At 68.3% G+C, this 53,194-nt stretch carries 56 protein-coding genes and 1 riboswitch (2 of these 57 only partly in view); of the genes, 36 read left to right on the top strand and 20 right to left on the bottom strand.

Features of this window, described 5'->3' with window-relative positions:
* The 3 genes from nrdR to PFX98_RS19235 form a co-directional block, all read right to left on the bottom strand.
* Positions 1–211, bottom strand: the start of a protein-coding gene (nrdR, locus tag PFX98_RS19225) for a transcriptional regulator NrdR (protein ID WP_285232098.1). The gene continues 233 nt to the left of window position 1, outside the view; the window shows 211 of its 444 coding nt (coding positions 1–211); its start codon is at positions 209–211; its stop codon lies beyond the left edge, outside the window.
* Positions 212–232: 21 nt separating this feature from the next.
* Complete coding sequence (glyA, locus tag PFX98_RS19230) at positions 233–1,480, bottom strand: serine hydroxymethyltransferase (RefSeq protein WP_285232099.1); 1,248 nt, start codon at positions 1,478–1,480, stop codon at positions 233–235.
* Positions 1,481–1,537: 57 nt separating this feature from the next.
* A riboswitch (ZMP/ZTP riboswitch) is annotated at positions 1,538–1,672 on the bottom strand.
* 54 nt (positions 1,673–1,726) lie between these two features.
* Positions 1,727–2,545 carry a transglycosylase SLT domain-containing protein gene (locus PFX98_RS19235; RefSeq protein WP_285232100.1) on the bottom strand — a complete coding sequence of 273 codons (819 nt, stop codon included), beginning with the start codon at positions 2,543–2,545 and terminating at the stop codon, positions 1,727–1,729.
* 265 nt (positions 2,546–2,810) lie between these two features.
* On the opposite strand from PFX98_RS19235, the gene PFX98_RS19240 reads away from it, so the two are divergent.
* Entirely contained in the window at positions 2,811–4,382 is a 1,572-nt protein-coding gene (locus tag PFX98_RS19240; RefSeq protein WP_285232101.1) for a UbiD family decarboxylase, read from the top strand.
* 203 nt (positions 4,383–4,585) lie between these two features.
* On the opposite strand, the gene PFX98_RS19245 is transcribed toward PFX98_RS19240, so the two are convergent.
* Positions 4,586–5,392, bottom strand: coding sequence for a YdcF family protein (locus PFX98_RS19245; protein WP_285232102.1), 807 nt, complete (start codon positions 5,390–5,392; stop codon positions 4,586–4,588).
* 68 nt (positions 5,393–5,460) lie between these two features.
* Here PFX98_RS19245 and PFX98_RS19250 point away from each other — a divergent pair, with 68 nt between their 5' ends.
* The 7 genes from PFX98_RS19250 (at position 5,461) to PFX98_RS19280 (ending at position 14,794) form a co-directional block, all read left to right on the top strand.
* Complete coding sequence (locus PFX98_RS19250; protein ID WP_285232103.1) at positions 5,461–9,219, top strand: DUF748 domain-containing protein; 3,759 nt, start codon at positions 5,461–5,463, stop codon at positions 9,217–9,219.
* Between the two features lie 72 nt (positions 9,220–9,291).
* A complete protein-coding gene (msrA, locus tag PFX98_RS19255; RefSeq protein WP_285232104.1) occupies positions 9,292–9,837 on the top strand; it encodes a peptide-methionine (S)-S-oxide reductase MsrA in 546 nt (181 codons plus the stop codon).
* Between the two features lie 13 nt (positions 9,838–9,850).
* The gene (locus tag PFX98_RS19260; RefSeq protein ID WP_285235638.1) at positions 9,851–10,507 is read left to right on the top strand and encodes an ATP-binding cassette domain-containing protein; all 657 of its coding nucleotides are present in this window, start codon (positions 9,851–9,853) and stop codon (positions 10,505–10,507) included.
* On the top strand, positions 10,504–11,700 hold the full coding sequence (locus tag PFX98_RS19265) for an ABC transporter permease (protein WP_285232105.1): 1,197 nt from the start codon (positions 10,504–10,506) through the stop codon (positions 11,698–11,700). The genes PFX98_RS19260 and PFX98_RS19265 overlap by 4 nt, the downstream gene beginning before the upstream one ends.
* Before the next feature lie 78 nt (positions 11,701–11,778).
* Positions 11,779–12,294 (top strand): DUF3299 domain-containing protein, encoded by a 516-nt coding sequence (locus PFX98_RS19270; RefSeq protein WP_285232106.1) that lies wholly within the window; start codon positions 11,779–11,781, stop codon positions 12,292–12,294.
* A 5-nt stretch (positions 12,295–12,299) separates the two neighbouring features.
* On the top strand, positions 12,300–12,668 hold the full coding sequence (locus tag PFX98_RS19275; RefSeq protein ID WP_285232107.1) for a hypothetical protein: 369 nt from the start codon (positions 12,300–12,302) through the stop codon (positions 12,666–12,668).
* A gap of 98 nt (positions 12,669–12,766) precedes the next feature.
* Positions 12,767–14,794 (top strand): TonB-dependent receptor, encoded by a 2,028-nt coding sequence (locus tag PFX98_RS19280; protein ID WP_285232108.1) that lies wholly within the window; start codon positions 12,767–12,769, stop codon positions 14,792–14,794.
* An 18-nt stretch (positions 14,795–14,812) separates the two neighbouring features.
* Here PFX98_RS19280 and pdxH read toward each other — a convergent pair whose 3' ends face one another.
* Positions 14,813–15,454 carry a pyridoxamine 5'-phosphate oxidase gene (gene pdxH / locus PFX98_RS19285; RefSeq protein WP_285232109.1) on the bottom strand — a complete coding sequence of 214 codons (642 nt, stop codon included), beginning with the start codon at positions 15,452–15,454 and terminating at the stop codon, positions 14,813–14,815.
* 222 nt (positions 15,455–15,676) lie between these two features.
* Between pdxH and PFX98_RS19290 the strand changes: the two genes are divergently transcribed.
* Positions 15,677–16,255 carry a nucleotidyltransferase family protein gene (locus tag PFX98_RS19290; protein ID WP_285232110.1) on the top strand — a complete coding sequence of 193 codons (579 nt, stop codon included), beginning with the start codon at positions 15,677–15,679 and terminating at the stop codon, positions 16,253–16,255.
* 71 nt (positions 16,256–16,326) lie between these two features.
* Here the strand turns inward: PFX98_RS19290 and PFX98_RS19295 are convergent, their stop codons facing one another.
* Entirely contained in the window at positions 16,327–16,977 is a 651-nt protein-coding gene (locus PFX98_RS19295) for a gamma-glutamylcyclotransferase (RefSeq protein ID WP_285232111.1), read from the bottom strand.
* Positions 16,978–17,085: 108 nt separating this feature from the next.
* On the opposite strand from PFX98_RS19295, the gene PFX98_RS19300 reads away from it, so the two are divergent.
* Positions 17,086–18,018: an amino acid ABC transporter substrate-binding protein gene (locus PFX98_RS19300; RefSeq protein WP_285232112.1), complete on the top strand. Its 933-nt coding sequence runs from the start codon at positions 17,086–17,088 to the stop codon at positions 18,016–18,018.
* Here the strand turns inward: PFX98_RS19300 and PFX98_RS19305 are convergent.
* The gene (locus tag PFX98_RS19305; protein ID WP_285232113.1) at positions 18,015–19,358 is read right to left on the bottom strand and encodes a sigma-54-dependent transcriptional regulator; all 1,344 of its coding nucleotides are present in this window, start codon (positions 19,356–19,358) and stop codon (positions 18,015–18,017) included. The genes PFX98_RS19300 and PFX98_RS19305 overlap by 4 nt on opposite strands.
* Entirely contained in the window at positions 19,351–21,258 is a 1,908-nt protein-coding gene (locus PFX98_RS19310) for a sensor histidine kinase (RefSeq protein ID WP_285232114.1), read from the bottom strand. The genes PFX98_RS19305 and PFX98_RS19310 overlap by 8 nt, the downstream gene beginning before the upstream one ends.
* A 292-nt stretch (positions 21,259–21,550) precedes the next feature.
* Here PFX98_RS19310 and PFX98_RS19315 point away from each other — a divergent pair, with 292 nt between their 5' ends.
* From PFX98_RS19315 to PFX98_RS19345, 7 genes are all read left to right on the top strand, one after another.
* Positions 21,551–22,474, top strand: coding sequence for a branched-chain amino acid ABC transporter permease (locus tag PFX98_RS19315; RefSeq protein ID WP_285232115.1), 924 nt, complete (start codon positions 21,551–21,553; stop codon positions 22,472–22,474).
* 10 nt (positions 22,475–22,484) lie between these two features.
* The gene (locus PFX98_RS19320) at positions 22,485–23,570 is read left to right on the top strand and encodes an ABC transporter permease subunit (protein WP_285232116.1); all 1,086 of its coding nucleotides are present in this window, start codon (positions 22,485–22,487) and stop codon (positions 23,568–23,570) included.
* A gap of 19 nt (positions 23,571–23,589) precedes the next feature.
* Positions 23,590–24,372: an ABC transporter ATP-binding protein gene (locus PFX98_RS19325; protein WP_285232117.1), complete on the top strand. Its 783-nt coding sequence runs from the start codon at positions 23,590–23,592 to the stop codon at positions 24,370–24,372.
* Between the two features lie 27 nt (positions 24,373–24,399).
* A complete protein-coding gene (locus PFX98_RS19330; RefSeq protein ID WP_285232118.1) occupies positions 24,400–25,122 on the top strand; it encodes an ABC transporter ATP-binding protein in 723 nt (240 codons plus the stop codon).
* 132 nt (positions 25,123–25,254) lie between these two features.
* Positions 25,255–26,388 (top strand): branched-chain amino acid ABC transporter substrate-binding protein, encoded by a 1,134-nt coding sequence (locus tag PFX98_RS19335; RefSeq protein WP_425334626.1) that lies wholly within the window; start codon positions 25,255–25,257, stop codon positions 26,386–26,388.
* Positions 26,389–26,642: 254 nt separating this feature from the next.
* Positions 26,643–28,472, top strand: a complete 1,830-nt coding sequence (gene edd / locus PFX98_RS19340) for a phosphogluconate dehydratase (protein ID WP_285232119.1) — start codon at positions 26,643–26,645, stop codon at positions 28,470–28,472.
* 26 nt (positions 28,473–28,498) lie between these two features.
* Positions 28,499–29,131: a bifunctional 4-hydroxy-2-oxoglutarate aldolase/2-dehydro-3-deoxy-phosphogluconate aldolase gene (locus PFX98_RS19345; protein ID WP_285232120.1), complete on the top strand. Its 633-nt coding sequence runs from the start codon at positions 28,499–28,501 to the stop codon at positions 29,129–29,131.
* Between the two features lie 4 nt (positions 29,132–29,135).
* Here PFX98_RS19345 and PFX98_RS19350 read toward each other — a convergent pair whose 3' ends face one another.
* Complete coding sequence (locus tag PFX98_RS19350) at positions 29,136–29,696, bottom strand: PaaI family thioesterase (RefSeq protein ID WP_285232121.1); 561 nt, start codon at positions 29,694–29,696, stop codon at positions 29,136–29,138.
* A gap of 64 nt (positions 29,697–29,760) precedes the next feature.
* Between PFX98_RS19350 and PFX98_RS19355 the strand changes: the two genes are divergently transcribed.
* Together PFX98_RS19355 and PFX98_RS19360 are read left to right on the top strand one after the other, a co-directional pair.
* Positions 29,761–30,222 carry a MarR family winged helix-turn-helix transcriptional regulator gene (locus PFX98_RS19355; RefSeq protein ID WP_285232122.1) on the top strand — a complete coding sequence of 154 codons (462 nt, stop codon included), beginning with the start codon at positions 29,761–29,763 and terminating at the stop codon, positions 30,220–30,222.
* Between the two features lie 12 nt (positions 30,223–30,234).
* Positions 30,235–30,888 (top strand): CatA-like O-acetyltransferase, encoded by a 654-nt coding sequence (locus PFX98_RS19360; protein WP_285232123.1) that lies wholly within the window; start codon positions 30,235–30,237, stop codon positions 30,886–30,888.
* Here the strand turns inward: PFX98_RS19360 and xth are convergent.
* Positions 30,885–31,652, bottom strand: a complete 768-nt coding sequence (gene xth / locus PFX98_RS19365; RefSeq protein ID WP_285232124.1) for an exodeoxyribonuclease III — start codon at positions 31,650–31,652, stop codon at positions 30,885–30,887. The genes PFX98_RS19360 and xth overlap by 4 nt on opposite strands.
* Positions 31,653–31,805: 153 nt before the next feature.
* Here xth and PFX98_RS19370 point away from each other — a divergent pair, with 153 nt between their 5' ends.
* From PFX98_RS19370 to soxB, 8 genes are all read left to right on the top strand, one after another.
* Positions 31,806–32,174: an ArsR/SmtB family transcription factor gene (locus PFX98_RS19370; protein ID WP_285232125.1), complete on the top strand. Its 369-nt coding sequence runs from the start codon at positions 31,806–31,808 to the stop codon at positions 32,172–32,174.
* The gene (soxC, locus tag PFX98_RS19375; RefSeq protein ID WP_285232126.1) at positions 32,174–33,559 is read left to right on the top strand and encodes a sulfite dehydrogenase; all 1,386 of its coding nucleotides are present in this window, start codon (positions 32,174–32,176) and stop codon (positions 33,557–33,559) included. Before PFX98_RS19370 ends, soxC begins: the two co-directional genes overlap by 1 nt.
* Positions 33,543–34,616 carry a c-type cytochrome gene (locus PFX98_RS19380; RefSeq protein WP_285232127.1) on the top strand — a complete coding sequence of 358 codons (1,074 nt, stop codon included), beginning with the start codon at positions 33,543–33,545 and terminating at the stop codon, positions 34,614–34,616. The genes soxC and PFX98_RS19380 overlap by 17 nt, the downstream gene beginning before the upstream one ends.
* 83 nt (positions 34,617–34,699) lie before the next feature.
* Positions 34,700–35,164 (top strand): thiosulfate oxidation carrier protein SoxY, encoded by a 465-nt coding sequence (gene soxY, locus PFX98_RS19385; RefSeq protein WP_285235640.1) that lies wholly within the window; start codon positions 34,700–34,702, stop codon positions 35,162–35,164.
* A 45-nt stretch (positions 35,165–35,209) separates the two neighbouring features.
* A complete protein-coding gene (soxZ, locus tag PFX98_RS19390) occupies positions 35,210–35,521 on the top strand; it encodes a thiosulfate oxidation carrier complex protein SoxZ (RefSeq protein ID WP_285232128.1) in 312 nt (103 codons plus the stop codon).
* 49 nt (positions 35,522–35,570) lie between these two features.
* Entirely contained in the window at positions 35,571–36,365 is a 795-nt protein-coding gene (soxA, locus tag PFX98_RS19395; RefSeq protein WP_285232129.1) for a sulfur oxidation c-type cytochrome SoxA, read from the top strand.
* Positions 36,366–36,376: 11 nt separating this feature from the next.
* The gene (gene soxX / locus PFX98_RS19400) at positions 36,377–37,030 is read left to right on the top strand and encodes a sulfur oxidation c-type cytochrome SoxX (protein ID WP_285232130.1); all 654 of its coding nucleotides are present in this window, start codon (positions 36,377–36,379) and stop codon (positions 37,028–37,030) included.
* Between the two features lie 3 nt (positions 37,031–37,033).
* Entirely contained in the window at positions 37,034–38,767 is a 1,734-nt protein-coding gene (gene soxB, locus PFX98_RS19405) for a thiosulfohydrolase SoxB (protein WP_285232131.1), read from the top strand.
* A gap of 15 nt (positions 38,768–38,782) precedes the next feature.
* On the opposite strand, the gene PFX98_RS19410 is transcribed toward soxB, so the two are convergent.
* The gene (locus PFX98_RS19410) at positions 38,783–39,235 is read right to left on the bottom strand and encodes a DsrE family protein (RefSeq protein ID WP_285232132.1); all 453 of its coding nucleotides are present in this window, start codon (positions 39,233–39,235) and stop codon (positions 38,783–38,785) included.
* 132 nt (positions 39,236–39,367) lie between these two features.
* Between PFX98_RS19410 and PFX98_RS19415 the strand changes: the two genes are divergently transcribed.
* A complete protein-coding gene (locus tag PFX98_RS19415) occupies positions 39,368–40,495 on the top strand; it encodes a YeeE/YedE family protein (RefSeq protein ID WP_285232133.1) in 1,128 nt (375 codons plus the stop codon).
* Positions 40,496–40,513: 18 nt separating this feature from the next.
* Positions 40,514–41,131, top strand: coding sequence for a c-type cytochrome (locus tag PFX98_RS19420; protein WP_285232134.1), 618 nt, complete (start codon positions 40,514–40,516; stop codon positions 41,129–41,131).
* Positions 41,132–41,134: 3 nt separating this feature from the next.
* On the opposite strand, the gene PFX98_RS19425 is transcribed toward PFX98_RS19420, so the two are convergent.
* Entirely contained in the window at positions 41,135–42,427 is a 1,293-nt protein-coding gene (locus PFX98_RS19425) for an NAD(P)/FAD-dependent oxidoreductase (RefSeq protein WP_285232135.1), read from the bottom strand.
* A gap of 10 nt (positions 42,428–42,437) precedes the next feature.
* Complete coding sequence (locus PFX98_RS19430; RefSeq protein ID WP_285232136.1) at positions 42,438–42,764, bottom strand: c-type cytochrome; 327 nt, start codon at positions 42,762–42,764, stop codon at positions 42,438–42,440.
* 129 nt (positions 42,765–42,893) lie between these two features.
* Between PFX98_RS19430 and PFX98_RS19435 the strand changes: the two genes are divergently transcribed.
* Both PFX98_RS19435 and PFX98_RS19440 read left to right on the top strand, forming a co-directional pair.
* On the top strand, positions 42,894–43,835 hold the full coding sequence (locus PFX98_RS19435; protein WP_342399158.1) for an MBL fold metallo-hydrolase: 942 nt from the start codon (positions 42,894–42,896) through the stop codon (positions 43,833–43,835).
* The gene (locus PFX98_RS19440) at positions 43,832–44,308 is read left to right on the top strand and encodes a TlpA disulfide reductase family protein (protein ID WP_285232137.1); all 477 of its coding nucleotides are present in this window, start codon (positions 43,832–43,834) and stop codon (positions 44,306–44,308) included. Before PFX98_RS19435 ends, PFX98_RS19440 begins: the two co-directional genes overlap by 4 nt.
* 4 nt (positions 44,309–44,312) lie before the next feature.
* Here PFX98_RS19440 and PFX98_RS19445 read toward each other — a convergent pair whose 3' ends face one another.
* Positions 44,313–44,675 (bottom strand): carboxymuconolactone decarboxylase family protein, encoded by a 363-nt coding sequence (locus PFX98_RS19445; protein WP_285232138.1) that lies wholly within the window; start codon positions 44,673–44,675, stop codon positions 44,313–44,315.
* A 138-nt stretch (positions 44,676–44,813) separates the two neighbouring features.
* On the opposite strand from PFX98_RS19445, the gene PFX98_RS19450 reads away from it, so the two are divergent.
* From PFX98_RS19450 to PFX98_RS19460, 3 genes are all read left to right on the top strand, one after another.
* A complete protein-coding gene (locus PFX98_RS19450; protein WP_285232139.1) occupies positions 44,814–45,131 on the top strand; it encodes a c-type cytochrome in 318 nt (105 codons plus the stop codon).
* A gap of 44 nt (positions 45,132–45,175) precedes the next feature.
* Entirely contained in the window at positions 45,176–45,520 is a 345-nt protein-coding gene (locus PFX98_RS19455; RefSeq protein ID WP_285232140.1) for a hypothetical protein, read from the top strand.
* 76 nt (positions 45,521–45,596) lie between these two features.
* Positions 45,597–45,953 carry an ArsR/SmtB family transcription factor gene (locus tag PFX98_RS19460; RefSeq protein WP_285232141.1) on the top strand — a complete coding sequence of 119 codons (357 nt, stop codon included), beginning with the start codon at positions 45,597–45,599 and terminating at the stop codon, positions 45,951–45,953.
* A gap of 12 nt (positions 45,954–45,965) precedes the next feature.
* On the opposite strand, the gene PFX98_RS19465 is transcribed toward PFX98_RS19460, so the two are convergent.
* From PFX98_RS19465 to PFX98_RS19485, 5 genes are read right to left on the bottom strand one after another with little or no spacing between them, the layout of a single operon-like run.
* Positions 45,966–46,709: a Crp/Fnr family transcriptional regulator gene (locus tag PFX98_RS19465; protein ID WP_285232142.1), complete on the bottom strand. Its 744-nt coding sequence runs from the start codon at positions 46,707–46,709 to the stop codon at positions 45,966–45,968.
* A 21-nt stretch (positions 46,710–46,730) separates the two neighbouring features.
* The gene (locus PFX98_RS19470; protein ID WP_285232143.1) at positions 46,731–47,177 is read right to left on the bottom strand and encodes an OsmC family protein; all 447 of its coding nucleotides are present in this window, start codon (positions 47,175–47,177) and stop codon (positions 46,731–46,733) included.
* 29 nt (positions 47,178–47,206) lie between these two features.
* On the bottom strand, positions 47,207–47,416 hold the full coding sequence (locus PFX98_RS19475; protein WP_285232144.1) for a YgaP family membrane protein: 210 nt from the start codon (positions 47,414–47,416) through the stop codon (positions 47,207–47,209).
* Between the two features lie 38 nt (positions 47,417–47,454).
* Positions 47,455–50,697 carry an efflux RND transporter permease subunit gene (locus PFX98_RS19480; protein WP_285232145.1) on the bottom strand — a complete coding sequence of 1,081 codons (3,243 nt, stop codon included), beginning with the start codon at positions 50,695–50,697 and terminating at the stop codon, positions 47,455–47,457.
* 9 nt (positions 50,698–50,706) lie between these two features.
* On the bottom strand, positions 50,707–51,777 hold the full coding sequence (locus PFX98_RS19485) for an efflux RND transporter periplasmic adaptor subunit (RefSeq protein ID WP_285232146.1): 1,071 nt from the start codon (positions 51,775–51,777) through the stop codon (positions 50,707–50,709).
* A 155-nt stretch (positions 51,778–51,932) separates the two neighbouring features.
* On the opposite strand from PFX98_RS19485, the gene PFX98_RS19490 reads away from it, so the two are divergent.
* Positions 51,933–52,298 (top strand): ArsR/SmtB family transcription factor, encoded by a 366-nt coding sequence (locus PFX98_RS19490; protein WP_285235642.1) that lies wholly within the window; start codon positions 51,933–51,935, stop codon positions 52,296–52,298.
* The gene (locus PFX98_RS19495; protein WP_285232147.1) at positions 52,295–52,618 is read left to right on the top strand and encodes a rhodanese-like domain-containing protein; all 324 of its coding nucleotides are present in this window, start codon (positions 52,295–52,297) and stop codon (positions 52,616–52,618) included. The genes PFX98_RS19490 and PFX98_RS19495 overlap by 4 nt, the downstream gene beginning before the upstream one ends.
* A gap of 5 nt (positions 52,619–52,623) precedes the next feature.
* Here PFX98_RS19495 and PFX98_RS19500 read toward each other — a convergent pair whose 3' ends face one another.
* Positions 52,624–53,194 carry the 3' portion of a DUF4337 domain-containing protein gene (locus PFX98_RS19500; protein WP_285232148.1) on the bottom strand. 5 nt of this gene lie beyond the right edge of the window, so only the last 571 of its 576 coding nucleotides appear in the window; its start codon lies off the right edge, out of view — the gene reads right to left on this strand; it ends in the stop codon at positions 52,624–52,626.

Here is a 53,194-nt window from a genome sequence, read left to right on the forward strand (position 1 = left end):
GCATGGAGGCGCGCACCTTGCTCGGATCGAACTCGGCGCGCGTGCCATCCTTCTTGACCACCGCGGGCATGGCGATTTCCGCCCGTTCATAGGTGGTGAAGCGTTTCTCGCAGCCCTGGCAGCGGCGCCGCCGGCGCACCACGTCGCCCTCATCGGACTCCCGGGTCTCGGCGACCTGGGTCTCGTGGTGTCCGCAGAAAGGGCAACGCATGCGACGGGGCGGCTCGTTGGCTCAGCGGTAGACCGGGAACTGACGCGTCAGCGCGGCCACCTTGGCGCGCACGGCTTCCAGATTCGCCTCGTCGCCCGGCTTGTCCAGCACATCGGCGATCAGGTGCGCGGTCTGGCGCACCTGCTCTTCCTTGAAACCGCGCGTCGTCATGGCCGGCGTACCCAGGCGGATGCCGCTGGTCACCATGGGCTTTTGCGGATCGTTGGGAATGCCGTTCTTGTTGCAGGTCATGTGGGCCTTGCCCAGCAGGGCCTCGGCCTCCTTGCCGGTCAGGCCCTTGGGCCGCAGATCCACCAGCATGACGTGGCTTTCGGTACCGCCGGAGACGATGCGCAGGCCGCGCGCGATCAGGGTCTCGGCCAGCACCTTGGCGTTCTTGACCACCTGTTCCTGGTAAGTCTTGAATTCCGGCGTGAGCGCCTCCTTGAAGGCCACCGCCTTGCCGGCGATGACATGCATCAGCGGGCCGCCCTGGATGCCGGGGAAGATCGCGCTGTTGATCTGCTTGGCCACATGCTCCTTCATCAGGATGATGCCGCCGCGCGGGCCGCGCAGGCTCTTGTGGGTGGTGGAGGTCACCACATCGGCATGCGGCACCGGGTTGGGGTAGACGCCCGCGGCGATCAGGCCGGCGTAATGCGCCATGTCCACCATGAAATAGGCGCCGATCTCCTTGGCCACCTTGGCAAAGCGCTCGAAATCGATGCGCAGGCTGAAGGCCGAGGCGCCGGCGATGATGAGCTTGGGCTTGTGCTCGCGCGCCAGGCGCTCCATCGCGTCGTAATCGATGTCTTCCTGTTCGGTCAGGCCGTAGCTGACGACCTTGAACCACTTGCCGCTCATGTTCAGCGGCATGCCGTGGGTCAGGTGGCCGCCTTCGGCCAGGCTCATGCCCATGATGGTGTCGCCCGGCTGCAGCAGGGCGAAGAACACGCCCTGGTTGGCCTGCGAGCCCGAGTTGGGCTGCACATTGGCGTGCTCGGCGCCGAACAACTGCTTGACGCGGTCGATCGCCAGTTGCTCCACCACGTCCACGTACTCGCAGCCGCCGTAGTAACGCTTGCCGGGATAGCCCTCGGCGTACTTGTTGGTGAGCTGGCTGCCCTGCGCCTGCATGACGGCGGGCGAGGTGTAGTTCTCCGAGGCGATCAGCTCGATGTGGTCTTCCTGGCGCTGGTTCTCATTCAGCACGGCGGCCCACAGGTCGGGATCTACGTTGGCGAGAGTCGAAAGGCTGCGGTCAAACATGGTGTGATGCTGGCTGTACTCTAGGGTTGGAGCCCGGCGGCCACGTCACGACGTGGTGCAGGCTGCCCAGGCGAACGGCGGAAAAGCTGACACGAACCAGGGCCCATGGCAGTTCGCGCTCCCCGGTGGTCAACCACCTCGGGCCGGCATAACAGGGTATAGCGGCCTTCATCGCCAGTCGCGCGAAGGCTGCAGTGTAGCGGACGATTCCCGGCGGATTAGGGTTGCGCCGGGTGGGACAGTGCATCAATGTGCCAGCGCGATCCGCTCGTCTGCCACGGCCGGCGCTGCCGGCTTGGCAACCGGCGGCCGGCCATTGGCCACCGCTTTGAGCTGCTCGTGCTCGGCCAGCACGCGGCCGGTATAGCCGGCGTCGTCCGGCAGGTTGGCGGCACCGACGTAATAGCGCAGACCTTCCTCCACACCGCCGGCGCGCTGGATGCATTCCTTCAGCACTTGCACGCCGACGCGCAGATTGGTGATGGGGTCGAACGCGGCGTGGTTGCCGCCGAAGACTTCGTACTTGTCGTCATGCACCCGGGTCATGACCTGCATCAGGCCCTGGGCGCCCACGGCGCTCTGCGCGAACGGGTTGAAGCCGGATTCGATGGCCATGATGGCCAGGATCAGCGTCGGTTCGACATGGGCGCGCTGCCCGATCTCGAAAGCCTCCTTGACCAGCCTGCTGACGGGCTCGGGCGCCACCTTGTAGCGGCGTGCCAGCCACATGGCCACGGCGGCCTGCTGACGCGGCAGTTCCTTGGGGTCGGTGGCGGTGGCGCGGCCGATCGCGTCAGGCTCGGCCAACGTGCTCAGCATGTCGCCGGAGGCCTCGGCGCGGGCCTCCTGGCGTGCATGCAGCCAGCCAAAGACCTCGCCTTCCAGGCGCTGGCGCAGATCGGCCTGGCTGTAGAACACCATCAAGGCAGCAACCAGGGCAAAACCCAAAAGGGCAAACGTGTTGTGGCTCACCACCAGCAGACCCTGGCCGATGTCCTTGACGAACAGGGACAGGGCAGCGCCGGTATCGCGGGCCAGGGATATCAGACTTTGACGCGCTGTCATGCGACTCCTTTCTTCTCCGTCCGGCGGCGAGCCCTGGCACTCGGCCATGGCTGTTTGCCCGACAGTGATAATGGGCCGGCTTGTCGCAACGCGGATCCGGTCGGATCCAGGCGCTGCTGCTCGGCGTCCATCGGCAGCGGGGCGTCTGCAAGCTCCCACACTCGCAGACACGGGTTATCCCTGAATGATCTCAGGAATGGGCGGATTCTAGGTGGCAAAAATAACCCGTCAAGCTTATGGCTGTGGTCTCTAATTACTATTTGTTATGAAATACAGAGATCTGCGCGACTTCATGGCTGGTCTGGAACGCATCGGAGAATTGCGCCGAGTCGACCAGCAACTGTCGGTCAAGCTTGAAATGACCGCTTTGAGCGACAGAGTATTGCGCGCCGAAGGGCCTGCCTTGCTGTTCGAGCGGCCCGAGGGCTATGCGATTCCGGTTCTCGCCAATTTGTTTGGTACCCCTAAACGGGTGGCGCTGGGCATGGGCGCCGACAGCCTGGCCGAGTTGCGCGACGTCGGTCATGTGTTGGCCAGCCTGAAGGAGCCCGAGCCGCCCAAGGGGCTCAAGGATGCGGGGCGGCTATTGCAAATGGCCAAGGCGCTGTGGGACATGAAACCGCAGCTGGTGCGGCATGCGGCCTGCCAGGAAGAGGTGTTCGAAGGGGCGGACGTGGACCTGAAGCGCCTGCCGATCCAGACTTGCTGGCCTGGCGATGTGGGGCCGCTGCTGACATGGGGCTTGGTGGTGACGCGCGGCCCGCAGGCCGTGCCGCACGCACGAATGCGCCAGAACCTGGGCATCTACCGCCAGCAACTCATCGGCAGGCGCCAGCTCATCATGCGTTGGCTGGCGCACCGCGGTGGCGCGCTGGATTTTCGCGATTTCAGCCGCGCCAATCCCGGCCAGGCCTTCCCGATCGCGGTCGCCCTGGGTGCCGATCCGGCCACCATCCTGGGCGCGGTCACGCCGGTGCCCGACAGCCTGTCCGAGTACCAGTTTGCCGGCTTGCTGCGAGGGGGCCGTACCGAACTGGTGAATACCGCGGTTGGCGAGGCCGGGCGCCTGCTGCAAGTGCCCGCCAGCGCCGAGATCGTGCTGGAGGGACATATCCCGCCGGCGCCCAAGGGCTATGTTGGGCAGAGCGAGGACGGCATCCCGCTGAAGGAGCTGAACGGCTATCTGCATGCGCTGGAAGGCCCGTTTGGTGACCACACCGGCTACTACAACGAGCAGGACTGGTTCCCTGTGTTCGAGGTGCAGCGTCTGACCCAGCGCCGCGAGCCCATCTACCACTCCACCTATACCGGTAAGCCGCCCGATGAACCCGCCGTGCTGGGCGTGGCGCTCAACGAGGTGTTCGTGCCCATCCTGCAGAAGCAGTTCAGCGAGATCGTGGACTTCTACCTGCCGCCCGAGGGTTGCAGCTACCGCATGGCGGTGATCTCGATCCGCAAGGCCTATCCGGGCCATGCCAAGCGCCTGATGTTCGGGCTCTGGAGCTTCCTGCGCCAGTTCATGTATACCAAGTTCATCGTGGTGGTGGACGACGACGTCAATATCCGCGACTGGAAGGAAGTGATCTGGGCCATCACCACCCGCATGGATCCGGTGCGCGACACCACCCTGGTGGACCAGACGCCGATCGACTACCTGGACTTCGCCTCGCCGGTGAGCGGCCTGGGCGGCAAGATGGGCTTGGATGCCACCAACAAATGGCCCGGCGAGACGGCGCGCGAATGGGGTCGGACGATCAGCATGCCTGCGGCCGTGGAAGCACGCGCGGCCGATCTGTTTGCGCAGCTGTTCGATTCGACCCAGGTCAAGCCCGGATAAACCAGGGGCCGCTTGACCTTGAAAGCCCTGCGGCACTCACCTACTGTTGGAGGGCCTTTTCAGGCAAAACCTCTGGCGCAGTCTCTGCGCGCCAGGAGCCCTGCGGCAGCTAGCTGTAGAGCCCCAACCGGCGGCGTCAGCCGTCCACCCCTTCCAGGCGCAGGCTTGGGAGGGGTTTCTATTTGTACTGGCTGTGCCGGCGCTCAATGTCCCAGCCTCAGCGCCAGCCACTCGTACACGGCATAGCGCGTCCTGGCCAGGCCTTCGCTGGATGGCAAGCAATCCAGCAGTTCGATGGGGGCATCGGGCGCGCGCAGCCCCACCGGGGCGGCGATCAGTTCGATCTGCTCACCGAAGGCGAGGCGGAAGTGATGCAGGGCGCGCGGCATATGCTGGGCATGGGTCACCAGCACCAGGCGGCGCAAGCCCGTCGGCTTGAGCAGGGCGGCGCTGAAGCGTGCGTTGTCTCGGGTGTCTTTCGCCTGGCTCTCGAGCCACTGCAGCCGCAGGCCCAACAGCTCGCGGGCATAGACCTCGGCAAGCTCGGCCTCGCTCTTGTCCCCCGGCTTGCTGTGGCGGCTCAGGCCGCCCGTGAATGCCAGCGGCAGCTGGGCCTGCTTGGCCAGCCAGGCACCATAGTTGAGCCGCTCGATCGAGAGGGGCTTGAGCCAGCCCGACCGAACCTCGGGCACATCCTGGCGCGCCCCGCCGCCCAGCACCAGGATGGCGGTGTGTTGCGCCAGCTGCGGGTCGGCCGGGGGCGGCAGGGGCCATTGCAGCGCCGGCGCTTGCGGCCCGAGCAGCAAGCGCGTAGCGGCCGCGGCGCCCACTTCGGTACAGCACAGCCAGAGTCCGCCCAGCCCGGCGAGCAGCAACGCGCGTGCCCAGCCCTGGGCGCGCTGCCGCAGCAGCCAGGCCAGCCAGATCAGCAGCAGCAGCGGCGCCGGTGGCAGGCTGAGGGCTTGCGCCAGGTTCCGCAGCCCGGCCGCGAGGCTTTCATCAAGAATCATCGCCGGCAGTATCGCGTAGCCGCGTAGCCTCGGGATAATGGTGGCCGACTCCCGCCTTCACAACACACATGACCCTGACGAAACGCGCCCTCTGGTTGAAACGCTTGGGCGCTGCGGCGCTGGCCTTGCTGGGCCTGCTTTTGCTGCTCAGCTGGGCCCTGCCGCGCTGGATTGAAAGCCGCGGCGTCGAGCAGGCCAGCCAGATGCTGGGCCGGCCCGTGCACCTGGAGTCGGCGCGCTTTGAACCCTGGCGCCTCGGCCTGGTGCTGAACGGCCTGCGCATCGATGGCCCGGCCGGCAGCGATGCGCCGCTCTTGAGCCTGCGCCGTCTGGATGCGGCGCTCTCGCTGCGCTCGATCTGGCACTTCAGCCCGGTGCTGGCCTCGCTCCAGATCGAGGCACCGGTGCTGCGCCTGAGTCGCCTGGCGCCGGGGCGTTACGACATCGACGACCTGATCCAGCGCTTCGGTGCCAGCAGCGCGACGCCCGAGCAGGCGTCATCGTCGTCCGGCGTCGCGCTCTACAACATCCAGCTCAGCGAGGGTCAGGTCTTGCTGAACGATGTGCCGGCAGGCGGCCAGCATGCCTTGAGCGAGCTGCGCCTGGACCTGCCCTTCATCTCCACCCTGGAGACCGACGTGGAGGTGCATGTGCAGCCGCTGCTGTCCGGCCGGCTGAACGGGGTGCGCTTCCAGAACAAGGCCGATGCCCAGCCCTTTGCCAAGACGCGCAGCGCACAGCTGACGCTGCATCTGGACGAGCTCGACCTGAAGCCGTATCGCGGCTACTGGCCCAAGGCCTTGCCGGTGAGCCTGAGCCAGGGCCTGGTGGCGGCAGATCTCGCCGTCAACTTTGCCAAGCCCGAGGGGAAGCTGCCCAGCGTCTCCATCAGCGGCAGCATCCGAACCCGCGACCTGGCGCTGCAGCAGGGCGAGCAGGCCCTGCTGGCATGGCAGGCGCTGACGCTGCAGCTGGCCGATGTGCAGCCGCTGCTGCGCAGCGTCAAGCTGGCCGAGCTGAGCTGGCAGGCGCCGGTGCTGCAGCTGCGCCGGCGCGCCGACGGGCGGCTGGCCCTGCCTGGCCTGACCGATGCATCGGCCCCTGCATCGGCCCCCGCTGCTGCGCCGGCGGCCCCGTCCGCCGATCGCCCCTGGCGCCTGCAGCTGGATCGCTTCACCCTGGCCGGCGGGCAGCTCGGCTGGCGCGACGAGAGCAGCAAGCCCGCGGCCGAGCTGCGCCTGCGGGACCTGAACCTGAAGCTCGCGCAGCTGCAATGGCCGCTGGCCGGCGAGGCAAGCCTGGAACTGCAGGCGCTGCTGTCGCCCCCCAACGCCGCCGAGGCGGCCCGCCTCAGCGCCCAGGGCCGCCTGCGCCCGGCGGGTATGGATGTCGATGCCGCGCTGCAAGGCCTGCAACTGGCCTGGTTCGCGCCCTATACGGCGGCCCTCTCGCCGCTCAAATTGCAGGGCCTGGCGCAGGCCGAGGCACACCTGGCCTGGCCCCTCGGCGAGGGCGCTGGCGGCGCGCCGAGCCTCACGCTGAAGAAGCTGAGCCTGGAGGGCTTGAAGGCCTGGGAGCGCGCCGATGGTGGCGCCGCGGCCCGCGCCGTGCCCAGCCTGCAATGGGCCTCCGTGCAACTCGACCAGGCCGAACTCGACCTGGGCAAGCGCAGCGCCAGCCTGGGTCAGCTGAGCATTGCGGAGCCGCGCCTGGCGCTGCGCCGGGCGGCCGACGGGCGCTGGAACCTGCAATCCTGGCTGTCCGCCGGGGCGGCTCCCCCGAGTTCCACCACCTCGGTCACCCCGGTCGCAACGCCTGCCACAGCGCCGCCGCCCTGGGCCGTCAAGCTCCGCGCCCTGCAGCTCAGCAAGGGGCGCGTGAGCCTGCAGGATGCCCTGGCGCATCCGGTGGACGAGCATGCCGCCGCCGAGCAAGGCATCCTGGTCGATGAATTGAAGCTGGAGCTTGCCGATCTGGCCTGGCCGGCCAACGCCAAGTCGCCCAGGCTGCCGGCCTCGCTGAGCCTGGCGCTGGCGCCGCTGGGCGCTCCCGCGGCCAAGCCTGCCGAGCGCGGCCGGCTCAGCTGGCGGGGCAAGCTGGGCTTGCAGCCCTTTGCCCTGCAGGGCGCTTTGCGCGCCGAGCGCCTGCCGCTGCAACTGCTGGACGCCTATCTGGATCCCCAGCTGGGCCTGCACCTGGCGCATGCCGAACTGGGCCTGAAGGCCCAGCTGAGCCTGGCCAGCGCTGCCGAGGGCCTGCAGGCCCAGCTGGATGGCGATCTGCTGCTGGGCGATCTGCGCCTGCAGCAGGCGCGCCTGCGCGAGGGGCAGCGCGTGCTCGGCGAAGACCTGCTGAACTGGCAGGCACTCAATCTGGCGGGGCTCAAGCTCGCGCTGCAGCCCGGCCAGGCGCCGCGCGTGCAGGTCGAGCAGGCCAGCCTGAGCGACTTCTATGCGCGCCTCATCATCAACGAGGAGGGCCAGTTCAATCTGCGCGACCTCGGCGCGGCCGAGCGCCAGCAGGTGGCGGAGGTAGCCGCTGCTGCATCCGCTGCCGCCTCGGCCGCCGCCGCGGCGAACGCGCCCGCGGGCCTGGGCAAGCCCGTCATCAGCGTGGCGCAGACGCGCGTGTTGAACGGCCGGGTCGATTTCAGCGACCGCTACATCCGCCCCAACTACAGCGCCAAGCTGAGCGATCTGAATGGCGCTCTGGGCGCCTTCAGCTCGGAGCGCAGCGAGATGGCCGAGCTCAACCTGAAGGGGCGCGTGGCCGGCACCGGCCTGCTGGACATCAGCGGGCGCATCAACCCCGGCGTCTCGCCGCCCACCATGGACCTGAAGGCCAGCGCCACCGACATCGAGCTGGCGCCGCTCTCGCCCTATGCCGGCAAGTACGCGGGCTACGCGATCGAGCGCGGCAAGCTCTCGACCCGGCTGCAATACCGCATCGAGCCGGGTGGGGCGCTGCAGGCCGAGAACCAGGTGATCCTGAACCAGCTCACCTTCGGCGAGCGCATCGACAGCCCCGACGCCACCAAGCTGCCGGTGCTGCTGGCGGTGGCCTTGTTGAAGGACAGGCATGGCGTGATCGACGTCAACCTGCCCATCAGCGGCTCGATCAACGATCCGCAATTCAGCGTCGGCGGCCTGGTGTTCAAGCTGATCCTTAACCTGCTCGGCAAGGCGCTGACGGCGCCGTTCTCGCTGCTCGCGGGTGGCGGCGGGCCGGATCTGAGCCAGGTGGAATTCGTTCCCGGCGCGCCGCGCCTGGCCGAAGCCGCAGCGCCGGCGCTGGACAAGCTAGCGCGTGCCCTGCTGGACCGCCCGCAGCTCAACCTTACCGTCACCGCCTACGCCAATCCGGCCACCGAAAGCCAGGCCATGCAGCAGCTGCATGTGGAGCAGCTGCTGGTGCAGGAGCGGCGCCGCGAGCTGCAGCGCCAGCAGACCGCCCAGGCCCAGGCCGACGCCGAGAGCAGCAGCATCAGCCTCAGCGAGGCCGAGCGCCAGCGCCTGCTCAAGCAGGTCTATGGTGCCGCCAAGCTACCGGGCAAGCCGCGCAATGTGATCGGCCTGGCCAAGGACATCCCGCCGGCCGAGATGCGCGCGCTGCTGGCGGCCGACCACAAGGTCACGCCCGAGCTGCTGCGCCAGCTGGCGCTGGAGCGCGGCGTGGCGGTGCGCGACGCATTGATCGCGCGCGGCGTGCCCAACGAGCGCTTGTTCGTGGCCTCGCCCAAGCTGGTTGCTGCCGAAGAGAAGGCCGAGGCGGGTGGCGAAGCCAAATCCTGGATGCCGCACGCGGACCTGACGCTGGCCGCACAATGAGCGCTCATGCCGGGCTATGCTGCCCGGCAACCTGAATGGAGATCCTGCAACGTGGGCCATGCCGCTAATTCCATGAACGACGACGGCGAACAACTCATCACCCTGGGTGGTGGCTGCTTCTGGTGTCTGGAGGCCGTGTACGAACGCGTGCAGGGCGTGCTGGGCGTCGAGTCGGGCTACAGCAATGGCCATGCCCAGCAGCCCGCGTACGAGCAGGTCTGCTCGGGCTCCACCGGCCATGCCGAGGTGGTGCGGGTGCGCTTCGACACGCAGCAGATCAGCCTGCGCGAGATCCTGGAAATTTTCTTCGTGATCCACGACCCGACCACGCTGAACAGCCAGGGTGCCGACGTCGGCACGCAGTACCGCTCGGGCATCTACTTCCACAACGCCGCGCAGGAACAGCTGGCGCGCGAGGTGCTGGACGAGGTGCAGCATCTGCATCACGGCCGTGCCGTCACCGAGCTGCAGCCCGAGCGCAACTACTGGCCCGCCGAGGCCTATCACCAGCATTACTACGCGCGCCATCCCGACCAGGGCTACTGCGCCTTCGTGGTGGCCGCCAAGGTGGATAAATTCCTCGCCACCTTTGCCCGCCTGGTGCGCCGCGCTTCCTGAGGCCGCGCGCATGATGATCGAGACCAGGCGGCTGGCCTACGCCTATGCCGGGGGCGCGCGGCTCGGCTTTCCCGACCTGTGCTTGCCCGCCGGCGGCCACCTGCTGCTGCAGGGCCCCTCGGGTTGCGGCAAGAGCACCTTGCTGGCCCTGCTGGCCGGGCTGCTGAGCGCAAGCGAGGGCGAGCTGCGCGTGGCCGGCACCGAGCTGGGGACGCTCAGCGCCCGCGCGCGCGATGCCTGGCGCGGCCGGCAGCTGGGCTTTGTGCCGCAGCGCCTGCACCTCAGCAGCAGCCTGAGCGTGCGGGAGAACCTGGCGATGCCCTATGTGGCGGCCGGCCTGCCGCCCGACGCGGCGCGCACCGCCAGCCTGTTGGCGCGGCTGGGCATTGCCGCGCTGGCGCAGCGGCGCCCGCACCAGCTCAGCGTGGGCCAGGCGCAGCGCGTGGCGCTGGCGCGTGCGTTGTTGCGCCAGCCGCGCCTGCTGCTGGCCGACGAACCCACCGCCAACCTGGATGACGCCGCCGCCGCGGCGGTGTTAAACCTGCTGGCCCAGTCGGCCGAGCAGGAGGGCCTGAGCCTGGTGCTGGCCACCCACGACGCCCGCGTGGCCAGCATGATGGCCGCCTTGCCGGGCCTGCAGACGCTGCGCCTCGCAGGAGTATCGGCATGAGGCTGGCGGCGCTGGCCTGGCGCTATCTCTGGTCGCGGCCGCTGGCCAGCCTGCTGAACCTGGCGCTGCTGAGCCTGGGGCTGGCGGCGATGAGTTTCGTGATGCTGTGCAGCGAGCAGCTGGAGGCCGGGCTGCGGCGCGACCTGGCCGGCATCGACCTGGTGGTGGGCGCCAAGGGCAGCCCGATGCAGATCATGCTGGCGGGCGTGTTCCACCTCGATGTGCCGACCGGCAACATCCCCCTACAGACATTGACGCAACTGCGCGCCCAGCCGCTGGTGGCGCGCGCCATTCCGCTTGCGCTGGGCGACAGCCTGCGCGGCTACCGCATCGTTGGCACCGAGCCCGACTACCTGGCCCAATACCAGGCCGAGCTGGCGCAGGGCGCACTGTGGCAGCAGCCGCTGCAGGCGGTGCTGGGCGCCGAGGTGGCGCGCCGGACCGGGCTGCGCGTGGGCGACCGCTTTGCCGGCAGCCATGGCCTGGGCAGCGAGGGCGAGGCCCATGCCCAGCGGCCCTACCAGGTGGTGGGCGTGCTGAAGGCCACGGGCAGCGTGCTGGATCGCCTGGTGCTGACCGATCTGGCCTCGGTCTGGGCGCTGCACGGGCATGAGGGAGACGCGGAAGAAGCGAACGCGGTGGATGAGCGCGAGATCACCATGCTGCTGCTGAGCTACCGCAGCCCGCTGGCGGCGGTGAGCCTGCCGCGCTGGGTGAATGCACAGCCGGGGCTGCAGGCGGCCGCACCGGCGCTGGAAACCGCGCGCCTGTTCCGCATGCTGGGCGTGGGCGCCGAGGTCTTGCGCGGTTTCGCCATCGTCTTGCTGCTGGCCTCGGCGCTGTCGGTGTTGGTGGGCCTGCTGAGCGCGGTGCGCGAGCGGCAGGGCGATCTGGCCATGCTGCGCATGCTGGGCGCGCCGGCCTGGCGGGTGGCGGCCCTGGTGAGCCTGGAGGCCGTCTGGCTGGCGCTGCTTGCCAGCGGCCTGGGGCTGGCGCTGGGCCATGCCTTGGCCGAAGGCCTGGGCCTGCTGCTGGCCGAGCAGCAATCGCTGCGCCTTGGCGGCGCCTGGTGGAGTGCCTGGGAATGGGCGGTGCCGGGCCTGGCCCTGCTGCTGGCGCTGGCGAGTGCGGCCTGGCCGGCCTGGCGCGCCTTCCGCCTCGACGTCACCGAGCTGCTGCAGAGCCCGCGCTAAGTTCCTGTTCGCCCCCCGTTCAGCCGCCGCGGCGGCCGTAGCGGCAACAAGGCACAATGAGGTCGTGAGGATGTATCCATGAATTCCAGACGCTGCTTTTCGATCGTCGCTGTCCTAGCCCTGACGCTGGCCCTGATGCAGGGCATGGCGGGAGCGCAGGCGCAGAGCCCCGCCATCGGCCAGGGCCCCGGCTATCACGACCCGCGCAGCCCCTTCAAGCCCCTGCAGGAGCGCGAGGGCATCGTTGCCTGGCAGTTGCTGTCCTCGGTGACGACCAAGGCCGAGAAGAACCGCCTCGTGCCGACCTTCCCGGGCTCGGTGCAGGCGCTGGACAAGCAGAAGGTCAAGGTGCAGGGCTTCATGCTGCCGCTGGAGCCCGGTGACAAGCAGCGCCATTTCCTGCTCTCCTCGGTGCCCACCAGCTGTTCCTTCTGCGTGCCCGCCGGCCCCGAGGGCCTGGTGGAGGTGCGCAGCAAGAATCCGGTGCGCTACACGCTCGAGCCGGTGGTGGTGGAGGGCACGATGGCGGTGCTCAGCGACGACCCTTACGGCATGTACTACCGCGTCAGCGACGCGCAGCAGCAAGGCAACTGAGGCGCATGCCGCAGCAGCCGCAACACCATCCCCGGTCATCGCGCCTGCGTGCGCAGTGGCTGGCCTGGTGCTGCGCCATCAGCCTGCTGGCCTTGCAGGGCCTGGGCCTGTGGCACCGCACGGTGCACATGCCCGCGCTGGCCAAGACGGTGCAGCTGGCCGCGGCGGTGGCGGGCGAAAGCCTGGGTCACAAGATCGGCAGTGCCGATTGCCAGCTGTTCGACCAGTTCACCCAGTTCGACCTGCTGTGCGCCCATGCGGCGCCGGCCCTGGTCCTTGATGCGCCCGCCGTCCCGGCGGCGCGGGCGCCGGCGGCAAGCCCGCTGCAGCGCCATTGGTCGCGCGCGGCGCGCGGCCCGCCCGCACTCGCCTGAGCCTTAGCCCAGGTTCCGCCCGGCCCGCCCGGGTGGCGTCGCCCATGCAGGCCCGCGCGCGCCGGCCTGCCCGGGCGTCTCATCGAGTGTCTCTTCATATGCCCATTCTCAATTTCCGGCCTGGCCTGCTGGCCCTGGCCCTGGCCGCCATCTATCCCCATGCCGCGTCGGCGCAGGGCGCGGCGGCCGACAAGGAACGCCTCAGCACCGTGGTGGTGACCGGCAATCCGCTCGGCAGCCAGGAGCTGGCGCCGGCCAACCATGTGCTCAGCGGCGATGCCCTGGTGCTCAGCCGCGGCGCCAGCCTGGGCGAGAGCCTGGAGGGCCTGAGCGGCGTGGCCTCCACCTATTTCGGCCCCAATTCCAACCGCCCCAGCATCCGCGGCCTGGACGGCGACCGCGTGCGCATGCTCAACAACTCGGGCGCCTCGGTGGACGCCTCCAGCCTCAGCTTCGACCATGCCGTGCCAGTCGATCCGCTGGTGATCGATCGCATCGAGGTGCTGCGCGGCGCCGCCGCCTTGCTCTATGGCGGCAATGCCATCGGCGGGGTGGTCAACACCCTGGACAACCGCATCCCGCGCCTGGCCCAGCCCGGCCTGGGCGGCGCGGCCGAATTGCGCCTGGGTGGCGCCGCCCGCGAGCGCAATGCCGCGCTGGTGCTGGACGGCGGCGCCGACAGCCTGGCCTGGCATGCCGATGTCTCGGGCCGCCGCGCCGGCGACCTGTCGGTGCCGCGCTTCGGCAACGCGGAGGCGGGCTGGTCCGACCATGTGCGCAACTCCGCCAGCGACAGCCACAGCGCCGCGCTGGGTGCCTCCTGGGTCCAGCCCCAGGGCTATGCCGGCCTGGCGCTGGACGACTACCGGCAGGATTACGGCGTCACCGTCGAGCCCGATGTGACGGTGCGCATGCAGCGCCAGCGCATCGCCAGCGCCGGTGAATGGCGTGTGGCCGACGGCCCGCTGCGCAAGCTGCAGTGGCAGCTGAGCCGCTCGCGCTACGAGCACCAGGAAGTGGAGGGCGACGGCGCGGTGGGCACCACCTTCAAGAGCCGCGGCACCGATGCCCGCGTCGAGGCCGCGCATGCGCCGCTGGGCGCCTGGCATGGCGTGCTGGGTCTGCAGGCCGAGCGGTCCGACTTCTCGGCGCTGGGCGAGGAGGCCCTGGTGCCGGCCACGCATACCGCCGCGGACGCGGCCTTCGTGCTGGAGCAGGCCAAGTTCGGCGCCGCCGGCATCGCGCTGGGCCTGCGCGCGGAGCGCGTGCGCGTCGCCTCGGACGGCGATGCGGACACGGGCGCGGCCGCCGAGCCCAGGTTCGGCGCCGCCGCGACGCGCCGCTTCAGGCCGCACAGCTTCTCGCTGAGCGGCAGCCTCGAACTGCGGCCGGGCTGGACGCTCAGCGCCAACCTTAACCGCAGCCAGCGCGCACCGATGTATTACGAGCTCTTTGCCAATGGCCAGCATGTGGCCACCGGCGCCTTCGAGCGCGGCGACAGCGCGCTCGCGCTGGAGAGTGCCAACGCCGGCGAGCTGGGCCTGCGCTGGGCCGAGGGTGCCAACAGTTTCTCGGCGCAGCTCTACGAAACCCGCTTCGGCAACTACCTGGCGCTGGCGGCCACCGGTGCCAGCGAGGAGGTCGGGGGTCAGGTCTTGCCGGTGTACCAGTACCAGGGCGTGCGCGCGCGCCTGCGCGGCTTCGAGCTCGAGTTCAAGCATGCGCTGCCCGCGCTGGCCGCCTGGCAGCTGGGTCTGGCGGCGCAGCTCGACGCGGTGCGCGGCGAGGACCTCAGCCATGGCCAGCCGCTGCCGCGCCTGGCACCGCTGCGCGCCGGCCTGGCGCTGGATGCCCTGCGGGGCCCCTGGAGCCTGAAGCTGGACTGGCGCCTGGCCGCGCGCCAAAGCCGCGTGCCGGCCCTGGATCAGCCCACCGCCGGCTACGGCCTGCTGCGCCTGAGCCTGGCGCGCCAGCTGCGCTACGGCGATCTGGACGCGCTCTGGTACCTCAAGCTCGACAATCTGGGCGACAAGCTCGCCTACAGCGCCAGCAGCATTGCCACCATCCGCGCGCTGGCACCGCTGCCGGGGCGCAGCATCCACACCGGGCTGCAAGTGCGCTTCTGAGTGGCGCGCCGGGCTCGATCAGGGAGCCAGGCGCTCCTGCAACCAGCTGCCATCCGCCTGCAGGCGGTAGCGCAGCCGGTCGTGCAGGCGCGACTTGCGCCCCTGCCAGAACTCCCAGCTGTCGGGCACCAGGCGGAAGCCGCCCCAGTGCGGCGGCCGCGCCGGGCTGAGCCCATGCTGGACGGCGGCCTTGGCGGCATTGGCCACCAGCACGGCGCGCGAGCTGATCACCTGGCTTTGTGGCGAGGCCCAGGCGCCCAGGCGCGAATCGAGCGGCCGGCTGGCGTAATAGGCATCGGACTCGGCGGCGCTGACGCGTTCCACGCGGCCCTCGATGCGCACCACCCGCTCCAGCTCCACCCAATGGAACTGCAGCGCGGCAAAGGGGTGCGCGGCCAGCTCGCGGCCCTTGCGGCTGTCGTAGTTCGTGTACCAGACGATGCCGCGGGCGTCATAGTCCTTGATCAGCACCACCCGTGTGGAGGGGCGGCCATCCGCGCCCACGGTGGCCACCGTCATCGCATTGGGCTCCGGCACCTCGGCCGCCAGGGCTTCGGTGAGCCAGCGCCGGAACTGCTCCAGCGGCGCCTGGGCCAGGGTGGATTCGTCGAGTTCGGCGCGTTCGTAGCTCTTGCGCAGGTCGGATAGCTTTTGACTCATGCCTCTAGTATCCGTCCCCGCAACCGGTGACGGTAGAAAGCCTTAAGTGAAGTTACCACTAGGCCCTACAGGGGGCGGCGGGCATGCTTGCCGCAGGAGATACGCCCGCGGGCTTGTACAGAAGACGTTTGAACGAATGCGGGTGGTCGAGGGGTAGATGGAAGGACGATCCAGATGACAAAGCGGCGACCTGCAGTCGTCGTGCTTGCGGCGGGACGCGGCATGCGTTTTCGCGGCGCAGGGCACAAGCTGGAGCAATCCCTGGGCGACGAGACCGTGCTGGCCCGCACCATCGGCCAGGCCATTGCCAGCGGCATGCGCGTGGTGGTGGTGACCACGGCTGCGCTGGAGCCCAGCGTGAAACGCATGGTCGCGGCACGCGAGGTGGTGCTGGTGCCCGAGCTGAATGCGCGCGGCCAGCCCAATCCGCTCGGCATGGGGTTTTCGATCGCGGCCGGTGTCAGTGCCACCGGCGATGCCGACGGCTGGCTGATCGTGCCGGGCGATATGCCGATGCTGCGTGCCAGCAGCATGGTGGCGGTGGCACAGGCGCTCGAGCAATACCCGGTGGCCTATGCCCAGTACCGCGGCCAGCGCGGCCATCCGGTTGGTTTCAGCGCCGAGCTCTATTCCGAGCTGGTGGGGCTGCAGGGCGACGAGGGCGCGCGCCGCCTGGTGGCGCGCTATCCGGCCCAGGCGGTGGATCTGGACGACCCCGGCGTGCTGCTGGATGTCGATACCGATGAGGACCTGGCGCGCGTGCGCGCCCACGCGGCCAGTCAACCCACCGGCGCTTCCTGAAGGCCCCCAAACCTGCCGCTGCGCGTCGGGCCCCCCGAGGGGGTCAAGCAAACTCGGGAGCGGCCCTTCGTTTACTTGAGAGCGCCGGCCGGCAGCAGCCCATGCGCCATCGCCAGCGCGAGCTGGCGTTCCATTTCATGGTCGTGGATGCCGTGCTCGCGCAGGCCGGCGACCGAGCGCGCCAGATAGTCCAACGTGCTGCCATAGCGCCCCTGCGCGTGGCGCAGGATATGCAGCAGCTCCGCATCGGCGATCGCGCCCACATAGCCGGGGCTCTTGCGCGAGAGCGTGAAGCTCAGGCCCTTGAAGCTGCCCGCCGGCGTGCGGCAATCCAGCCAGCGCGGGTCGTAGGAGCCCACCACCATCTCGCGTGCCCACAGCGCTTCCAGGACCTGCTGGCTGTGCGCCGGCGCCACGCGGTAGAGCAGGCCGCGGCAGCTGCCGCCCGACAGCAGGGTCAGCACCAGGCCGGGCTGGGTGCGGCTGCCGCGGTTCACCAGCGAGCGCAGGCGCAGCGCGCGGTGGTAGCCATGCACGGCGGCGGGCCAGCGCTCCAGCGCGCTGAAGCCGGGTTTCCAGATCAGCGATCCGTAGGCGAATACCAACAGGCCGCGCCGGCGGTCCCATTGCTGGCTGGCCAGCGCCAGCAGCCGCTGGCTGCGCGGGGGCAGGGCGTGCAGGAGATCGGCCAGGGCGGTGGGGTCGGCGGTGCTTGAGGACATGACGCTCATGCTGCCATAAGTGGCCCTGAGCACGACCGGCTGCGCCGGCGCCCTGGGGCTTGCCCGCTTGCCAGGCGCACGGCTGCGGCGAGAATGCGCGGCTCCGCCATGAATTCCAAGCTCCTTGCCCCACTGTTGCGCCTGAGTGCCGCGCTGATGCTGTGCGCCGGCCTGGCCGCGCCCGCGGCCGCGCAGGGCGAGGAGGCCTCGGCCACGCTGCGCAAGGTGCGCGACACCGGCGTGATCGTGCTGGGTTACCGCGTCGCCTCGGCGCCGTTCTCCTACCTGGATGCCAAGCTCAAGCCGATCGGCTACTCGATCGACCTCTGCCAGCGCGTCATCGAGGCGGTGAAGAAGCGCCTGGAGCTGCCCGACCTGGAGGTGAAGCTGATCGCGGTGAGTTCGGCCACCCGCATGCCTCTGGTGGCGAATGGCAGCGTGGACCTGGAATGCGGCATCACCACCAATACCGCCGAGCGGCAGAAGACCCAGGCCTTCTCCATCACCACCTTCGTGGCCGAGAGCCGCCTGCTTTCCAAGCGGAGTGCCGAGATCCGCGGCCTGGAAGACCTGCGCGGCAAACCGGTGGCCACCACCATCGCCACCACCAGCATCCAGTTCCTGCATCAGGTGAACCAGAGCCGCCGCCTGGAGATGAAGATCCTGGGCGGCATGGACGACAAGGATGCCTTCCGCCTGCTGCAGACCGACCGTGCGGTGGCCTATGCGATGGACGATGTGCTGCTGCGCAGCGCGCTGGCCGGGGTGGCCAACCCGGGCGACTACGTGATCTCGGACGAGGCGCTCACCGTCGAGCCCTATGCGCTGGGCCTGCCGCGCGACGATGCGGGCTTCAAGCAGCTGGTCGACGGGGTGCTGGCCGACCTCTACAAGCGCGGCGAGATCCACGCCATCTACCAGCGCTGGTTCCTCGCGCCGATACCGCCGCGCGGCATCAATCTGCAGCTCGCCATGAACGAGGCCTTCAAGCGCGTCATCGCCAGGCCCACCGACTCGGCGGACCCGAACCACTATCGCTAACGGAACTTCTCCAGGTCGATGGCGTGGCGGTGCAGCTTGTCGTAGAGCGTCTTCTTGGCAATGCCCAGCATCTCCATCGCCACCGGCACCTTGCCGCCGGCGCGCCGCAGGGCCTGCTCGATGAGCGCTTTTTCCACCAGGTCCATGTGCTGGGCCAGGCTGGGCAGGCCGGCGCCGGCCTCGGCCGCGCTCACGCCCTCGCCGCTGCCGATCGCCAGCACGAAGCGGTCCGCAGCATTGCGGATCTCGCGCACATTGCCGGGCCAGTCGTGCGCCATCAGCTCGCGCAGGCGCTGCGGGGTCAGCTCCGGGGCAGGGCGCTCGTAGCGCGCGCAGGCCTGGGTCACGAAATGCTCGAACAGCAGCGGGATGTCCTCGCGCCGCTCGCGCAGCGGCGGCAGCTCCAGCGTCGCCACATTGAGGCGGTAGTAGAGGTCGCCGCGGAACTTCTGCGCCTCGCTGAGGGCGCGCAGATCGGCCTTGGTGGCGGCGATGAAACGCACATTGATGGGCAGCTCGTCGTTGGAGCCCAGGCGCTCCAGGCGGCGCTCCTGCAGCACGCGCAGCAGCTTGATCTGCAGCGTGATCGGCATGGTCTCGATCTCGTCCAGCAGCAGGGTGCCGCCATTGGCATGCTCGATCTTGCCGATGCGGCGCTTGGCCGCCGAGGTGAAGGCGCCGGGCTCATGGCCGAACAGCTCGCTCTCGAACAGGGCCTCGGGCAGGCCGCCGCAGTTGATGGCGACGAAGTGGCGGTCGCGGCGGTGGCTCTGGTCGTGCAGGCAGCGCGCCACCAGCTCCTTGCCGGTGCCGGTCTCGCCCAGGATCATCACGTCCGCCGAGGTGTCGGCGAGGTTGAGGATCTGCGCGCGCACCTGCTCGATCGCGGCCGACTTGCCCAGCAGCACCGCCTCGATGCCGCTGCGCCGCTGCAGCTGGGCGCGCAGCTCGTCCACCGCCACGCGCAGCACGCGCTTGTCGAGCGCGCGGCGGACGGTCTCGACGAAGCGCTCGGGCGCGAAGGGCTTCTCGATGAAATCGTAGGCGCCGCTGCGCATCGCGCGCACCGCCATCGCGATGTCGCCATGGCCGGTGATCAGCACCACCGGGATGCCGGCGTCGGTGGCCATCACATGGTCCAGCACCGCCAGGCCGTCCATGCCGGGCAGGCGCACGTCCGTCACCACCACCAGCTGCGCGCCGGGCTGTATCGATGCCAGCGCCTCCTCGGCCGAGCCGCAGGCCTGCACCTCCAGGCCTTCCAGCTCTAGCGTCTGCGCCAGGCTGGCGCGCACCGGTGGGTCGTCCTCGATGAAGAGGACCTTGTAACCTTCAAACATGGGCATCCCTGTCGACCGCCTTGAGGTCGAAAACAAAACTCATCCCGGCGGCATGCGGGCCGCGACGCGCCCGCAGCGTGCCGCCGAACTCGTGCACGATTTTCGTTGAGATCACCAGGCCCAGGCCGAGCCCCTGGCCGGCCGGCTTGGTGGTGAAGAAGGGCTCGAACAGGCGCGCGATCGCGGCGTCGTCCATGCCGGTGCCGGTATCGCTGACGCGCACCACCACGCGGTCGCCGGCGCGCGCCGCGCTGATGCCGACCCAGCGCTCGTTCGAATCCTTCACCGCGTCGAGCGCGTTCGCCAGCAGGTTCACCAGCACCTGCTCGAGGCGGTTGCCGTCGCAATGCACCAGCAGCTCCTCGTGCACCTCGACGCGCAGGCGCACGCCCTCGGATTCGATGCGGTGCTCCATCAGCAGGCGCACATTGGTCACCGCCTCGGCCAGCGAGACCGGCGCATAGACCACCTCGGCCTTGCGCGCAAAGCTCTTCAGCTGGCGCGTGATGCGGCTCATGCGCTCGACCACGTCGTCGATCATGCGCAGGTTGTCGGCCACCGACTGGTGGCGCCCCTTTTCCAGCAGCTGCAGGCTGTTGCGCGAGAGCGCGCGCAGCGCGGTGAGCGGCTGGTTGATCTCGTGCGTGATGCCGGTGGACATCTGGCCCAGCACCGCCAGCTTGCCGGCCTGCATCAGCTCGTCCTCGGCCTGGATGCGCTGCGCGATCTGGCGCTTCAGCTCCTCGTTGGTGCTGCGCAGCTCGCGCGTGCGCTCGGCCACCACCCCCTCCAGCTGGCCATGCGCGAGCTGCAGCTCGTCGCGGGCGCGCGAGAGCTGCAGCAGCGCGCGCTTGCGCGAGGCCAGGTAGAGCGCCAGCATGCCCACGCTGGCGCCCACCGCGCCGCCGCCCCAGCCGGCATAGCGCGCCTGGGCCCAGACCTCGCTGGGGTCGGACAGCGCCAGCAGGCGCACGCCGGCGGTCACCGCGGCGCGCTGCTGCGCCAGCAGCTGGCGTGGCCGGCGGCCGACATCGGCATCGTCGCGCGGCGCCGGCACCAGGCTGCTGTCTTCCTGCTCCAGCACCTCGGGTGTCAGGCCGATGGGCTCCAGCGTCGCGCCGGCATAGCGTCCGCTGGCCTCGAGCTCGCGCCGGCGTTGTTCGTCGAGTTCGCCCAGCACACGGTACTTCCAGCGCGGCACCGAGGACATGATGACGACGCCGCGCTCATCCACCACCAGCAGCTTCTCGCCCTGCGAGCGCAACCCCAGGTCCACCCAGGTGGCTTCCAGCGGCGCGAGGTCCAGCTTCACCACGATCAGCGCCTGCAGGCGCTGGCCGCGGCGCACCGGATGCACCAGGTAGTACTCGGTGCTGGCCTGCTCACGGTTGGCCGCAAAGAAATGGCCGGGCGCCTCGTTGAGCGCCAGCGCCTGCTTCAGCACCCCCGGCTCCACCGCCACATTGGCCTGGGCCTGGCTGCTGGACAAGACCTGGCCCTGGGAGTTGGCGATGAAGCTCATCAGCGCGCCGGCACGCACATTGATGCGCGCCAGGCGCAGGCTGGCGCGCTGGCGCAGCGCGGCGTCGCCGGGGGCGTCGAGCATTGCCGCCACCTCCTCGTCGATGGCGATCAGGCTGGGCAGATAGGCGTGGCGGGCCAGTTCGGCCTCGAGCATGGCCGCATACAGCTCCAGGCGCTCGGCCGCCACCGCGTTGAGCTGTGAGATGCCGTTGCGCTCGCTCCAGCGCTGGCCCAGCCAGAGCCCGGCGCCCAAGAGGATCAGGGTCAGCCAGACCATGAAGCTGGGGCGCAACAGCCGCCGCTGCAGCCGGGCCAGCCAGCCGGGCGTGAAGACAAAGCGCAGGCCGCGCCAGGAGGAGGAATCTGCGAACACCATGAGCTTGCGTAGTGTGCCCAACATTCGGGCCGCCGGCGGCATGCCCCGCTGTCGCTCGCCATCGCCCGGCGCCGCCGTTCGCCCGGCCGGGCGCTGGTTTGTGCCGAAGTCCGCACGGTGTGGCGGGCGCCAGTGTCGATTTCCGCCCTCCCGGGCGGCGGTCGGGGGCGTGCCGGGCCCTTGGGTCCTGGGTGATCTCGGTGATTACCCGAAGCTTGTGATTTTTGGCACGGGTGTTGCAAACCCTGGCACCAGTCTGACGGCTCATCCGTCACAAAAAGGAAGTAAGCAGATGGAGACTTTTTTGCAACAGATCATCAATGGTCTGGTGCTCGGGAGCATGTATGCACTCGTGGCACTGGGCTACACGATGGTCTACGGCATCATCAACCTGATCAATTTCGCCCATGGCGAGATCCTCATGGTCGGGGCACTCGTGAGCTGGACCGTGGTCAGCGCCCTGGCTGACACCGGCCTGCCGGGCTGGGCCCTGATGTTGGTGGCACTGCTGTGCGCCATCGTCGTGTGTACCCTGCTCAATTTCGCGGTCGAACGCATTGCCTACCGGCCGCTGCGCAATGCGCCTCGCCTGGCACCGCTGATCACCGCGATGGGCATGTCGCTGCTGCTGCAGACCCTGGCGATGATCGTCTGGAAGCCCAATCCCAAGCCCTTCCCGCTGCTGCTGCCCTCGGTGGCGATCGACCTGGGCGGGCCGGTGATCACGGTCACGCAGATCCTGATCCTGGTCATCACCGTCATCATCCTGGGCGGCCTGCTCTGGCTGGTGAACCACACCAAGCTGGGCCGCGCGATGCGCGCCACCGCCGAGAACCCGCGCGTGGCCGGCCTGATGGGTGTGAAGCCCGATGTGGTGATCTCGGCCACCTTCGTGATCGGTGCGGCGCTGGCCGCCGTTGCCGGCCTGATGTGGGCGGCCAACTACGGCACCGTGCAGCACTCGATGGGCTTCATGCCCGGCCTGAAGGCCTTCACCGCCGCGGTGCTGGGCGGCATCGGTAACCTCGCCGGTGCGATGCTGGGCGGGGTGGTGCTGGGCCTGATCGAGGCCATCGGTGCCGGCTACCTGGGTGACCTCACCGGCGGCGTGCTGGGCAGCCATTACGCCGACATCTTCGCCTTCGTGGCGCTGATCCTGGTGCTGACCCTGCGCCCCTCGGGCCTGCTGGGCGAGCGCGTGGCCGATCGTGCCTAAGGAGTACACGATGCAAAACAACAAACTGTTCGTCTTTCTGGCGGCCGCCATCGGCCTGCTGATCGTGCCGCTGTTCGTGCAGCAGCTGGGCAACGGCCCGGTGCGCATCCTGGACCTGGCCCTGCTCTATGTGATGCTGGCCCTGGGTCTGAACATCGTGGTGGGCTACGCGGGCCTGCTAGACCTGGGCTATGTGGCCTTCTACGCGGTGGGCTCCTATATGTTCGCGCTGCTGGCCAGCCCGCACCTGAGCGAGAACTTCGAGTCCATCCTGGCGATGTTCCCGGGCGGCCTGCATTCGCCGCTGTGGGTCATCATCCCGCTGGGGGCAGGTCTTGCCGGCTTGTTCGGCGTCTTGCTCGGCGCACCGACGCTGAAGCTGCGCGGCGACTACCTGGCCATCGTGACCCTGGGCTTCGGTGAAATCATCCGCGTGTTCCTCAACAATCTGGAACACCCGGTCAATATCACCAACGGCCCGCGCGGCATCGGCCAGATCGACGCGATCCACTTCTTCGGCATCGACCTCGGCAAGCCGCTGGAAGTGTTCGGCTTCACGCTGCCGTCGGTGACGCTGTATTACTACCTGTTCCTGGCGCTGGTGGTGTTCACCGTGATCATCTGCTATCGCCTCGAGAACTCGCGCATCGGCCGCGCCTGGATGGCGATCCGCGAGGACGAGATCGCCGCCAAGGCGATGGGCATCAACACCCGCAACCTGAAGCTGCTGGCCTTCGGCATGGGCGCCACCTTCGGCGGCGTGGCGGGTTCGATGTTCGCGTCCTTCCAGGGCTTCGTGTCGCCCGAGTCCTTCAGCCTGCAGGAGTCGGTGATGATCGTGGCCATGGTGGTGCTGGGCGGCATCGGCCATATCCCGGGCGTGATCCTGGGTGCGCTCTTGCTGTCGGCGCTGCCCGAGGTGCTGCGCTATGTGGCCGGCCCGCTGCAGGAGATGACCGGTGGCCGCCTGGACGCCGCCATCCTGCGCCAGCTGCTGGTGGCGCTGGCGATGATCGGCATCATGCTCTCGCGCCCGCGCGGCCTCTGGCCCGCGCGAGAACACGGCAAGGGTGCGCCCCAGCCGGTGAGCAAGTGAGCAGCAAGGAGAGCAAAGCATGAGCCAACAAGAAACCGTATTGAAAGTCGCCGGCGTCTCCAAGCGCTTTGGCGGCCTGCAAGCCCTCTCCGAGGTGGGCATCCAGATCAACAAGGGCCAGGTCTATGGCCTGATCGGCCCCAATGGCGCCGGCAAGACCACCTTCTTCAACGTCATCACCGGCCTCTACACGCCCGACGCGGGGACCTTCGAGCTGGGCGGCGCGCCCTATGCGCCGACGGCGGTGCACCAGGTTGCCAAGACCGGCATTGCGCGCACCTTCCAGAACATCCGCCTGTTCGCCGAGATGACGGCGCTGGAGAACGTGATGGTGGGCCGCCATGTGCGCACCGGCTCGGGCCTCATCGGCGCGGTGTTTCGCACCCCCGGCTTCAAGGCCGAGGAGGCCGCGATCGCCAAGCGTGCCCAGGAGCTGCTCGATTACGTGGGCATCGGCAAGTACGCGGAGTTCAAGGCGCGCACCCTGAGCTATGGCGACCAGCGCCGCCTGGAGATTGCGCGCGCGCTGGCCACCGACCCCAAGCTGATTGCGCTGGACGAACCGGCCGCCGGCATGAACGCCACCGAGAAGGTGGTGCTGCGCGAGCTGATCGACCGCATCCGCAACGACGGCCGCACCATCCTCTTGATCGAGCATGACGTCAAGCTGGTGATGGGGCTGTGCGACCGTGTCACCGTGCTGGACTATGGCAAGCAGATTGCCGAAGGCACGCCGGCCGATGTGCAGCGCAACGAGAAGGTGATCGAGGCCTATCTGGGCGCCGGTCACAAGGCCCATTAAGGCCCACTGAGTTCAGGAGAAACGCAAATGGCAGACAACAACATCCTGCTCAAGGTCGGTGGCCTCAAGGTCGCGTACGGCGGCATCCAGGCCGTCAAGGGCGTGAGCTTCGAGGTGCGCCAGGGCGAACTGGTGAGCCTGATCGGCGCCAATGGCGCCGGCAAGACCACCACGCTGAAGGCCGTGACCGGCCTGCAGCCGGTGGCCGACGGCGAGATCGAATACCTGGGCAAGTCCATCAAGGGCCAGGGCGCCTGGGACCTGGTCAAGCAGGGCCTGGTGATGGTGCCGGAAGGGCGCGGCACCTTCACCCGCATGACCATCACCGAGAACCTGCAGATGGGCGCCTACATCCGCAACGACAAGGCCGAGATCCTGGCCGATATCGACAAGGTGTTCGGCATCTTCCCGCGCCTGAAGGAGCGTCGCAACCAGCTGGCCGGCACCATGTCGGGTGGCGAGCAGCAGATGCTGGCGATGGGCCGTGCGCTGATGGCGCGCCCCAAGGTGCTCTTGCTGGACGAACCCTCGATGGGCCTCTCGCCCATCATGGTGGACAAGATCTTCGAGGTGGTGAACGACATCCACGGCCAGGGCGTGACCATTCTGCTGGTGGAGCAGAACGCCAGCCGGGCGCTGGCGGCCGCGAATCGCGGCTATGTGATGGAAAGCGGCATCGTCACCATGACCGGCGAAGGCAAGCATCTGCTCAACGACCCCAAGGTGCGCGCCGCCTACCTCGGCGAGTGAACCTTTCTACCGAGTTCCTAGCGGGCATATAGCCGGACGGGGAAGGGCGTGCGCCCGCGCGCCACGCAGCCGCGAAATGACTTCCCCGGCCGGCACAACACATCGGAGATAGACAAACCCATGACCTCCCTCATGAAACCCACCCTGATTGCCGCTGCGGCCATGCTGCTCGGCGCGCCCGCGATGGCGCAAGACCTGGTCGTGAAGATCGGCCATGTCGGCCCCACCAGCGGCGCGATTGCCCACCTGGGCAAGGACAATGAGTTGGGCGCGCGCATGGCCATCGATGAGCTGAACGCCAAGGGCGTCACCATCGGCGGCAAGAAGGCCAAGTTCGAACTGCTGGCCGAAGACGACGCGGGCGACCCGAAGCAGGGCACGGCCGCGGCCCAGAAGCTGATGGACTCCAAGGTCAACGGCGTGATCGGCCACCTGAACTCGGGCACCTCGATCCCCGCGTCCAAGGTGTATAGCGACGCTGGCGTGCCGCAGATCAGCCCCTCGGCGACCAACCCCAAGTTCACCCGCAACGGCTACAAGACCGCTTTCCGCGTGGTGGCCGACGACGTGCACCTGGGCGGCACGCTGGGCAAGTACGCCGTGAAGGAACTCAAGGGCCAGTCGATCGCCGTGATCGATGACCGCACCGCGTACGGCCAGGGCGTGGCCGACGAGTTCGAAAAGGGCGTGAAGGCCTCCGGCGGCAAGGTCGTCGGTCGCGAATTCACCAACGACAAGGCCACGGACTTCACCGCCATCCTGACCTCCTTGAAGGCCAAGAAGCCCGATGTGGTCTTCTTCGGCGGCATGGACGCGGTGGCCGGCCCGATGCTGCGCCAGATGAAGCAGCTGGGCATCGAAGCCAAGTTCATGGGCGGCGACGGCATCTGCTCGGGCGAGCTGCCCAAGCTGGCCGCGGGCACCATGGGTGACGGCCAGGTGGTGTGCGCCGAGGCTGGTGGCGTGGAAGGCGAATCCAAGAAGTCGATGGAAGGCTTCAAGGCCAAGTTCAAGGAAAAGTACAAGGTGGACGTGCAGATCTACGCCCCCTATGTGTATGACGCCGTGAACGTGATGGTGGCGGCGATGGTGAAGGCCGGCTCGGCCGAACCTGCCAAGTACCTGCCGGTGCTGGCCAAGACCGACGGTTACAAGGGCGTGACCGGCACGATCGGCTTCGACGGCAAGGGCGACATCAAGAATGGCGCGCTGACCCTGTTCACCTACAAGGGCGGTGCGCGCGAGCAGATCGCCGTGGTGCGCTAAGCCAGTCGAGCCTGGTTTGACGACCACCGGATACCGGTAGACGAAGACAGAAGACCGAAGGGCGGCTTCCTCGGCCGCCCGGGCCTCATCCAGACAGGCCCTCTTGGGCATCCCCAGTGACTCCGGGGATGCCCTTTTTTGCGCCCGGCCCAGGCGCTTTCGTACCCCGGCTGTAACCGCAACAGGGTCCGGATCTTGTAATATGGTTACCAATTTCAATCCGGCCGAGTTACATCGGCGCAGGGGCTGACCGTATGACAACCAAGACCGCTCGCTTGATCAGCGAGGTCACCGCGCGCATCCAGGCGCGCAGCGCCGCCACCCGTGAGCGCTATCTGGCCCAGGTGGCACAGCTGGCCGGCCGCAAGCGCGGCGTGGAACGCATGGGCTGCGCGAATGTGGCGCATGCCTTTGCCGCCATGCCCGCCAACGACAAGCTGCGCATCGTGGCCGAGAAGGCGCCGCATCTGGGCATCGTCACCGCCTACAACGACATGCTCTCGGCCCACCAGCCCTACGAGCATTACCCCGAGCTGATACGCGCCGAGGCCCATGCCCAAGGCGCCACCGTGCAGGTGGCAGGCGGCACGCCGGCGATGTGCGATGGCGTCACGCAAGGCCTGCCCGGCATGGAGCTGAGCCTGTTCTCGCGCGACAGCATCGCCATGAGCACCGCCATCGCGCTGAGTCACGATGTCTTCGATGGCGCGCTGCTCTTGGGCATCTGCGACAAGATCGTGCCGGGGCTCTTGATCGGCGCGCTGCATTTCGGCCATCTGCCCTGCGTGTTCGTGCCCGCCGGCCCGATGAGCAGCGGCATCTCCAACAGCGAGAAGGCCAAGGTGCGCGAGCTTTACGCACAAGGCAAGGTGGGGCGCGAGGAGCTGCTGAAGAGCGAGTCCGCCGCCTACCATGGCGCCGGCACCTGCACCTTCTACGGCACCGCCAACAGCAACCAGATGCTGCTGGAGGCCATGGGCCTGCACCTGCCGGGCGCGGCCTTCGTGCACCCGCAGGACGACTTGCGTGAGCAGCTCACACGCGCCGCGGTGCGCCAGGCCCTCAGCATCACCGCCAAGGGCAACTACACGCCGATCGGCCGCCTGGTGGACGAGCGCTGCATCGTCAACGCCATGGTCGCGCTGCTCGCCACCGGCGGCTCCACCAACCACCTGATCCATTGGGTGGCGGTGGCGCGCTCGGCCGGCATCCTGATCGACTGGACCGATTTCTCCGAGCTCTCGGCCGCCGTGCCGCTGCTGGCGCGCGTCTATCCGAACGGCAGCGCCGATGTGAACCAGTTCCAGGCCGCGGGCGGCCCCGGCTTCGTGATCCGCGAGCTGCTGCAGGCCGGCCTGATGCACGAGGACGTGCTGACCGTCGCCGGCCCCAGCCTGCAGGCCTATGGCCGCGTGCCCAGCCTGGGTGCCGATGGCAAGCCGCAGTGGCAGGCGCTGCCCGAGGGCTCCAGCGACGAGGGCGTGGTGCGTACGGCGGCCGCCCCCTTCAGCGCCAGCGGCGGCCTCAAGCTGCTGGCCGGCAATCTGGGCCGTGCCGTCATCAAGGTCTCGGCGGTGCCGGAAGACCGCCATGTGATCGAGGCGCCGGCGCGCATCTTCACCGATCAGGAATCCATGCAGGCGGCCTTCAAGGCCGGCGAGCTGGACCGCGACGTGGTGGTGGTGGTGCGCTTCCAGGGCCCGCAGGCCAATGGCATGCCCGAGCTGCACAAGCTCACGCCGCCGCTGGCGGTGCTGCAGGGCAAGGGCTTCAAGGTCGCGCTGGTGACCGACGGCCGCATGAGCGGCGCCTCCGGCAAGGTGCCGGCCGCCATCCATGTGAGCCCCGAGGCACTGGCAGGCGGCCCCTTGGCCATGCTGCGCGATGGCGATCTGGTGCGCATGGATGCCGTCAGCGGCGAGCTGCAGGCCCTGGTGCCCGAGGCCGAGTGGGCGCAGCGCGCGCTTGCCAGCATCGCGCCCGAGCAGCAGGCCGAGAACGGCGCCGGCCTCGGCCGCGAGCTGTTCGCCGGGCTGCGCCGCAACGTCAAGAGCGCCGAAGAAGGCGCCATTTCTTGGCTCTAAGCCTGGCTCTGACCTTAGGAAGTGACATGAGCGACGCAAGAACTCTCAGCCTGGCCGCCCACGGCCCCGTGATCCCGGTGATCGTGATCCAGCGCCTGGAAGATGCCGTGCCGCTGGCCCAGGCCTTGGTGGCCGGCGGCGTGCGTGTGCTGGAAGTGACGCTGCGCACGCCGGTGGCGCTGGCGGCGATGGAGGCGATGGCGCGCGCCGTGCCCGAGGCCATCGTCGGCGCCGGCACCCTGCGTACGGTGGCCGATGTGGTGGCGGCCAAGAACGCCGGCTGCCAGTTCGGCGTCAGCCCCGGCTATACCGACGCCATGGGTGCGGCCTGCCAGGCGCAAGACCTGCCCCTCCTGCCCGGCGTGTCCACCGCCAGCGAGGTGATGCAGGCGAACGCCGCGGGCTATGGCTTTCTCAAGCTGTTCCCGGCCACCGCGGTGGGTGGGGTGAACCTGCTCAAGGCGCTGGCGGGGCCCTTCCCGGACGTGGCTTTCTGCCCCACCGGCGGCATCACGCCCGAAAGTGCGCCGCAATTCCTGGCGCTGCCGAATGTGAAGGTCTGCGGCGGCTCCTGGCTGACGCCGGCCGATGCCATCGAGGCCGGCGACTGGGCCCGCATCACGCGCCTGGCCCAGGCCACGCACGCCTTGCGGGGCTGAGGGCTCAGGCCCTGGCTTCGAACACCAGGCAGGTGGTGCTGGCATGGGCATAGAGCTTGCCGTCATGCCCCACCAGGCGCGCCTCGGCGGTGGCCACCTGGCGCCCGCCATGGGTGACCTCGCCGATCGCGCGCACCAGCGGCACGCGGTCTGACAGCGCCCGCACCAGGTTCACCTTGAACTCCAGCGTGGTGTAGGCGCGCCCCGGCTCCAGGCTGGTGTGCACCGCGCAGCCCAGCGCCGAATCGAGCAGGGTGGCGAACCAGCCGCCATGCACGGTGCCCAGCGGGTTGTAATGCTTGCGCTGTGGCCGGCCCTGGAATACCGCGCGGCCATGCGCCACCTCGATGAGGCAGAAGTCCAGGGTGTGCGAAATCGGCGCCGGCGGGAATTCGCCGTTCAGCAGGGCTTGCATCTGCTGCAGGCCGGTCAGGCCCGCCAGCTGCTCGGGCCGCGCCAGTCCATGCTCCGGGCGCAGCCGGGCGCGTACCGTGGCCTCGTCGGCCTGCCATTGGGCCAGCAGTTCGTCCGCCGCGGAGGGGGCTGGGTTTGTGCGTGCGTCCATCGTTGATTCCAATGTTTGTATATGCAACTATTGCAGCTGCAATCATCGCCACTACAATGCCGGCATGTCAAGCAAACCCGCGACAGCAGCAAAGCCCGCGCCGAAGCAAGGCCCGCAGGGCTGCACCAATTTCAAGCTGCGCCAGCTGACGCGGCTGGTGTCGCAGCATTGCGAGACCCATTTCGCCGAGACCGGGCTCAAGACCACGCAGTACTCGCTGCTCGCCCACATCGACCAGCTCGGCCCGGTGCAGCCCAGCGAGCTGGCGCGGCGCATGGATCTGGACGTCTCCACGCTCTCGCGCAATGTGCAGGGCCTGGTGGCAGCCGGGCTGGTGGAACTGGCCGAGGGCGATGACGCGCGCAGCCACCGCCTGCAGCTGACCGAGGCCGGCCGCGCCAAGCGCCAGGCCATGAAGGGCAGCTGGAAGCGTGCCCAGCTCTCGCTCAACGACAGGCTGGGCGATGCCAAGGTCGCGCAGCTGCATGCCCTGCTGGACGAGTGCCTGGAGCTGATGCGCGGCTGATAGCATGCCTCCATGCCCCGCAGCCCTCGCCTGATCGACCTAAACAGCTGGCCACGCCGCCACAGCTTCGAGTTCTTCCGCCAACTCAACCAGCCTTACTTCAGCCTCTGCACGCGCGTGGAGCTGAGCGGTCTGCTGGCCCGCGCCAAGGCGCAGGCCGAGGCCACACCCTTCCTGGCCTACCACCACGCCTTGCTGGCCACGGCCAACGAGTTCGCCTGCTTCCGCCAGCGCATCGTCGATGGCCAGGTGATCGAGTACGCGCAGGTCGACGCCAGCACCACGGTGTTGCGCAGCGATGAAAGCCTGGCCTTTGCCGATCTGGCCTATCACGCCGATTTCGGCCGCTTCGTGCGCGAGGCGCGGGCCAGCCTGGCGGCGGCGCGTGCCTCCGACCCGGATGCCATCGTCAGCAACAAGCTGCCGCGCCAGGACATGATCCACACCACCGTGATCCCCTGGCTGAGCTTCAGCAGCTTCTCGCACCCGCGCCAGCTGGGCAGCGGGGACGCCATTCCCAAGTTCGCGCTGGGCCGCTACGAGCCCGAGCCCGGCAGCGGCCGGCTATGGATGCCGGTGCATGTGGAGGTGCACCATGCGCTGATGGACGGCCTGCATGTGGGCCGCTTCTTCGCGGCCTTGCAGGCCCGGATGAGCCAGGGCTAGAGCTCGATCTCGACCAGCACCGGCGCGTGGTCGCTGGGCCGCTCGTTCTTGCGCGGCAGCTTGTCGATCACGCAAGACTTCACCGCGCCCTTGAGCGCCGCGCTGACCAGGATGTGGTCGATGCGCAGGCCCTGGTTCTTGCGGAAGGCGAGGTTGCGGTAGTCCCACCAGCTCCAGCTCTTGGCCGGCTGCTCGAAGAGCCGGAAGGCGTCGCTCAGGCCCAGGCCCAGCAAGGCCTGGAAATGGGCGCGCTCCTCGGGCGTGCAATGGATCTGGCCGGCCCAGGCCACCGGGTCGTAGACATCGCGATCCTCAGGGGCGATGTTGAAGTCGCCCATCAGCACCAGCTTGTCATGCGTCTGCAGCTCCTGGCGCAGCCAGTCCTGCAGGGCCTGCAGCCAGCCCATCTTGTACTGGAACTTGTCGCTGTCGGGCGCCTGGCCATTGGGGAAATAGCCGCCCACCACGCGCACGCCGGCCACGGTGCCGGCGATCACGCGCGCCTGCTCGTCGGCGAAGCCAGGGATGTTCTTCACCACCGCGCTGGCCGGGGTCTTGCTGATCAGGGCCACGCCGTTGTAGGTCTTCTGGCCGAACCACTGCACCTGGTAGCCGGCCGCGCCGATCTCCATGGTGGGGAATTTGTCGTCGGTGAGCTTGGTCTCCTGCAGCACCAGGGCATCGACCGGATTCGCCGCCAGCCAGTCGAGCAGCTGCGGCAGGCGCACGGCCAGGGAGTTGACGTTCCAGGTGGCGAGTTTCATGGGTGACAGAGGGGCTGGGGCAGGGCCATGGGGCCGGTGGTGCCCGATGTTAACTGCCTGCCAGGGGCTGCCCCAGGGCGCACGGCAGGTCGGTGGAAATACTTAATCCGAGTACTTTCTTTGTGACGAATATTCGGGCATAGTGATGTATGCATGAATAGCGGCAACCACGATGAACTGCGCGATCGGGTATTCGATAGCGCCTCGGCCTTGTTTGCCGTGTTGGCGGCACCCTGCCGGGTTCGCATCGTGGGCGAGTTGTGTCAGGGCGAGCGCAATGTCGGCGAGTTGCTGGCCCTGGTGGGCGGCAGCCAGCCGAACCTGTCGCATCACCTGCGGGCACTGTTCGAGGCCGGTGTGGTGACGCGGCGACGTGCCGGCGCCAAGGTGTATTACCGCGTGGTGCCGGGGCGCTCCCAGGCATTGCGCGAGATGCTGCAGGGCGTGGGCGTGCTGGGGCAGGCAGCGGCGGGCGGCACGGCGGAAGCGTCGGACGGTCCGCATGAAGCGAAGGAGTGGTAGTGAGTTCTGACGACAAGCCAAGGGGCCGGCTGATCAAGGCGCCCGAGAACTTCCTGGACCCGGCGGGCATACGCCAGGTCTTTGCCGAGGCCAAGAGCGGGCGGCGCGACTTCATGCGCAAGGCCTTTGTGGCCGCCGGAGCCGCGGCAGGTGCCGCAGTTGCGCCGGTGGCGCTGGCCACTTCCAACCCGGTGCAGGCCGGCGAGGGCGACCCCAACATCCTCACCCTGCCCGAGCACAGCAAGGGCCTGGGTCAGGCGGTGGCGACCGAGGGCTACGGCAAGCCCTCCAGGTACGAGGCCAATGTGCAGCGCCGCCAGAGTCCGGGCCTGACCCAAACGGCGCAGGCCTCGGTATCGTTCGCGCCCCTGCAGTCGCTGTTCGGCATCGTCACGCCCAGCGGCCTGCATTTCGAACGCCATCACCAGGGCTGGTGGGACATCGACCCGTCCAAGCACCGCCTGATGCTCAACGGCTCCGACGCCAGCATGCTGAAGAAGGCCATGGTCTTCACCATGGACGAACTGATGCGCCTGCCCTCGGTGTCGCGCTTCCACTTCATCGAGTGCGGTGCCAACACTGGCATGGAATGGGGCAATGTGGCCGTGCCCACGGTGCAGTACTCGCACGGCATGCTGAGCTGCAGCGAGTTCACCGGCGTGCCGCTGCGCATCCTGCTGGACCTGGCGGGCGTGGACTACAAGAAGGCCCGCTACGTGCTGGCCGAGGGCGCCGATGGCTCCTCGATGACGCGCACCATCCCGATGGAGATGGTGGAGAGCGGTGAGGTGCTGGTGGCCTATGGCCAGAACGGCGAGATGCTGCGGCCCGAGCAGGGCTACCCGCTGCGCCTGGTGGTGCCGGGCGTGCAGGGTGTCAGCTGGGTCAAGTATCTGCGCCGCATCGAGGTGGGCGACCAGCCCTATGCCAGCAAGGACGAGGCGGTGCACTACATCGACCTGGTGCCGGGCGGTCAACACCGCCAGTACAGCAGCATCCAGGAATGCAAGAGCGTGGTGACCACGCCCTCGGGCGGCCAGGTGCTGCTGGACCAGGGCTTCTACAACATCAGCGGCCTGGCCTGGTCGGGGCGTGGCCGCATCAAGCGGGTGGACGTGTCGGTGGACGGTGGCCGCAACTGGCGCAGCGCCCGCCTGGAGGGTGCGGTGCTGCCCAAGTGCCTGACCCGCTTCAACATCGACTGGGTGTGGGACGGCAAGCCCGCCCTGATCCAGAGCCGCGCCATGGACGAGACCGGCTATGTGCAGCCCAGCTACAAGCAGTTGCGCGAGGTGCGCGGCACCCGCTCGATCTATCACAACAATGCCGTGCAGACCTGGCTGGTGCAGGAAGACGGGGAGGTGAAGAATGTCCAGCTCTCCTAAGTTCGCGATGTTCGGCCTGTTCGGCACGCTGCTGCTGGCAACGGCGGCGCTGGCGCAGCCGGCCAGGGACTTCCCCGGTGTCGGCCGCGCCGCCACACCCAAGGAAATCGCTGCCTGGGACATCGACGTGCGCCCCGACTTCAAGGGCCTGCCCAAGGGCAGCGGCTCGGTGGCAAGGGGCCAGGAGGTCTGGGAGGGCAAATGCGCCCAATGCCATGGCATCTTCGGTGAAAGCGGCGAGGTGTTCGCGCCCCTGGTGGGCGGCACCACACCCGAGGACATCAAGACCGGCCATGTGGCCAGGCTCAACGATCCCAGCTTCCCGGGCCGCACCACCTTGATGAAGGTGGCCACCGTGTCGACGCTGTGGGACTACATCAACCGCGCCATGCCCTGGACGGCACCCAAGAGCCTGAGCACCGAGGAGGTCTACAGCGTGACCGCCTTCCTGCTCAATCTGGGCGGCATCGTGCCCGAGGACTTCGTGCTGTCGGACCAGAACATCGGCGCCGTGCAGCAGCGCATGCCCAATCGCAAGGGCATGACGCTGGACCATGCACTGTGGCCCGGCAAGGGCCTCACCAAGGCGAAGGCCCCCGATACCCGTGCCCAGGCCTGCATGAAGGATTGCCCGGCGGAAGCGAAGATCAGCTCCTTCCTGCCCGACCACGCACGCAACGCGCATGGCAACCTGGCGGAGCAGAACCGGGCGGTCGGGCCCCAGCATGGCGCCGACACCAGCAAGCCCTCGGGCGCGCCCCCGCAGCGCCGGGCCGAGCCCGCGCCGGCGCCCAAGGCCGCGGGCGCACCGACGGCCCTGCTGAACAAGAACAGCTGCAGCGCCTGCCATGCGCTGGCCAGCAAGCTGGTGGGCCCCTCGTTCCAGGAGATTGCGAAGAAGCATGGCGAGCGCAGTGACGCAATCGCCTATCTTTCGGGCAAGATCCGCTCCGGCGGCGTGGGTGTGTGGGGCCAGATCCCGATGCCGGCGCAGACGCTCAGCGATGCCGATGCCGCGACCATCGCGCAGTGGCTCAAGAGCGGCGCCCCGCGCTGATTTTCTTTATTCCCCAGGGGCGTGGCGGCGGCCGGCGCTCCCTCGTTTGACAGGCAAGGATCAAGGAGACCGAAATGATTGAGATGAATCGCAGAGAGCTGATGGCCAGCAGCGCCAAGGTGGCATCGCTGATGCTTGCCAGCGGCGTGTTCGGCAAGGCGGCGCAGGCCGCCGGCGAGGCTGCCGGCAAGGGCGCCTTCGAGGCCAAGAGCCTGGCCGATGTGGTGAAGGCGCTGGGCTATGGCGCGCCCACCGAAAGCAAGGACGTGAGCATCACCGCGCCCGACATCGCCGAGAACGGCGCCGTCGTGCCGCTGGGTGCGACCACCACTGCGGCCGGCGTCAAGCAGATGCTGCTGTTGGTGGAAAAGAACCCCTCGGTGCTGGCCGCGCTGTTCAACGTCAGCCCGGAAGTGGAAGCCAGCTTCTCGACGCGCGTGAAGATGGGCCAGTCCTCCAACGTCTACGCGGTGGCGGTGACCAACGACAACAAGGTGCTGTACGCGCTGAAGGAAGTCAAGGTCACGCTGGGTGGTTGCGGCGGTTGATGCCGGCCCCCGATTTTTCAGAACTCAGCTAATCAGGAGCAAGACATGGCAGATCCGATGCGAATCCGTGCGCAAGCCGCTGGCGACAAGGCCACCGTGCGCGTGTTGATGGCTCATGAAATGGAAAGCGGTCAGCGCAAGGACGCGGCCGGCAAGACCATCCCGGCCTGGTACATCAACGAGGTGAGTGCCGCGCTGAACGGCAAGGTGGTGCTGACGGCGGAGTGGGGCCCCTCGGTCTCGAAGAACCCCTTCCTGCAATTCGTCATCAAGGGCGCCAAGGCCGGCGACAAGGTGCAGGTGTCCTGGACCGACAACAAGGGCGACAAGCGCAGCGACGAAGCCACCGTGTCGTGAACCCCACCGGGCCAGAGAAGCCCGGCCAGACGGACAACAGGAGACAAGCATGAAGCATTGGAGTTGGGTGGCCGCCCTGGCCTTGCTGCCCGGACTGGCCTGCGCCCAGAAGACGGCGGCGGATTCGATTGCCGAATACCGCGCCTTGCTGGCGGACGGCAACCCGGCCGAGTTGTTTGAGGCCAAGGGCGAGGATCTCTGGAAGGCCAAGCGCGGCCCCAAGAACGCCTCGCTGGAGCGCTGCGATCTGGGGCAGGGCGCTGGCGTCGTGAAGGGCGCGTTCGTGCGCCTGCCGCGCTGGTTCGCCGATACCCAGCGGGTGCAGGATCTGGAATCGCGCCTGCTGACCTGCATGAGCACGCTGCAGGGGCTGGATGCCGAGGCGATTGCCAAGACGCCCTTCGGCAAGGGCGAACAGGCGAATATGGAGGCCCTGGTCGCGTGGATCTCGGCCGAGTCGCGCGGCCAGCGCATGCAGCTGCCGCAGGTCCATGCGGCCGAGCAGCGCATGTACGAGCTCGGCAAGCGCGCCTTCTTCTTCCGCGGCGGGCCGATGGATTTCTCCTGCGCCTCCTGCCATGGTGAGGACGGCAAGCGCATCCGCCTGCAGGACCTGCCCAACCTCACCAAGAACCCGGGCGATGGCGTGGGCTTCGCGGCCTGGCCGGCCTACCGCGTCTCCAGCGGCGAGCTGTGGGGCATGCAGCGGCGGCTGAACGACTGCTACCGCCAGCAGCGCTTCCCGTATCCGGGCTATGCCTCCGAGGTCACCATCGCCCTGGCCGTGTACATGGGTGTGAACGCCAAGGGTGCCGAGTCCATCGCCCCGGCCATCAAGCGCTGAAGGAGACGCAAATGAACAAACGCTTTGTTTGGGCTGCTGTTGCAGCCTTGGCGCTGGGTGCGGCGGGTTGCGCCAGCCTGCCTGGCCAGCCCACGCCGGCCGAGCTGGACGCCCAGGCCCTGGCGATGCTGAAGGCCTCGTTCCGCGACGAGGGCATCGCCACCACCAAGCGCCTGGAACAGGACCTCGGCCAACAGGCCTGCTCGGCCGAGAGCGCGCCGCCCGAAGGGGTGGCCAAGCGCGTCGAGGCCGAGGCGCTGGCCTCGATCAAGTGGCCGGCGGGCGGACAGTATCTGGGCGACTGGCGCGAGGGCGAGAAGCTGGCGCAAAACGGCCGCGGCATGACCTGGACCGACAAGTCCGCGGCGCCTGCCGCCAACGGCGCCAATTGCTACAACTGCCACCAGATCAGCAAGGAAGAGGTGTCCTTCGGCACCATCGGCCCCAGCCTCTACAACTACGGCAAGATCCGCGGCGTGAAGGACCCGGCCGATCCGGCCAGCGCCGCCATCGTGCAATACACCTGGGGCAAGCTGTGGAACTCCAAGGCCTACAACGCCTGTTCCAACATGCCGCGTTTCGGCCACGCTGGCCTGCTCAACGAGGAGCAGCTGCGCCATGTGATGGCGCTGATCCTCGACCCCCGTTCGCCGGTGAACCAGTAAGCCATGAGTCTCAGCAAACGTGAATTCCTCCAGGTCATGTCCGCCGCCTCGGTGGCGGGCATGGGGCTCGGCCGTTATGCCGACGCCGATGCGGCGACGGCAGAGCAGGGGCTCTATGAGCTGCCGCGCTTCGGCCAGGTGTCCTTCCTGCACATGACGGACTGCCATGCGCAGCTCAAGCCGATCTACTTCCGCGAGCCGAATGTGAACTTGGGGTTGGCCGGCATGCGTGGCCAAAGCCCCCATGTGGTGGGCGAGGGCATGTTGAAGGCGGCCGGCGTGCGGCCCGGCACGGCGCTGGCCCATGCCTTCACCTACCTGGACTTCGAGCGCGCCGCGCGCCGCTACGGCAAGGTGGGCGGCTTCGCCCACCTCAGCACCCTGGTCAAGCGCATGAAGGCCAGCCGCCCCGGCGCCCTGCTGCTGGACGGCGGCGACACCTGGCAGGGCTCGGCCACCTCGCTGTGGACCAATGCCCAGGACATGGTCGACGCCTGCAAGCTGCTGGGCGTGGACGTGATGACCGGCCACTGGGAGTTCACCTATGGCATGGAGCGGGTGAAGGAGATCCTCGAGAAGGACTTCAAGGGCAGGCTCGATTTCGTGGCGCAGAACGTCAAGACCAATGACTTCGGCGATCCGGTGTTCGCGCCCTATGTGATGCGCGAGATGAACGGCGTGCAGTGCGCCATCATCGGCCAGGCCTTCCCCTACACGCCGATCGCCAACCCGCGCTATATGGTGGCCGACTGGGCCTTCGGCATCCAGGACGAGAACATGCAGGCCATGGTCGACGAGGTGCGTGCCAAGGGCGCCAAGGTGGTGGTGGTGCTCTCGCACAACGGCATGGACGTGGACCTGAAGATGGCCTCGCGGGTGCGCGGCATCGATGCCATCCTGGGCGGTCACACGCACGACGGCGTGCCGGTGCCGGTGCAGGTCAAGAATGCCGGCGGCACCACCCTGGTGACGAATGCCGGCAGCAATGGCAAGTTCCTCGGCGTGCTGGACTTCGAGGTGAAGGACGGCCGCGTGGCCGACTTCCGCTACAAGCTGCTGCCGATCTTCTCCAATATGCTCAAGGCCGATCCGGACATGGCGGCGCTGATCGAGAAGATCCGCAAGCCCTATGAGGCCAAGCTGAACGAGCAACTGGCGGTGAGCGACGGCCTGCTGTACCGCCGCGGCAATTTCAACGGCAGCTGGGACCAGCTGATCGTCGATGCCTTGATCGAGGTGCAGGGCGCCGACATCGCCTTCTCGCCCGGCTTCCGCTGGGGTACGACGCTGCTGCCGGGCGACGTGATCACGCGCGAGCTGATGATGGACCAGCTCGCCACCACCTATTCCTACGCCACCGTCACGTCCATGAGCGGCGCCATGATCAAGACGGTGCTGGAAGACGTGTGCGACAACCTCTTCAATCCCGACCCTTATTACCAGCAGGGCGGCGACATGGTGCGCGTGGGCGGCCTGAGCTACAGCTGCGAGCCCGGGGCGGCGATGGGCAGGCGCATCCAGGACATGCGCCTGCACGGCAAGCCCATCGATGCCGACAAGCTCTACAAGGTGGCCGGCTGGGCCCCGGTGGCCGAAGAGGCCGCCAGCATGCCGGGCACGCGCATGGTGTGGGACGTGGTCGAGCAGTGGCTGAAGAGCCAGGGCCGCGTCAGCAGCCGCAAGCTCAACACGCCCAGGCTGCTGGGCGTGCAGGGCAACCCGGGCCTGGCGGCCTGAGCGGCCCGAGCGACATCAGGGATGCAGGTAGACGAAGCCCTCGCGCGCCTGCAACCTGGCCACCTCGGCCACGCCCGAGGGCACGATCTTGGCTTCCATTGCCACCTTGTCGGGCGAGATCTTGCGTGCGGCAAGGGTGTTGTTGCAGACCCTGAATTCCACACCCTGGCCGGCCAGATCGCCGATGGCGCCAGCGAAGGGCTGGCCCTGCGGGGTGTTGGCGCCGTCGAGCAGAAAGTCGATGCCCGCGCCATGGCTCACCACCACGATCTTCGCCGTTGGGTCGGCCGCCAGATGGTTGCGAATATTACCCATGGCCCTGGCGGCCTGGGCCACGCCCTCGCTCAGGTGGTAGACCACCTTGACGCCCGCATCGGCGGCAAGGGCGGTTGCCGCGGGCAGGGCCAACGACAGGCTCAGGCCCAGCGCGGCAAGGCCACGCACCAGCATTCGGCGTTGAATTGACATGGATCACTCCTTGAGGTTCCGCAGGCTCTATACATCAGCAGCTGCGCATATTAGGATTTAAAAGCAAATTGTCCCGAATTGATCTGGGGCAAACGCGCATAGCCGAAGCAAAAGCAGATCAAGGCCGCCATCATGCCGCTGGAATCCATCCTCGAATCGCTCGGTCAGGCCAAGGCCCTGGCCGGTGGCGGGCTGATCATCGGTTTTGTGTTCGGCTTCTTTGCCCAGCGTTCGCGTTTCTGCCTGCGTTCGGCCACGATCGAGTTCTCGCGCGGCGCGCCGGGCGGCAAGCTGACGGTGTGGTTGTTTGCCTTTGCCACCGCCTTGCTGTCCACCCAGGCGCTGATCGCGCTGGGCCAGGCCGATGTCAGCGCGGCGCGCCAGCTGGCGGCGCGCGGCAGCCTCTCTGGCGCGGCGATCGGCGGCGCGCTGTTCGGCATCGGCATGATTCTGGCGCGTGGCTGCTCCAGCCGCCTACTGGTGCTGGCCGCGCAGGGCAATCTGCGCTCGGTGTTGTCGGGCCTGGTGTTCGCGGTCACCGCGCAGGCCGCCTGGACCGGCGTGCTGGCCCCTCTGCGCGAGCTGATCTCGGCCTGGTGGACGGTGGAGGGGGGCGCGGCGCGCGACCTCATCGCCATCACCGGCATCGGCCGCGGCGGGGCCTTGCTTTTTGCCGCCGTCTGGCTTGCGGCGGCGGTGCGCTGGGCCTGGCACCAGCGTGTGCCCGCCTGGGGTTGGGCTGGCGCCATCATGGTGGGCCTGGCGATCGGCGCGGCCTGGTGGTTCACCTCCTACGTGGCGCTGCTGGGCTTGGACGCGGAGGCCGCACCGGTGCAGGCCCTGAGCTTCACCGGCCCCTCGGCCGAGGTGCTGACGCGGGTGCTGTTCGCCCCTAGCAAGCCGCCCACCTTCGACCTGGGCCTGGTGCCCGGCGTGTTCCTGGGCTCCTTCCTGGCCGCCGCGCTGTTTCGCGAGCTGAAGCTGGAGGGCTTTGCCGGCGGCGCCAGCATGCGGCGTTACCTGGTGGGTGCGGTGTTGATGGGTTTCGGCGGCATGCTGGCGGGTGGCTGCGCGGTCGGCGCGGGCCTGTCGGGCGCGGCGGTGTTCACCGTCACCTCCTGGGTCACCCTGTCCTGCATGTGGGGCGCCGCGGCCCTCACCGATCACTGGGTCGATCGCCGCGCCGAGCGCCTGGCCGCCCAGCCCGTGGCCGCCCTGGATCAGGCGGTGCCCCAGTTCTCCCGCAGCTTCAGGGCCTGATGCCCTAGAGTGAGGTTCATGCGCTACACCCAACTCCGTCGTTCAGCGGCCGCCGGCTGGCTGATCCTCATGCTTGCTGCGGGCGCCCAGGCCCAGGATGCGCAGCTCGCCCGTGCCGAGGAGATCGTGCAGGGCAAATGCTTCATCTGCCATGGCGTCGATGGCGAGAGTTCCAGCCCGGTGTTTCCGCGCCTGGCCGGCCAGCATGGTGCTTATGTGGCGCGCCAGCTGGCCGACTACCAGGCCGGCAAGCGCAAGAGCAGCACCATGCAGGCGATGGTGGAAGACCTGAATGCCGAAGACTTCGCCGCGCTGGGCCGCTATTTCGAGTCGCGCAAGCCGGTGGCCCACGCGGTGGACGACAGCGAACTGGCCCAGGTGGGGCGCTTTGTCTTCATGCGCGGCAATCCCTATAGCGGCGTGGCCGCCTGTGCCGGCTGCCATGGCCCCAAGGGTCATGGCACGCCGCAGCTGCCGCGCCTGGCCGGCCAGCACGCGCAGTACACCGAGAACCAGCTGCGCCTGTTCAACAAGCGCGAACGCAGCAACGACAACGCGGTGATGCACGCCATCGCCAGCAAGCTCAGCGAGCTGGAGCTGAAGGCCGTGTCGGCCTACATCAGTGGTTTGAACTGAGGCTTACCCAAGCATGTCGGTCCAGATGTTCTCCGCCCAGGAGAGGGCATAACGCCCCTCGACCTGGTTGGCGGCGGCGGACACGCCGCCCGAGCCGGGCACCGGCTTGAAGGCCTTCTCGGCGGCGTCGTACTGGTGCACCGAGGCCACATGCACGACGTCGCGCGCGGTGACGAAGCTGTAGCAGGTGTTCATCAGCACCGGCGTGGCATTGACGGCCTCGCCCCTGAGCAGCTGGATGATGGCCGCGGCCGCCAGCTTGGCCTGCTGGTTGGCCATATGGCCGGACTTGGGCATGCCCGGGCCGGGGAAGACGGCGTCGCCCAGCACATGCACGCCGGGCAGGGCGGTGGACTCCATGCTCAGCCAGTGCACGCCGGCCCAGCGTTGGTTGATGTTCACCACGCCGGCCTGCAGCGCCAGGTCGGCGGCACGCTGCGGTGGAATCACGTTCAGCACATCGGCCTTGACGTCCTCGAACTCCAGGCGTGCCAGCTTGCCAGCATTGGCGACCTCCTTCAGCTCGGCATTGGGGCGGTACTCGAGGATGCCCTCGTAATGCTGCTTGAAGGCCTTCTCGAACAGCGCCTTCTTGGACTGGATCTCGGGGTTGGCATCCAGCACCAGCAGCTTGGACTTGGGCTTGGCCGTCTTCAGGTAGCTGGCGATCATGCAGGCCCGCTCATAGGGGCCGGGCGGGCAGCGGTAGGGTGCCTTGGGAATGCTCATCGCCACCACGCCGCCGTCGGCCATGTCGGTCAGCTGCTTGCGCAGCGCCACCGTCTGCGGGCCGGCCTTCCAGCTGTGCAGCACCTGGCCGCTGGCCAGCGCGGCCTGCAGGCCGCCGATCTGATCGCTCATGAAATCGATGCCGGGCGAGAGCACCAGGCGGTCGTAGGCCAGCGCGCTGCCGTCGGCCAGACGCACCGACTTGGCCACCGGGTCGATCGCCACCACCTCGCCCTGCACCAGCTTCACGCCCAGGGCCTTGAGGCCCTCGTAGCCGCGCGTGATGTCGCTCATCTGCTTGTGGCCGCCCAGCACCAGGTTGGAGATCGGGCAGGAGACGAAACTGGGCTGGCGCTCCACCAGGGTCACGTCCACATTGCCGCCCCACAGGCGCAGATAGCGCGCCGCGGTGGCGCCCCCAAAGCCGCCGCCCACCACCACCACCCGGCCGATCGACGGCCCCGTGCCCATGCTTGCGCAGCCCGTCAGGCCCATGCCCGCCAGCGCCAGGCCGCCCAGCAGCAGCTGGCGACGTTGCAGTTCGGATTGTTGATGCGCTTTTGTCATGCGATGCTCCTCAGGGCTTGGCCGGCAGCGCGGCGAAATGCTTCACGACCAGCTTGAGCTGCTCCTCGCTATAGCCCTTGGCGATCTGGTGCATGATGGTGGCCGGCTGGGCACCGCTGCGGAAGTCGGCCAGCAGCTTGAGCAGCTCGTCCTCCTTGCGGCCGGCGAGCGTCTTCATCTCGCCCTTGGCCACGCCGGCCGTGCCATGGCAGTTGGCGCAGGTGGCCGCGAGGTTGCGCGCCAGATGAGGGTCGGCCTTGGGATCCTGTGCCCAGCTCGCGCCGGCCAGCAAGGCCAGGCTCAGCGGCCATGCGCCGCGTACTCTCGTCCCTGTCATGAGCATCTCCTGAGTTGGCGGGCCTGCGCTTGTGGGCCCGGCTGCCAGCATCCGCACAAGCCGCGCCTCGGCCCATCGGGACTAACCATGATGGTCGACAGGCGATGGAGCGCGCTGTAATATCAGCGCATGCGAATAAACAGTTTGATTGCTCGCTTGTGCATGCTGGTGGCCGCCCTGGGCGCGAGCTTGAGCCAGGCCCAGGCCGTGCACGCCGTGCAGGTGGCGCCGCAAACCTGGATGGTGCAGGGTGAATCGGCGCTGGGCTCCACCGCCAATCGCAATTTCATCTCCAACGCCGCCTTCGTCGTCACGCCCGAGGGCGTGCTGGTGGTGGATGCGCTGGGCTCGCCGGCGCTGGCGCAGGAGCTGATCCAGGAAATCCGCAAGATCACGCCGGCACCGATCCGCTATGTGGTGATGACGCATTACCACGCCGACCACATCTACGGCCTGCAGGCCCTCAAGGCCGCCGGTGCCCAGGTGATCGCACAGCAGGACGGGCAGATCTACCTGCATTCCGACACCGCCGCCCTGCGCCTCAAGGCCAGCCGCGAGGAGTTGTTCCCCTGGATCGACGAAAAGACCACGCTGGTGCCGGCGGACCGCTGGATCGCCGGCGCACTGACGTTGCGGATGGGCGGTCTGGACTTCCAGATCCAGCCGGTAGGCCCGGCCCACACGCCCGAGGACCTGGTGGTCTATGTGCCGCAGCTCAAGCTGCTGCTGGCCGGCGACATCGTGTTCCGCGGCCGCGTGCCCTTTGTGGGCCAGGCCGACAGCGGGCGCTGGATCGGCGCACTGGACAAGCTGCTGGCCTTCGACACCCAGGTGATCGTGCCCGGCCATGGCCCGGTGTCGAGCACCGCGCGCGAGGATCTGCAGATGACGCGCGACTACCTGGCCTTTCTGCGCCAGCGCATGGGTGAGGCGGCGCGCAATATGGAACCCTTCGAGGAAGCCTATGCGCGCACCGACTGGTCGCGCTTCGCCAAGCTGCCGCTGTTTGCCGCCGCCAACCGCATCAATGCCTACAACACCTATCTGCTGATGGAGCAGGAGGGGCGATGAGGCGGCGCGCCTGTCTGTTCAGCCTGCTGGCGCTTGCAGCGCCGGCGGCCCTGGCCCTGCCGGCTACGCGCGGCGAGCTGGTGTCCTGGCCCGAGGTGCGTCTGCTGGACGGCCAGGCCTGGCAGGGCGCCCAGGGGCGCGCCGTGGTGCTGGTGTTCTGGTCACCCGATTGCGGTTTCTGCGAGCGCCACAACGTCCATCTGGAGAAGCTCTGGCGCGCCGCGCAGGGCCAGGCGCTGACGGTGCTGGGCGTGGTGCGTTCGAGCGACGCGGCCGCCGTGGCCCGCCATGCGGCCGCACGCGGCTGGAGTTTTCCCAACACGCTGGACGCCGAGGCACTGGCCGCGGCGCTGAGCCGCCGCCGCTCGGTGCCTCTGACGGCGGTGGTGGACCGCCGGGGCCGGCTCGTCGAGGTCGTGCCGGGCGAGATGTTCGAGGCTGATGTGCTGGCCTATCTGCGCCTGGCGCAGTAGCGCCTTATTGGCCCGGCGTGGCGCCCGGCCCGCCGAACTCCTCGAAGGCCTGCAAAGCCTGGGCCGCGTACATCAGCGAAGGCCCGCCGCCCATATAGATGCACATGCCCAGCATGTCCTCGAATTCGGCGCGGCTGCAGCCCAGCTTGACCAGCGCCTCGGCATGAAAGCCGACGCAGGGATCGCAGCGCGAGGCCACCGACAGCGCCATGGCGATCAACTCCTTGGTCTTCTTGTCCAGCGTGCCGTCGCGCGTGGCCGCCTGCGCCAGCGCCGAAAAGCCGCGGGTGGTGTCGGGGATGTCGGCACGCAGCTTGGCCAGCGAAGCGGAAACCTCGGCAGTGATGGCGCGGTAGGACTTGCTCATGCGATGGTCTTTAAAATAAGCGAATGCGCATATATTCGCTGGCGACCGGCCCGGCCGCCTTGAGCCAAGGCAAAGTCTGGTGCGCAGATGAAATATCATCGTGCGCGGATAAATGGAAGCAATTGAACTGGAGACACGATGACGAGCAAACCCTACGCCCTGGCGCTCAGCCTGGTGGCCCTGCTGGCCAGCCCCTTGGCACATGCCAATCTGGCGCTGGCCCAGAAGAATTCATGCATGGCCTGCCATGCGGTGGACAAGAAGCTGGTGGGCCCGGCCTATGCCGAGGTGGCGAAGAAATATGCCGGCCAGGCCGACGCCGTCGACAAGCTCAGCGCCAGCATCAAGGCCGGCGGCTCGGGTAAATGGGGCCCGGTGCCGATGCCGGCCCAGGCCGCGCTCAGCGATGCCGACGCCAAGACGCTGGCGGCCTGGGTGCTTGGCGGCGCCAAGTAAGCGCAATACCATGGTCGCCCAGCCGCGATGACCGGGAGCAGGCCATGAAGATCGCCAAATTTGCCATGCTTGCGGCCGCCTTGTGCGCCGCTGGCCCGCTGGCCTGGCATGCCAGCGCTCAATCCAGCGACGACGCCAGCATCTTCAAGGATGCCGATCTGGCCCTGGGTCAGAAGCTGATCCAGGAGCATCGCTGCGCCGAATGCCATGCGCGCAAGTTCGGCGGCGATGGCTCGGCGGTCTATCGGCCGCTGGAGCGTGTCAAGACCGCCGGCAGCCTGCGCGGCATGGTGGAGCAGTGCAATACCGAGCTCAATCTGGGCATGTTTCCCGAGGAAGTGAGCGCGGTGGCGGCGGTGCTCAACAAGCAGCATTACAGGTTCAAGTGAGCCGCCCCTAGCTTCGCGCCACGCTTATATCCGTTCTTGCGAATACAATCGGCGCGTGCCACTCTCAGAAGCCGCCATGGAAGACCGTCCGCCCGAAGACAAGGTTTTCGAATCTGTCGCCGAACTGTTCTCGCTCTTGTCCACGCCGATCCGGCTGAAGATCATCAGCGCGGTCTGCCATGGCGAGAAGAATGTGTCGGAGCTGCTGGAAGCGATCGAGACCACGCAGCCCAATATGTCGCAGCATCTCTCCACGCTCTACCGCAGCGGCGTGCTGTCCAAGCGCCGCGAGGGCACGCAGATCTACTACCGGCTGCAGAGCGAGCGCGTCGCCGCGCTGTGCCGCGCCGTCTGCACCCAGGTGGCGATCGAACTCGATCCGGCCGCCGAGATCGAGGTCAAGGAACGGCTGATGCCGGCAGCGGCACGCTGAACCAGGGGAAACTCAGCCCCTCTCGTCGCTGCGCAGGGTCGCCTGCAGCAGCGCCAGATCCAGACGCGCGCGCTGCGGCTCGACCTGCAGCAGCACCCCCTGGCGCCGGAGCGCGCTGATGGCGCGGCTGGCCGTCTCCATGCTCATATTGAGCATCGCACCGATATCGCCACGCGTGGGCAGCCAGATCCAGGGTTGCTGCTCATCGCCCTGGGCGTATTGGCTCAGCTTGTGCACCAGGCGCAGCACGCGGCGTTGTGCCGGCCCCATCGACAGCTCTGCCAACCATTCCTCCGCTTGCGCAAGTGCATGTTGCCAGCGCTGCATCAGTGCGGTTGCCAGACCGACATGCGACTGGCTCAACTCGGCCACCAGGCCGCGCGGAATGCGGCAGACCTCCAGCGGCGTGCTGGCCAGTGCGGTACTGCCATAGGGCTGCTTGAGCAGCGCCTCCAGGCCGATCAGATCGCCGCGCCCGGCCAGCCTCACCACCCGGCGTTCGCCGCTGGCGTTGACGCGCTCCAGCCGCACCACGCCCGAGCGCACGGTGAAGAGCGCTCCGGCTTGCTGACCGATGTCGTACAGGGCCTGACCGGGCTCCAGCCGCTGTGCGGCGATATGCACATGGATACAGTCCAGCGCCTGCTCCGACAGCGTGCCGAACAGCGCCAGGCGCCGCAGCTCGCAGCGCGCGCAGGCCTGCGCCTGCGGATGCACGGGGCCTTGCCGATGGAGTGAGACGACGGCGGCGTGCATGTCGGGCTCAGCGGGCGCGCTTCATTTCAGGCGCTGCGCGTCGGCGTCCCAGACCTGCACCTCCACCGGGAAGCCCTGGCCGACGCTCTGCGTGACGGTGCAGAAGCTCTCGAACTGCGCCAGCACGCGGTCCAGATGCTGCAGCTGCGCGGCGGGCACGCCCAGGTGCAGCTGCGCCTGCATGGCCAGCACGCGCAAGCGCCCCTCGGCATTGCGGCCGACCTCCGCGCTGACGCGGCAGCTCAGCGGCTCGGGCGCCTGCTTGTACTTGCGCAGCGCGAACAGCAGCGAATCGCTGAGGCAGTTGGCCACCGCGCTGCACAGCAGCTGCACCGGCGAAGGGCCCAGGCCGCTGCCCATCGGCGGCGGCTCGTCGCACAGCAGCTCGGGCAGGGTGCCGCCAAAGCTGGCCTTGAAGCAGTAGTCCTGCTGCTGCCGGAGTTCGATGCTGATGATTTCCTTGTCCATGCTGGCTTCCTGGTGTGGCGCGGACGATCTTAGTCGCCGCGCTTGAGGCCCAGCTTGGCGAAGATGCTTTCCATCAGGCACCAGCGCGTGAAGCCGCTTTGCAGCAGGTTCACGCCCACGAAGGCGGTGAAGGCCAGCCACCAGGCTGAAACAAACAGCGGGCTGCCCGGGATGCCCAGGGCCAGCGACAGCAGGATGAAGCTGCCGGCGACGATGCGAACGACTTGCCAAGTGCTCATGGTGTACTCCTAGAGTGGTTGTGAGATAGGGAACGGGATCAGGCGGGCAACAGCAAGTGCAGGCGCTTGCGGTAGGCCATGTAGTAAAGGGTCGGGATCACCACCAGGGTCAGGATGGTGGAGACGAAGATGCCGAAGATCAGCGAGATCGCGAGGCCGTTGAAGATCGGGTCATCGAGGATGAAGAAGGCGCCCATCATGGCGGCCAGCCCGGTCAGCATGATGGGCTGGGCACGCGTGATGGCCGAGCTGACGATGGCGCGCTCAAACACCATGCCCTCGCGCAGCTGCAGATTGATGAAGTCCACCAGCAGGATGGAGTTGCGCACGATGATGCCGGCCAGCGCGATCATGCCGATCATGCTGGTGGCGGTGTATTGCGCGCCCAGCAGGGCGTGGCCGGGCATCACGCCGATGATGGTGAGCGGGATCGGCGCCATGATGATGAGCGGCGTCAGGTAGGAGCCGAACTGCGCCACCACCAGCAGATAGATCAACACCAGGCCCACCGCATAGGCCGCGCCCATGTCGCGGAAGGTCTCGTAGGTGATCTGCCATTCGCCGTCCCATTTGATCGCGTAGCCGCGGTAGGCATCGGCCGGCTGGCTGATGAAATGCTCGGCCAGCGGGGCGCCGTCGGGGGCCTTGATCTTGGCGAGCTCGCTGCGCATGCCGAACATGCCGTAGAGCGGGCTGTCGATCTTGCCGGCCATGTCGGCCACCACCATGTTCAGCGGCAGCAGGTCCTTGTGATAGACGGGCTGCTCGCGCAGCGTATCGCTCACCGTCACCAGCTCGCGGATCGGCACCAGCTTGCCGTTGCTCGCGCGCATCGAGAGCGAGAGCAGGGCGTTCAGGTCGCCCTGCGATTCGGGCGCCAGCTGCAGCATGGCCGCGGCCGGGTACTTGCTCTGGTCGTGCAGATAGCTCACCGCCTCGCCGGCCTGGGCCGTGCGCAGGGTGCTGACGATGGCCTGCTGCGGCACGCCCAGCAGCGCGGCCTTGCGGCGGTCCACCAGCAGCAGCTTGCGCGGCGCCGCGGCGATGCTGCTGTCGTCCACGTCGACCAGGCCGGCCTGCTTGTCGAACAGGGCGCGCACCGCCTTGGCCACCTGCTGGCGGCCCTCGGCCTCGGGGCCGTAGATCTCGGCCACGATGGGCGAGAGCACCGGCGGGCCGGGCGGCACCTCCACCACCTTGACGTTCGCGCCGAAGCGCTGGCCGATCGCCTGCAGCGCCGGGCGCACGCGCGTGGCGATGGCATGGCTCTGCTCATGGCGGGCATGCTTGTCCACCAGATTCACCTGGATGTCGCCCTGCTCGCTGCCGGCGCGCAGATAGTACTGGCGCACCAGGCCGTTGAAATTGATGGGCGCGGCGGTGCCGGCATAGGCCTGGTAGTCGGTCACCTCGGGCACGCTGGCCAGGTGCGCGCCGAGCTCGTGCAACACCGCCGCGGTCTGCTCCAGCGGCGTGCCGGCCGGCATGTCCACCACCACCTGGAACTCGGACTTGTTGTCGAAGGGCAGCATCTTCAAGAGCACCAGACCGGCCGCCGGCAAGGCCAGCGAAACGACGATCAGGCCGGCGATGCCAAGGCCCAGCCAGCTGCGGTTGCGGCCGCCGCGCTGGCTGTCCAGCAGCGGCGCAAAAACGCGCTCGAACAGCGGCGCCAGCTTGGCGGAGAGGCCATGCAGGGCATGCGGGTCGGCATGTGCATCGGCGGGCAGGGCCTTCATCCAGATGCGCGCCAGCCAGGGCGTGACGACGAAGGCGATCGCCAGCGACAAGAGCATGCCCATGCTGGCATTGATGGGGATGGGGCTCATGTACGGGCCCATCAGACCCGAGACGAAGGCCATCGGCAGCAGCGCGGCGATCACCGTCAGCGTGGCCAGGATGGTGGGGCCGCCCACCTCGTCCACCGCGCCGGGGATCAGCTCCCTGAGGCTGCGGCCGGGGAAGAGCTGCTGGTGGCGGTGGATGTTCTCCACCACCACGATGGCGTCGTCCACCAGGATGCCGATCGAGAAGATCAGCGCGAACAGCGAGACGCGGTTCAGCGTGAAGCCCCAGGCCCAGGAGGCGAACAGGGTGACGGTGAGCGTCAGGATCACCGCGGTGCCGACGATGGCGGCCTCGCGCCGGCCCAGCGCGATGAAGACCAGGGCCACCACCGAGGCGGTGGCGAACAACAGCTTCTGGATCAGCTTGCCGGCCTTGTCATTCGCGGTAGCGCCGTAGTTGCGCGTCTCGGCCACCGACACCTCGGCCGGGATCACGGTGTTGCGCAGCCCCTCGACGCGCTGCATCACCGCATTCGCCACATCGATGGCGTTCTCGCCCGCCTTCTTGGTGATGGCGATGGTGACGGCCGGGTACTCCTGGCCCTTGCCATCCACCTTCTCGCCATGCCAGACATAACGGCTGGGCGTGAGCGGGCCGTCTTCCACCGTGGCCACGTCGCGCAGGAACACCGGCTTGCCGGACTGCACGCCGACGATCAATTCGGCCACATCGCGGGCGTCGGTCAGGAAGGGTCCGGCCTCCAGCGCAATCGCCTGGTTGTTCTGCAACAAATCGCCCAGCGGCAGGCCCAGATTGGCCGACTGCAAGGCCTGGCGCAGCTCGGCCACCGTCAGGCCGCTGCCGTTCAGGCGCGCCGGGTCGATCTGCACGCGCAGCGCGCGGCCCGGGCCGCCGATGCTCGTGACCTCGCGCGTGCCGGGCACGCGCTTGAGTTCGATCTCCATGCTGTGCGCCACGCGCTCGAGGTCGAAGGCGCCGGTCTGGGCCTGCTTGGCGTACAGGGTCAGCGTCACGATGGGCACATCGTCAATGCCCTTGGGCTTGATGATGGGGGGCAGCACGCCCAGGTTCTGCGGCAGCCAGTCGGCATTCGCGGCCACGGTGTCGTGCAGGCGCACCAGCGCCTCGGTGCGCGGCACGCCCACCTTGAACTGCACCGTCAGCACCGCCAGCCCGGGGCGCGACACCGACATCACATGCTCGATGCCGGCAATCTGCGCCAGCACCTGTTCGGCCGGCGTGGCCACCATCTGCTCCACGTCCCTGGCACTCGCGCCAGGGAAGGGGATCAGCACATTGGCCATGGTGACGTTGATCTGCGGCTCCTCCTCGCGCGGCGTCACCAGCACCGCGAAGATGCCCAGCAACAGGGCCACCAGGGCCAGCAAGGGGGTGATCTGGGCCGACTGGAAGAAGGCGGCGATGCGCCCGGAGGCGCCCAGGCGGTTCGGCGTGGCGTGCGATGTATTCATGGCCAGTCCTCAGCGGATGCGCGCGGCGGCTTGCGGGTCCAGCGCGATCTTCTCGCCCACGCTCAGGCCGCTCAGCACCTCGACCTGCTCACCCCGCACGGCGCCCAGCCGGACCTGGCGCAGCAGCGGCTTGCCCTGGCCGTCCAACACGTAAAGGCCGCTCAGCTCGGCGCGCCTCACCACCGCCGTGCGCGGCACCGCGGGCGAGGCCGCGGCCGCGGCCACGCTGCCCGGCAACCAGACGCGCGCGAACATGCCGGGCACGGCACCCGTCAGCTTGGGCGCAAGATCGAGGCGCAGCTGCAGGGTGTGCGAACTGGCGTCGACGATGGGCAGTTGCTGCACGCGCGTGGGAGCCAGCATGCCGCCGGCCAGCCCGGGGATTTCCACCATCGGCGCGCTGCCGGCGGCCAGGCCGGCGGCGATGCTTTGCGGCACATTCGCAGTGACGCGCAGCGCGCTGGGATCGTAGACCGTCACCAGGGCTCGCCCCGGCATGGCCATGTCGCCCAGGGTCACGGGCAGCTCGGCCACCACGCCGTCGTAGGGGCTGCGCACGGTGTTGAAACCGCTCTGCGTGCGCGCCACGGCCAGCTGGGCCAGCTGCGCATTCACCTGGGCCTGGGTGGCCTTGTATTGGGCCTCGGCCTGGTCCAGCGCGGCCTGGCTGATGTAGTGCTGCTTGTGCAGCAGCTGCTGGCGCTCGAACTCGCGGCTGGCCAGCTGCAGCGAGGCGCGCGCCGCCTGGGCCTGGGCCTCGCTGGCATTGGCCGCCTGTTCGGCGGCGCGGGCATCGATGCGCATCAGCACCTGGCCGGCCTTGACACGGTCGCCCGCCTTCACGTCCAGTTGCACGATCGCGCCCGCCACCTGGGCGGCCACCACGGTCTGGCGCAGGGCTTCCACCACGCCGTCCAGGCTCTGCGCCTGGCGGCCGCTGGCGGCGGCCACCGTCAGGCTGCGCAGCGCCGGCGCCGCAGGCGCTGCGTCTGCGGCCGCAGCGCCGATGCTCAGGCTGGCCAGCAACAGCCAGCGCCTGGGGCGCTGCAGGGGCGAGGGACGGGAGGCGTTGGTCTTCATGGCGCGGCTTCTTTCCTGCTCAGCCGGATGGCTGGACAATCAAATATCGTTAACGTATTATTTAACCATTCACGCAAATAGTCAAATAGACATTGCAGCAAGCCCACCAGGTGACAGCCATGCCCTCAGACGCAGATGACGCCGCGCAATCCGCCATGAAGACCTTGCCCGCGGCCGCGCTCGAGCAGGTGGCGGGCTATTTCCAGGCGCTCTCGGAGCCGACGCGCCTGCAGATCCTCAACCTGCTGCGTCAGCAGGAGCGCAAGGTGGGCGAGATTGCCGAGCTGTGCGGCTCCACCGCGGCCAATGTGTCGCGGCATCTCAGCATGCTGCAGCAACATGGGCTGGTGCTGCGCGAAAGCCGCGGCACCAGTGCCTATTACCGCATTGCCGACGCCACCGTCTACGAACTCTGCGACCTGGTCTGCGGCCAGATCGCTCGACAATCGGCACGCCTCATCGACGAGCGCGCCGCCTTCTTTCCACCCAGCAAGCCGACTGCCGGCAAGACATCGCCATGAACCACGCCCTTCTGCAACTCGACCCTCTCGCCGCCCTGCAGGCCCTGCAAGCCGGTGGCTGCTGGCTGGTGGACGTGCGCGAAGCCCATGAGGTGGCGCGCGCCGCCTACGACCATGCGCAGGTCATCCACCTGCCGCTGAGCGAGCTGGAGCGCCGCCATGCCGAGCTGCCGCGCGATGCCGATCTCATCATGGCCTGCGCCGCCGGTGGCCGTAGCCTGCAGGCCATGCAATACCTGCTGCACCACGGTCACACGCGGGTGCGCAATCTGAGTGGGGGCTTGGGCGCCTGGCGCGCCCATGGCCTGCCGGTGCGCTGAACTTCCTAGAAGTGGAACCAGGCCGCCACGCCCACCAGCACGCCCAGCACGCCCACGCCGATGGTGGCGGCCTCCATCCAGCGCTTCTTGGTGAGCAGGGCGATCGCGGCCAGCGCGATCGAGATCTGCAGCGCCGTGGTGGCCTGGGCCCAGCGATGGTGCTGGTGCATCTGCTCGGCGCTCATGTGGTCGAACTCGGCGGATTCCTTCTCCAGCGCCTCGGCCTTGTCCTTGATCTCGACCTTTTCCTTCTTGTAGCGCTCGATCTCCTCGAGGTACTTGCTGCGCTTGTCGTCCGTCACCAGCACCGCCGCCAGCTCGGCCAAGTTCTGCTTGCTGCTCTTGGCCTGGTAGTAGTTCCACTGGTTGGATGCCTCGGTCTTCTTGATCGCGGCATCGTTCTTGTACAGACCGGCGTTGGCCTGGGTCGCGCCCCCCATATAGGAGAACATCGCACCGACGGTGGCGAGGATGGCGGTGATCACCGCCAGCTGGCCGGCCAGGCCCTTGGGCTCGTGCTGGGCCGCATGCTCCAGCTCATGGTCATGCGGGCCGTGAACGTGAAAACCGTGTCCG

Origin of the sequence: Paucibacter sediminis (assembly GCF_030254645.1) — a bacterium.
GTDB classification, from domain to species: domain Bacteria; phylum Pseudomonadota; class Gammaproteobacteria; order Burkholderiales; family Burkholderiaceae_C; genus Paucibacter_B; species Paucibacter_B sediminis.

What these genes read in the sequence shown, in the direction of transcription:
- glyA (WP_285232099.1), bottom strand. Translation starts at nt 1,480, where the DNA reads ATGTTTGACCGCAGCCTTTCGACTCTCGCCAACGTAGATCCCGACCTG.
- PFX98_RS19235 (WP_285232100.1), bottom strand. Translation starts at nt 2,545, where the DNA reads ATGACAGCGCGTCAAAGTCTGATATCCCTGGCCCGCGATACCGGCGCT.
- PFX98_RS19240 (WP_285232101.1), top strand. Translation starts at nt 2,811, where the DNA reads ATGAAATACAGAGATCTGCGCGACTTCATGGCTGGTCTGGAACGCATC.
- PFX98_RS19245 (WP_285232102.1), bottom strand. Translation starts at nt 5,392, where the DNA reads ATGATTCTTGATGAAAGCCTCGCGGCCGGGCTGCGGAACCTGGCGCAA.
- PFX98_RS19250 (WP_285232103.1), top strand. Translation starts at nt 5,461, where the DNA reads ATGACCCTGACGAAACGCGCCCTCTGGTTGAAACGCTTGGGCGCTGCG.
- msrA (WP_285232104.1), top strand. Translation starts at nt 9,292, where the DNA reads ATGAACGACGACGGCGAACAACTCATCACCCTGGGTGGTGGCTGCTTC.
- PFX98_RS19260 (WP_285235638.1), top strand. Translation starts at nt 9,851, where the DNA reads ATGATCGAGACCAGGCGGCTGGCCTACGCCTATGCCGGGGGCGCGCGG.
- PFX98_RS19265 (WP_285232105.1), top strand. Translation starts at nt 10,504, where the DNA reads ATGAGGCTGGCGGCGCTGGCCTGGCGCTATCTCTGGTCGCGGCCGCTG.
- PFX98_RS19270 (WP_285232106.1), top strand. Translation starts at nt 11,779, where the DNA reads ATGAATTCCAGACGCTGCTTTTCGATCGTCGCTGTCCTAGCCCTGACG.
- PFX98_RS19275 (WP_285232107.1), top strand. Translation starts at nt 12,300, where the DNA reads ATGCCGCAGCAGCCGCAACACCATCCCCGGTCATCGCGCCTGCGTGCG.
- PFX98_RS19280 (WP_285232108.1), top strand. Translation starts at nt 12,767, where the DNA reads ATGCCCATTCTCAATTTCCGGCCTGGCCTGCTGGCCCTGGCCCTGGCC.
- pdxH (WP_285232109.1), bottom strand. Translation starts at nt 15,454, where the DNA reads ATGAGTCAAAAGCTATCCGACCTGCGCAAGAGCTACGAACGCGCCGAA.
- PFX98_RS19290 (WP_285232110.1), top strand. Translation starts at nt 15,677, where the DNA reads ATGCGTTTTCGCGGCGCAGGGCACAAGCTGGAGCAATCCCTGGGCGAC.
- PFX98_RS19295 (WP_285232111.1), bottom strand. Translation starts at nt 16,977, where the DNA reads ATGTCCTCAAGCACCGCCGACCCCACCGCCCTGGCCGATCTCCTGCAC.
- PFX98_RS19300 (WP_285232112.1), top strand. Translation starts at nt 17,086, where the DNA reads ATGAATTCCAAGCTCCTTGCCCCACTGTTGCGCCTGAGTGCCGCGCTG.
- PFX98_RS19305 (WP_285232113.1), bottom strand. Translation starts at nt 19,358, where the DNA reads ATGTTTGAAGGTTACAAGGTCCTCTTCATCGAGGACGACCCACCGGTG.
- PFX98_RS19310 (WP_285232114.1), bottom strand. Translation starts at nt 21,258, where the DNA reads ATGGTGTTCGCAGATTCCTCCTCCTGGCGCGGCCTGCGCTTTGTCTTC.
- PFX98_RS19315 (WP_285232115.1), top strand. Translation starts at nt 21,551, where the DNA reads ATGGAGACTTTTTTGCAACAGATCATCAATGGTCTGGTGCTCGGGAGC.
- PFX98_RS19320 (WP_285232116.1), top strand. Translation starts at nt 22,485, where the DNA reads ATGCAAAACAACAAACTGTTCGTCTTTCTGGCGGCCGCCATCGGCCTG.
- PFX98_RS19325 (WP_285232117.1), top strand. Translation starts at nt 23,590, where the DNA reads ATGAGCCAACAAGAAACCGTATTGAAAGTCGCCGGCGTCTCCAAGCGC.
- PFX98_RS19330 (WP_285232118.1), top strand. Translation starts at nt 24,400, where the DNA reads ATGGCAGACAACAACATCCTGCTCAAGGTCGGTGGCCTCAAGGTCGCG.
- PFX98_RS19335 (WP_425334626.1), top strand. Translation starts at nt 25,255, where the DNA reads ATGAAACCCACCCTGATTGCCGCTGCGGCCATGCTGCTCGGCGCGCCC.
- edd (WP_285232119.1), top strand. Translation starts at nt 26,643, where the DNA reads ATGACAACCAAGACCGCTCGCTTGATCAGCGAGGTCACCGCGCGCATC.
- PFX98_RS19345 (WP_285232120.1), top strand. Translation starts at nt 28,499, where the DNA reads ATGAGCGACGCAAGAACTCTCAGCCTGGCCGCCCACGGCCCCGTGATC.
- PFX98_RS19350 (WP_285232121.1), bottom strand. Translation starts at nt 29,696, where the DNA reads ATGGACGCACGCACAAACCCAGCCCCCTCCGCGGCGGACGAACTGCTG.
- PFX98_RS19355 (WP_285232122.1), top strand. Translation starts at nt 29,761, where the DNA reads ATGTCAAGCAAACCCGCGACAGCAGCAAAGCCCGCGCCGAAGCAAGGC.
- PFX98_RS19360 (WP_285232123.1), top strand. Translation starts at nt 30,235, where the DNA reads ATGCCCCGCAGCCCTCGCCTGATCGACCTAAACAGCTGGCCACGCCGC.
- xth (WP_285232124.1), bottom strand. Translation starts at nt 31,652, where the DNA reads ATGAAACTCGCCACCTGGAACGTCAACTCCCTGGCCGTGCGCCTGCCG.
- PFX98_RS19370 (WP_285232125.1), top strand. Translation starts at nt 31,806, where the DNA reads ATGAATAGCGGCAACCACGATGAACTGCGCGATCGGGTATTCGATAGC.
- PFX98_RS19380 (WP_285232127.1), top strand. Translation starts at nt 33,543, where the DNA reads ATGTCCAGCTCTCCTAAGTTCGCGATGTTCGGCCTGTTCGGCACGCTG.
- soxY (WP_285235640.1), top strand. Translation starts at nt 34,700, where the DNA reads ATGAATCGCAGAGAGCTGATGGCCAGCAGCGCCAAGGTGGCATCGCTG.
- soxZ (WP_285232128.1), top strand. Translation starts at nt 35,210, where the DNA reads ATGGCAGATCCGATGCGAATCCGTGCGCAAGCCGCTGGCGACAAGGCC.
- soxA (WP_285232129.1), top strand. Translation starts at nt 35,571, where the DNA reads ATGAAGCATTGGAGTTGGGTGGCCGCCCTGGCCTTGCTGCCCGGACTG.
- soxX (WP_285232130.1), top strand. Translation starts at nt 36,377, where the DNA reads ATGAACAAACGCTTTGTTTGGGCTGCTGTTGCAGCCTTGGCGCTGGGT.
- soxB (WP_285232131.1), top strand. Translation starts at nt 37,034, where the DNA reads ATGAGTCTCAGCAAACGTGAATTCCTCCAGGTCATGTCCGCCGCCTCG.
- PFX98_RS19410 (WP_285232132.1), bottom strand. Translation starts at nt 39,235, where the DNA reads ATGTCAATTCAACGCCGAATGCTGGTGCGTGGCCTTGCCGCGCTGGGC.
- PFX98_RS19415 (WP_285232133.1), top strand. Translation starts at nt 39,368, where the DNA reads ATGCCGCTGGAATCCATCCTCGAATCGCTCGGTCAGGCCAAGGCCCTG.
- PFX98_RS19420 (WP_285232134.1), top strand. Translation starts at nt 40,514, where the DNA reads ATGCGCTACACCCAACTCCGTCGTTCAGCGGCCGCCGGCTGGCTGATC.
- PFX98_RS19425 (WP_285232135.1), bottom strand. Translation starts at nt 42,427, where the DNA reads ATGACAAAAGCGCATCAACAATCCGAACTGCAACGTCGCCAGCTGCTG.
- PFX98_RS19430 (WP_285232136.1), bottom strand. Translation starts at nt 42,764, where the DNA reads ATGACAGGGACGAGAGTACGCGGCGCATGGCCGCTGAGCCTGGCCTTG.
- PFX98_RS19435 (WP_342399158.1), top strand. Translation starts at nt 42,894, where the DNA reads ATGCGAATAAACAGTTTGATTGCTCGCTTGTGCATGCTGGTGGCCGCC.
- PFX98_RS19440 (WP_285232137.1), top strand. Translation starts at nt 43,832, where the DNA reads ATGAGGCGGCGCGCCTGTCTGTTCAGCCTGCTGGCGCTTGCAGCGCCG.
- PFX98_RS19445 (WP_285232138.1), bottom strand. Translation starts at nt 44,675, where the DNA reads ATGAGCAAGTCCTACCGCGCCATCACTGCCGAGGTTTCCGCTTCGCTG.
- PFX98_RS19450 (WP_285232139.1), top strand. Translation starts at nt 44,814, where the DNA reads ATGACGAGCAAACCCTACGCCCTGGCGCTCAGCCTGGTGGCCCTGCTG.
- PFX98_RS19455 (WP_285232140.1), top strand. Translation starts at nt 45,176, where the DNA reads ATGAAGATCGCCAAATTTGCCATGCTTGCGGCCGCCTTGTGCGCCGCT.
- PFX98_RS19460 (WP_285232141.1), top strand. Translation starts at nt 45,597, where the DNA reads ATGGAAGACCGTCCGCCCGAAGACAAGGTTTTCGAATCTGTCGCCGAA.
- PFX98_RS19465 (WP_285232142.1), bottom strand. Translation starts at nt 46,709, where the DNA reads ATGCACGCCGCCGTCGTCTCACTCCATCGGCAAGGCCCCGTGCATCCG.
- PFX98_RS19470 (WP_285232143.1), bottom strand. Translation starts at nt 47,177, where the DNA reads ATGGACAAGGAAATCATCAGCATCGAACTCCGGCAGCAGCAGGACTAC.
- PFX98_RS19475 (WP_285232144.1), bottom strand. Translation starts at nt 47,416, where the DNA reads ATGAGCACTTGGCAAGTCGTTCGCATCGTCGCCGGCAGCTTCATCCTG.
- PFX98_RS19480 (WP_285232145.1), bottom strand. Translation starts at nt 50,697, where the DNA reads ATGAATACATCGCACGCCACGCCGAACCGCCTGGGCGCCTCCGGGCGC.
- PFX98_RS19485 (WP_285232146.1), bottom strand. Translation starts at nt 51,777, where the DNA reads ATGAAGACCAACGCCTCCCGTCCCTCGCCCCTGCAGCGCCCCAGGCGC.
- PFX98_RS19490 (WP_285235642.1), top strand. Translation starts at nt 51,933, where the DNA reads ATGAAGACCTTGCCCGCGGCCGCGCTCGAGCAGGTGGCGGGCTATTTC.
- PFX98_RS19495 (WP_285232147.1), top strand. Translation starts at nt 52,295, where the DNA reads ATGAACCACGCCCTTCTGCAACTCGACCCTCTCGCCGCCCTGCAGGCC.